At 59.4% G+C, this 57,671-nt stretch carries 44 protein-coding genes (2 of these 44 cut by a window edge); 19 read left to right on the forward strand and 25 right to left on the reverse strand.

Annotated elements, in window-relative coordinates; all coding sequences use genetic code 11:
* The 4 genes from ACM6IO_RS24370 to ACM6IO_RS24385 form a co-directional block, all read left to right on the forward strand.
* A protein-coding gene (locus ACM6IO_RS24370; RefSeq protein ID WP_414912389.1) for a universal stress protein crosses the window boundary here: on the forward strand, positions 1-60 show its end. It extends 843 nt beyond the left edge of the window; the window shows 60 of its 903 coding nt (coding positions 844-903); its start codon lies off the left edge, out of view; it ends in the stop codon at positions 58-60.
* A 307-nt stretch (positions 61-367) separates the two neighbouring features.
* Complete coding sequence (locus ACM6IO_RS24375) at positions 368-1,666, forward strand: sialidase family protein (protein WP_008041507.1); 1,299 nt, start codon at positions 368-370, stop codon at positions 1,664-1,666.
* The gene (locus tag ACM6IO_RS24380) at positions 1,663-2,277 is read left to right on the forward strand and encodes a hypothetical protein (RefSeq protein WP_223552924.1); all 615 of its coding nucleotides are present in this window, start codon (positions 1,663-1,665) and stop codon (positions 2,275-2,277) included. The genes ACM6IO_RS24375 and ACM6IO_RS24380 overlap by 4 nt, the downstream gene beginning before the upstream one ends.
* A 32-nt stretch (positions 2,278-2,309) precedes the next feature.
* Complete coding sequence (locus tag ACM6IO_RS24385; RefSeq protein WP_414912390.1) at positions 2,310-4,346, forward strand: LTA synthase family protein; 2,037 nt, start codon at positions 2,310-2,312, stop codon at positions 4,344-4,346.
* Positions 4,347-4,400: 54 nt separating this feature from the next.
* On the opposite strand, the gene ACM6IO_RS24390 is transcribed toward ACM6IO_RS24385, so the two are convergent.
* Positions 4,401-6,188 (reverse strand): SulP family inorganic anion transporter, encoded by a 1,788-nt coding sequence (locus tag ACM6IO_RS24390; protein ID WP_414912391.1) that lies wholly within the window; start codon positions 6,186-6,188, stop codon positions 4,401-4,403.
* 296 nt (positions 6,189-6,484) lie between these two features.
* On the opposite strand from ACM6IO_RS24390, the gene ACM6IO_RS24395 reads away from it, so the two are divergent.
* Both ACM6IO_RS24395 and gfa read left to right on the forward strand, forming a co-directional pair.
* A complete protein-coding gene (locus ACM6IO_RS24395; protein ID WP_414912392.1) occupies positions 6,485-8,107 on the forward strand; it encodes a methyl-accepting chemotaxis protein in 1,623 nt (540 codons plus the stop codon).
* 153 nt (positions 8,108-8,260) lie between these two features.
* On the forward strand, positions 8,261-8,839 hold the full coding sequence (gene gfa / locus ACM6IO_RS24400) for an S-(hydroxymethyl)glutathione synthase (RefSeq protein ID WP_192227174.1): 579 nt from the start codon (positions 8,261-8,263) through the stop codon (positions 8,837-8,839).
* Positions 8,840-8,942: 103 nt separating this feature from the next.
* Here gfa and ACM6IO_RS24405 read toward each other — a convergent pair whose 3' ends face one another.
* The 5 genes from ACM6IO_RS24405 to ACM6IO_RS24425 all read right to left on the reverse strand — a co-directional run bounded on the left by ACM6IO_RS24405 (position 8,943) and on the right by ACM6IO_RS24425 (position 14,242).
* Complete coding sequence (locus ACM6IO_RS24405; protein ID WP_008026361.1) at positions 8,943-9,407, reverse strand: MaoC family dehydratase; 465 nt, start codon at positions 9,405-9,407, stop codon at positions 8,943-8,945.
* A gap of 21 nt (positions 9,408-9,428) precedes the next feature.
* The gene (locus tag ACM6IO_RS24410; RefSeq protein ID WP_414912393.1) at positions 9,429-10,160 is read right to left on the reverse strand and encodes a hypothetical protein; all 732 of its coding nucleotides are present in this window, start codon (positions 10,158-10,160) and stop codon (positions 9,429-9,431) included.
* On the reverse strand, positions 10,157-11,251 hold the full coding sequence (locus tag ACM6IO_RS24415; RefSeq protein ID WP_008041498.1) for an AI-2E family transporter: 1,095 nt from the start codon (positions 11,249-11,251) through the stop codon (positions 10,157-10,159). Before ACM6IO_RS24415 ends, ACM6IO_RS24410 begins: the two co-directional genes overlap by 4 nt.
* 74 nt (positions 11,252-11,325) lie before the next feature.
* On the reverse strand, positions 11,326-11,961 hold the full coding sequence (locus ACM6IO_RS24420) for a response regulator transcription factor (RefSeq protein WP_008026356.1): 636 nt from the start codon (positions 11,959-11,961) through the stop codon (positions 11,326-11,328).
* Positions 11,962-11,965: 4 nt separating this feature from the next.
* A complete protein-coding gene (locus ACM6IO_RS24425) occupies positions 11,966-14,242 on the reverse strand; it encodes a PAS domain S-box protein (RefSeq protein WP_414912394.1) in 2,277 nt (758 codons plus the stop codon).
* A gap of 230 nt (positions 14,243-14,472) precedes the next feature.
* Here ACM6IO_RS24425 and ACM6IO_RS24430 point away from each other — a divergent pair, with 230 nt between their 5' ends.
* From ACM6IO_RS24430 to ACM6IO_RS24465, 8 genes are all read left to right on the forward strand, one after another.
* Positions 14,473-16,095 (forward strand): acyl-CoA synthetase, encoded by a 1,623-nt coding sequence (locus ACM6IO_RS24430; RefSeq protein ID WP_223451464.1) that lies wholly within the window; start codon positions 14,473-14,475, stop codon positions 16,093-16,095.
* Positions 16,096-16,217: 122 nt separating this feature from the next.
* Entirely contained in the window at positions 16,218-16,544 is a 327-nt protein-coding gene (locus ACM6IO_RS24435; RefSeq protein ID WP_008041492.1) for a DUF485 domain-containing protein, read from the forward strand.
* A complete protein-coding gene (locus tag ACM6IO_RS24440) occupies positions 16,544-18,205 on the forward strand; it encodes a cation acetate symporter (protein WP_414912395.1) in 1,662 nt (553 codons plus the stop codon). Before ACM6IO_RS24435 ends, ACM6IO_RS24440 begins: the two co-directional genes overlap by 1 nt.
* A gap of 60 nt (positions 18,206-18,265) precedes the next feature.
* Positions 18,266-20,038, forward strand: coding sequence for an acyl-CoA dehydrogenase C-terminal domain-containing protein (locus ACM6IO_RS24445; protein ID WP_414912396.1), 1,773 nt, complete (start codon positions 18,266-18,268; stop codon positions 20,036-20,038).
* A 127-nt stretch (positions 20,039-20,165) separates the two neighbouring features.
* Entirely contained in the window at positions 20,166-21,434 is a 1,269-nt protein-coding gene (locus ACM6IO_RS24450; protein ID WP_226299396.1) for an OprD family porin, read from the forward strand.
* A gap of 186 nt (positions 21,435-21,620) precedes the next feature.
* Positions 21,621-22,274, forward strand: coding sequence for a hydrolase (locus ACM6IO_RS24455; protein ID WP_008041483.1), 654 nt, complete (start codon positions 21,621-21,623; stop codon positions 22,272-22,274).
* A 55-nt stretch (positions 22,275-22,329) separates the two neighbouring features.
* Positions 22,330-23,649: an OprD family porin gene (locus ACM6IO_RS24460; RefSeq protein ID WP_223480018.1), complete on the forward strand. Its 1,320-nt coding sequence runs from the start codon at positions 22,330-22,332 to the stop codon at positions 23,647-23,649.
* Between the two features lie 104 nt (positions 23,650-23,753).
* On the forward strand, positions 23,754-24,902 hold the full coding sequence (locus ACM6IO_RS24465; protein WP_414912397.1) for a MalY/PatB family protein: 1,149 nt from the start codon (positions 23,754-23,756) through the stop codon (positions 24,900-24,902).
* Positions 24,903-25,279: 377 nt separating this feature from the next.
* On the opposite strand, the gene ACM6IO_RS24470 is transcribed toward ACM6IO_RS24465, so the two are convergent.
* The 4 genes from ACM6IO_RS24470 to ACM6IO_RS24485 form a co-directional block, all read right to left on the reverse strand.
* A complete protein-coding gene (locus ACM6IO_RS24470; protein ID WP_223552940.1) occupies positions 25,280-27,199 on the reverse strand; it encodes a PAS domain-containing sensor histidine kinase in 1,920 nt (639 codons plus the stop codon).
* Positions 27,200-27,286: 87 nt separating this feature from the next.
* On the reverse strand, positions 27,287-28,195 hold the full coding sequence (locus ACM6IO_RS24475) for a zeta toxin family protein (protein ID WP_414912398.1): 909 nt from the start codon (positions 28,193-28,195) through the stop codon (positions 27,287-27,289).
* A 128-nt stretch (positions 28,196-28,323) separates the two neighbouring features.
* Positions 28,324-30,603, reverse strand: a complete 2,280-nt coding sequence (locus ACM6IO_RS24480; protein WP_414912399.1) for an ATP-dependent DNA helicase — start codon at positions 30,601-30,603, stop codon at positions 28,324-28,326.
* Entirely contained in the window at positions 30,600-32,252 is a 1,653-nt protein-coding gene (locus ACM6IO_RS24485) for a VRR-NUC domain-containing protein (protein WP_414912400.1), read from the reverse strand. Before ACM6IO_RS24485 ends, ACM6IO_RS24480 begins: the two co-directional genes overlap by 4 nt.
* Before the next feature lie 221 nt (positions 32,253-32,473).
* Between ACM6IO_RS24485 and ACM6IO_RS24490 the strand changes: the two genes are divergently transcribed.
* Entirely contained in the window at positions 32,474-32,698 is a 225-nt protein-coding gene (locus ACM6IO_RS24490) for a YgdI/YgdR family lipoprotein (RefSeq protein WP_008026328.1), read from the forward strand.
* A gap of 126 nt (positions 32,699-32,824) precedes the next feature.
* Here ACM6IO_RS24490 and ACM6IO_RS24495 read toward each other — a convergent pair whose 3' ends face one another.
* The 6 genes from ACM6IO_RS24495 to ACM6IO_RS24520 all read right to left on the reverse strand — a co-directional run bounded on the left by ACM6IO_RS24495 (position 32,825) and on the right by ACM6IO_RS24520 (position 41,174).
* Positions 32,825-34,672, reverse strand: a complete 1,848-nt coding sequence (locus ACM6IO_RS24495; protein ID WP_414912401.1) for a polyurethanase — start codon at positions 34,670-34,672, stop codon at positions 32,825-32,827.
* A gap of 27 nt (positions 34,673-34,699) precedes the next feature.
* Positions 34,700-36,076, reverse strand: a complete 1,377-nt coding sequence (locus ACM6IO_RS24500; RefSeq protein WP_192227160.1) for a TolC family outer membrane protein — start codon at positions 36,074-36,076, stop codon at positions 34,700-34,702.
* 2 nt (positions 36,077-36,078) lie between these two features.
* Positions 36,079-37,413, reverse strand: a complete 1,335-nt coding sequence (locus ACM6IO_RS24505) for an HlyD family type I secretion periplasmic adaptor subunit (RefSeq protein WP_414912402.1) — start codon at positions 37,411-37,413, stop codon at positions 36,079-36,081.
* The gene (locus ACM6IO_RS24510; protein ID WP_414912403.1) at positions 37,410-39,176 is read right to left on the reverse strand and encodes a type I secretion system permease/ATPase; all 1,767 of its coding nucleotides are present in this window, start codon (positions 39,174-39,176) and stop codon (positions 37,410-37,412) included. The genes ACM6IO_RS24505 and ACM6IO_RS24510 overlap by 4 nt, the downstream gene beginning before the upstream one ends.
* Positions 39,177-39,256: 80 nt before the next feature.
* Positions 39,257-39,643: an AprI/Inh family metalloprotease inhibitor gene (locus tag ACM6IO_RS24515; RefSeq protein ID WP_207284344.1), complete on the reverse strand. Its 387-nt coding sequence runs from the start codon at positions 39,641-39,643 to the stop codon at positions 39,257-39,259.
* Positions 39,644-39,716: 73 nt separating this feature from the next.
* Entirely contained in the window at positions 39,717-41,174 is a 1,458-nt protein-coding gene (locus tag ACM6IO_RS24520) for a serralysin family metalloprotease (protein WP_223434323.1), read from the reverse strand.
* 410 nt (positions 41,175-41,584) lie between these two features.
* Between ACM6IO_RS24520 and ACM6IO_RS24525 the strand changes: the two genes are divergently transcribed.
* Positions 41,585-42,241 carry a hypothetical protein gene (locus tag ACM6IO_RS24525; protein WP_032828617.1) on the forward strand — a complete coding sequence of 219 codons (657 nt, stop codon included), beginning with the start codon at positions 41,585-41,587 and terminating at the stop codon, positions 42,239-42,241.
* Positions 42,242-42,284: 43 nt separating this feature from the next.
* On the opposite strand, the gene ACM6IO_RS24530 is transcribed toward ACM6IO_RS24525, so the two are convergent.
* From ACM6IO_RS24530 to ACM6IO_RS24545, 4 genes are read right to left on the reverse strand one after another with little or no spacing between them, the layout of a single operon-like run.
* A complete protein-coding gene (locus ACM6IO_RS24530; RefSeq protein WP_192227154.1) occupies positions 42,285-43,370 on the reverse strand; it encodes a polyamine ABC transporter substrate-binding protein in 1,086 nt (361 codons plus the stop codon).
* 44 nt (positions 43,371-43,414) lie between these two features.
* Complete coding sequence (locus tag ACM6IO_RS24535; RefSeq protein WP_226299408.1) at positions 43,415-43,756, reverse strand: cupin domain-containing protein; 342 nt, start codon at positions 43,754-43,756, stop codon at positions 43,415-43,417.
* A 30-nt stretch (positions 43,757-43,786) separates the two neighbouring features.
* The gene (locus ACM6IO_RS24540; RefSeq protein ID WP_414912404.1) at positions 43,787-45,193 is read right to left on the reverse strand and encodes an NAD(P)/FAD-dependent oxidoreductase; all 1,407 of its coding nucleotides are present in this window, start codon (positions 45,191-45,193) and stop codon (positions 43,787-43,789) included.
* 50 nt (positions 45,194-45,243) lie between these two features.
* Positions 45,244-46,059, reverse strand: coding sequence for a helix-turn-helix transcriptional regulator (locus ACM6IO_RS24545; protein WP_192227151.1), 816 nt, complete (start codon positions 46,057-46,059; stop codon positions 45,244-45,246).
* A gap of 262 nt (positions 46,060-46,321) precedes the next feature.
* On the opposite strand from ACM6IO_RS24545, the gene ACM6IO_RS24550 reads away from it, so the two are divergent.
* A complete protein-coding gene (locus ACM6IO_RS24550; protein ID WP_192227150.1) occupies positions 46,322-46,594 on the forward strand; it encodes a DUF1652 domain-containing protein in 273 nt (90 codons plus the stop codon).
* Positions 46,595-46,658: 64 nt separating this feature from the next.
* Here ACM6IO_RS24550 and ACM6IO_RS24555 read toward each other — a convergent pair whose 3' ends face one another.
* Positions 46,659-49,130, reverse strand: coding sequence for a UvrD-helicase domain-containing protein (locus ACM6IO_RS24555; RefSeq protein WP_414912405.1), 2,472 nt, complete (start codon positions 49,128-49,130; stop codon positions 46,659-46,661).
* A gap of 238 nt (positions 49,131-49,368) precedes the next feature.
* Between ACM6IO_RS24555 and ACM6IO_RS24560 the strand changes: the two genes are divergently transcribed.
* Positions 49,369-50,064: a pirin family protein gene (locus ACM6IO_RS24560; RefSeq protein WP_008044296.1), complete on the forward strand. Its 696-nt coding sequence runs from the start codon at positions 49,369-49,371 to the stop codon at positions 50,062-50,064.
* A gap of 207 nt (positions 50,065-50,271) precedes the next feature.
* Here the strand turns inward: ACM6IO_RS24560 and pgm are convergent, their stop codons facing one another.
* The 4 genes from pgm to ACM6IO_RS24580 all read right to left on the reverse strand — a co-directional run bounded on the left by pgm (position 50,272) and on the right by ACM6IO_RS24580 (position 56,502).
* Positions 50,272-51,918: a phosphoglucomutase (alpha-D-glucose-1,6-bisphosphate-dependent) gene (pgm, locus tag ACM6IO_RS24565; protein ID WP_192416332.1), complete on the reverse strand. Its 1,647-nt coding sequence runs from the start codon at positions 51,916-51,918 to the stop codon at positions 50,272-50,274.
* Positions 51,919-52,028: 110 nt separating this feature from the next.
* Entirely contained in the window at positions 52,029-53,429 is a 1,401-nt protein-coding gene (locus tag ACM6IO_RS24570) for a PLP-dependent aminotransferase family protein (RefSeq protein ID WP_414912406.1), read from the reverse strand.
* Positions 53,426-54,916, reverse strand: coding sequence for a hypothetical protein (locus ACM6IO_RS24575; RefSeq protein ID WP_414912407.1), 1,491 nt, complete (start codon positions 54,914-54,916; stop codon positions 53,426-53,428). The genes ACM6IO_RS24570 and ACM6IO_RS24575 overlap by 4 nt, the downstream gene beginning before the upstream one ends.
* Positions 54,917-55,479: 563 nt before the next feature.
* The gene (locus tag ACM6IO_RS24580; RefSeq protein WP_008044290.1) at positions 55,480-56,502 is read right to left on the reverse strand and encodes a zinc-dependent alcohol dehydrogenase family protein; all 1,023 of its coding nucleotides are present in this window, start codon (positions 56,500-56,502) and stop codon (positions 55,480-55,482) included.
* Positions 56,503-56,771: 269 nt separating this feature from the next.
* On the opposite strand from ACM6IO_RS24580, the gene ACM6IO_RS24585 reads away from it, so the two are divergent.
* A protein-coding gene (locus tag ACM6IO_RS24585) for a LysR family transcriptional regulator (protein WP_008026287.1) crosses the window boundary here: on the forward strand, positions 56,772-57,671 show its 5' portion. Its footprint extends 18 nt past the window's final position; 900 of the gene's 918 nt are visible here — the first part of the coding sequence; it begins with the start codon at positions 56,772-56,774; its stop codon lies beyond the right edge, outside the window.

Here is a 57,671-nt window from a genome sequence, read left to right on the forward strand (position 1 = left end):
CACGTGTTGTATAAGGTGCCCTGCAATGTTTTGGCAATTAAGGCGCAGGTAGATCAATAACGGATCCGCTTTTAGTGCACAACGGCAGCGTTGGCGGCCGAACAGGCCGCGACGCTCGGCTCGCTGAATGGGTTTTTGTGAATTTCAGTCTATTCTTCCGCCTTCAAGAGCAGTTTTTCGATTAACGGCCTGGCGCCTACAAACATCTTTAAGCTATTGATAAATAATATGTTTTTATAATTTCAAGGCCCGAATATCGCGCTATAAACATTTGCTTACAAAGCAGCAGCTCGCTAAAGCCCGAGTCTGCTACTACAAGTGATAGGTTGAGCTGCCTGAATCGGCCATAAGATGCACAGCCTCGATTATGCGCATCCACCTACCCTCCCTCCCTGCCTTCTTGGCTTATGTTGCACTTTCCTGCCTGTTTGCGGCCGCATGGTTCACCCACCCTGCCCCTGTGCATTCTTCCTTTGCCCTGATGAACCCGGTGAGGGCTGTGGCTGAGCAAGTAGCCAAACCCATTTATACCAGCCGTTTTGCCTCATCCGGGCTGGTGGACTTCGTGCATTCCTCGGCGGTAACCGCCTTGCCTGACGGTAGCCTGATGACCGTCTGGTTCGCGGGTACGCGTGAAGGCGCAGCCGATGTGCAGGTGCGCTCTGCCCGCTTCGACGCGCAAACCGGCGAATGGGGTGCGGAACAGGTATTGGCGACTCGGCAGTCGACCCAGCTAGGCACTGGTAAATACATTCGAAAACTGGGTAACCCGGTCGTTGCGCTCGCACCGGACAACCGGCTCTGGTTGTTCTACGTGTCCGTGTCCATGGGGGGCTGGGCCGGTAGTGCGGTCAATGTAATGGTCTCTGAAGACTATGGACGCCAATGGTCGGCGCCGCGCCAATTGATCACTTCGCCCTTCTTGAATATCAGCACCCTGGTACGGTCGGCTCCGGTGTTTCATGCCGACGGTTCCATCGGCTTACCGGTCTACCACGAATTTCTGGGCAAGTTTTCCGAGTACCTGTACTTGAGCGCAGACGGTGAGGTGATCGATAAATTCCGCATCAGCCATGGCAATAACTCATTGCAACCCACGGTCGTTCCGCTGGATGGACAGCGCGGCATCGCCTTGCTGCGCTATGCCGGCAACACCCACCATCGAGTACTGGCGACCCGCACTGAAGACGCCGGGCAAACCTGGAGCGAGCCTTACCCGCTCGATCCCTCGAATCCCAATTCCTCGTTGGCGGCCATAGCGACGCCCGAACATGGGTTGCTGGTGGCACTCAATGACTTGCAAGAGGGGCGCTTCAAACTGAGTCTTTATGGCACCGACGCAAAAATGGACGATTGGCGCTCGCTGCGCGACCTCGACAAATCGCCTGATCCAGAGGGCGATACGTTTTCACCCGAGGCCTACAAGGAAATCATCGGCAGAGAGTTTCGCGGATCCAGTGGCGCACTTCGCCAACCGCTGGAAGCGCAGTTCCTGAACAACCTGGACAGCCGGGTCTGCAAGGAACAAGCCTGCAGTTTCGAATATGAATACCCGTACTTCATCCGCAGTCCCGACGGTATGTATCACCTGGTTTATTCCTGGAACAACACCTTCATCAAGCACGTCACCTTCAACGATGCATGGCTGTCGGAGCGTGCCAAATGATCAACCTTTGGCAAGCGCATCTCAGTTTCACAATGATCATCTTTCTGTTGCTGCCTTCTTTCGGCTTGAAAAGGGCCGCGCAGATCGTGCTGCTGGTTGCATTGCTGGCCGCCAGCTTTATACCGCTGGACGGCTTGTCCTTGGCGGCTTACCTGCGCAGCCACATTGATGACCTTGCGATGACGACCTTGGTGTTCATGGCGTGGGGCTGTTTGCGTCGACTGGGTTTCCTGCCGGCTGCGCAGCAGGATAAAACCCGCGTATTGATTATCTTCGCTGCGCTGGCGCTGGCGTTGTATCCGGCAACGCTGGGGTTGAGTCATCTGGACCCTTACCGGTTTGGCTTCAGCCCGCGCCCGATGCTGATTTTCTTCGCTCTGCTCACGGCAGGTCTGTTTTACCTGCGCAGCTACCTGGCCGTCGTGATGCTGGCCAGTGCGACCCTGGCCTTCATCGCAGGGGTAAAACCTTCGCACAACTATTGGGATTATCTGGTTGATCCGCTGCTGGGGCTGTATTGCTGCGCGGCACTGCTGATGCTTGCGGTGCGCTGGACGTACGGTTGGCTGAACACGCGGTTTGGCTCAGTGAAAGACTCCAGATCCATTTGAGATCCAACGAAATTTTTAACAGGGGTACAGGGATGGGTTGGCTGCAATCGAGACGTTTGCATTATTGGCTAGGCGCAACAGCGATTGTGTTTGTGCTGTTTGCATTGCTGCGGGTGGTGTTCTTTTTCGGCTTCTCCGGTTTCGACGCCCGAGCATTGAGCGACGACCATGCCGTCCTGGAAACCCTGGGCATCGGTTTTCGTTTCGATCTGCGCCTGGCCATCCTGGTGATGTTGCCACTGGCGTTGCTGGCCTGGATTCCTCGTTGGAATCTTGTCAGCAGCCGCCTGCTTCGCCGATTGGCGCGCGTGTATCTGTCAGTCGCCCTGGGCGCCCTGCTGCTGATCTATATCGTCGATTTTGGCCATTACGCCTATCTGGGCGTACGGATCAATGCCACCGTGCTGCGCTTCATAGACGACGCGCAAATATCCCGTGACATGGTTTGGCAAACCTACCCGGTTATCTGGATTTCACTGGGGTGGCTGGCAACGGTCGCCATGGTGATGCTGGCCCTGGTGCGCTTGGAGCGCGTGACGCTGGACCGCCCCCGTAAAGCCATTCACCCGCTCTCCGTTACATGGGGTAGCGCGTTGATGGTCGTGTTGGTGCTGTTGGGTATTTTGGGCCGTGTCGAGAACATGAACCTGGAAAACCCTGTCCCGTTGCGCTGGAGCGATGCGTTCTTCTCCGGCAATAACCAGGTCGCTGCGCTGGGCTTGAACCCGGTAATTTTCCTCTACGACACGGTCAAGGTCGGCCAGTCGCGCTACGACGAAGCGCAAGTGCGTGAACACTACGCCGTGATTGCCAAGTACCTGGGCGTGGATCAGCCCGATCCACAAACCCTGAATTTCGTCCGTCACCAGGCGCCACAACCCTACAAGGTATCGAGCACACGGGCGCCAAACGTGATGTTTGTCATGCTCGAGTCGCTGGGTACCAGTGCCGTCGGCGCCTATGGAAACCCGATCAATCCGACACCCAATATCGATCGACTGGCTACGCAGAGCTGGTTCTTCGAGCACTTCTATGTTCCGGTCACCGGGACCGCAAAAACCGTTTGGGCCAGCATTAGCGGGGTTCCTGACGTCACTCGACAGGAAACCGCGACGCGTAATCCGCTGATCACCAAGCAGCACACATTGATCAATGCCTTCACCGGTTACGAGAAGATCTACACCATTGGCGGCAACTCCGGTTGGGCCAACATGAATGCCTTGATCCGGCAAAGTATCGACGGGGTTCGTTTGTTCGAAGAGCGGGACTGGAAATCCCCGGTCGTGGATGTCTGGGGGATTTCAGATCTGGATCTGTTCAAGGAAACCGACAAGATCCTGCAAGCGCTGCCCAAAGACAAACCGTTCTTTGCCTATGTGCAGACGGCCGGTAACCATCGTCCCTTCACGATTCCCAAGAGCAATGACGGATTCGAGGTCAAGCACCCTACCCTCGCTGAAGTTCAGGCTGCGGGATCGCGCAGTGTCGAGCAGTACAACGCCGTGCGCCTGCTGGACTTCAACATCGGACGCTTGATGGAAATTGCCAAAGCGGGTGGTTACTACGACAACACCATTTTCGTGCTGTTTGGCGACCACAACACCCGTATCGCCCAGATCCCTTTCCTGGCGCCGGCTTATGAGCAACTGGGTCTGGAAAGTAACGCGGTGCCCATGATCATCCATGCACCGGGTCTGCTCGGCACGCGTACCGTCAAGGAAGCTGTCGGCCTGGTGGACTTGCTGCCAACCGTGGCGGGCATGGCCGGCCTTGAGTTTCGCAACAGCGGCCTGGGGCGTGACATCCAGCAGCCTGCGCCCGAGGGTGAACGCGTAGTGCCGTTGGTGTTGCGTGAAGGCACGTTCCCGTTGATTGCGGGCGTCACTCAACACTACATGGTGCAGATGGAGCACGACGGCAGCTCGCCGACGTTGCACGATCTGGCCTCCGCGACGCCGCTGGACAACGTGGCCGGGCAAAACCCTGAAGAGTTCAAGCGCCTGGTGCAACTGACCCGTGGCATGCATGAAACGTCCAGGTTGATGTTGTACCAGAACGTGCGCAAGTAACCGGGATCGGGGTCGGCTACCGCGCCGACCCCGATAGTGTGCCGGCACTATTGTCTAATCGCGATCCTCATCCTGCCCTTCCCTCCATTCCTCGGGATGGACCTTGAGATAGCTGCTGACGGCGACGCCTAAAGTCGGAAAAAACGCAGCTTCGCCAAACCGCTCGAATAGTCCGAAGCGCTTCAACTTGTCTTTGACAGGGTCCTTCATCTCGGCCACGCACAACGTGATGCCAGCCTCGTTCAAGGTTTGGTCCAGTTCAGCCAGCATGTCGGCGGAAGTCACATCCACGCTGGTGACCGGTTCGGCTGCTACCACCAGCCAACGAACCGGCGTGGGTGATGTCGCCACGGCGTCCAGCACTCGGTCATGGAACAGTTCTGCGTTGGCAAAAAACAACGGCGCATCCCAGCGAAACAGCACCAGGCCGGGAATAAGGCGCGCATCCGGATAACGCGTGATGTCGTGATAGCCCTGGACGCCTTTGGCGCGACCCAACACCGCAGAATACGGCCGCCAGCCATCCCATAGAAACTCGATCACCGCGACAACGATGGCCAGGCCAATGCCCTCGATGGCGCCGAATACGGCCACACCGAGCGTACAAACGATCGATAACCAGAATTCCCAGCGCTGGATACGATAGATCCGTCGCAGATCGGCGACCTCGATCAGGCCGATAGCCGAAGCGATGACCACCGCCGCCAGTGCGCTGGTGGGCAGGTTTTTCAACAAATCCGGGGCATACACCAGCAATAAGGCAACAGACAGTGCTCCAACCACGCCGGCAAGTTGGGTTTGGGCCCCCGCCGCCTCGGCCACAGGTGTGCGTGACGAGCTGCTGCTGATTGGAAACCCCTGGAACAAACCGCCGGCAAGGTTGGCGACGCCGAGCCCTACCATCTCCTGGTTTGGGTCGACATAGGTCTTGGTCCGCGCCGCATAAACGCGCGAGAGCACACTGGTGTCGGCGAACGAGACAAGCGCAACGGCGCAACCTCCGATCACTACAGGAACGATATCGGCACGGCTGATCCAAGGGATGGCAAACGCCGGCAAGCCTTGGGGCAGCAAACCGAGGACCGCGACATTGTGGGTTGTAAGGTCAAGCACGCCAACGGCGACGGTGGCGCCTGCCACGGCGATCAGAATCCCCGGCACGCGTTTTTTGTCCTTGAGCAACAAGATGACCGCCACGGTGGCTGCACCGATCATGAAGGTGGTCCAGTTGGTTTTTCCATCCATCACCGAGGTGGCAATGGCCCACAGGTTGCGCAGCGGTCCGTCGGATTCAATCGAAAAGCCGAAAAACTTGGGTAGTTGACTGATCAATACCGTCAGTGCGATGCCGTTCATGTAGCCATAGCGGATCGGTTTGGATAGCAGTTCGGTGACAAAGCCCAGCCGTGCGACACCCGCCAGAATGCACACCACCCCCGAGACAATCGCCATCATGCCGGCAAGGGCGATCGCCCGATGCGGATCACCGCCGGACAGCGGCAAGACTACGGCGAGAATGATGGCTGCCAATGAGGAATCCGGCCCCAGCACCAGGATTCGGCTGGGGCCGAACAACGCATAAGCGAGCAATGGAACGATGGTCGCGTAAAGGCCATAAATGCCGGGCACCCCCGACGCCACCGCGTAGGCGATGCCGACGGGCACCAGCATGGTGGTGAGCACGAGTCCGGCCACAATGTCGCGCCGCAACCATGCCATCTTGTAGCGGCTCAACGTCCGCAGCCCCGGCAGCCAACGGCTCAAGTGGGTTTGATCGCCAGTATGCCTGTGCGTAATCCGGCCCGGTTCGGGAGCGGGTGGCAGAGCATCCGAATCGCTCATGGGACTTTAGCCCTCAGAGATAACAAACAGCGTGCGGTAGATTCATTCTGGGTCAAGTCTGCGATCTTGCTCAGTCGTGAGTGAAAGATTCAACGAGGGCGCAGGCAACCTGCACACTCATCGTCGATCGCACCGACTCCAATAGCCTGTCTCCCGGTGTCGCAAATTCATAAATTCTCGCCGATCACCCGATGTTTTTTCTCCTGGGTCTCAGCCAATGATGCCAATGTGCCTTTATTGCACCTTACGCTGACCTCTTGATCGCCATCTATTAGCTGACTCAGGAATTACGGACTATGGGAAGCTGGAAAATCAGGACTCATCTGCTTGTGCTTACCAGCACTTTGCTTCTGGGTTTGTTGTGTGTTGGCGGGCTTGGACTCTTGGGAATGCAATCCGCGGTACGCAGTCTGGAGACCGTGTACCTCGATCGGGTCGTACCGCTGCGGGACTTGAAAAAAATCGCTGACTTGTACGCCGTGGACATCGTCGATGCCACCCACAAGGCACGCAATGGCAACTTCACCAACGCTGAATCATTGACCCGGATAGAGCAAGCGCAGAGGGAAATCGATCAGACGTGGCGCGCGTACAAATCAACAGAGCTGATCCCCGCAGAAACCCGTTTGATCGGGCAAATCGACCCGCTGATGGAAGCGACCCACGGTCCATTGCAAAACTTGCAGGGCCTGCTGCGCCAGAACGACGCCGCCGGTCTCGCGCGTTTCGCGACAGATCAGCTGTATCCACTGATCGATCCCTTGTCAGCCAAGTTTTCCGAGTTGATCGAAGTTCAACTGGTGGAGGCCAAGAACCAGTTCGAACAGAACCAGAGCGCCTATACCTCCAGTCTCCAGCTCAGCCTGTTGATTCTGGCATTGGCCCTGATCGCGGGCGTGGCCTACACGGTCTTGTTCTCCCGCCTGTTGAGCCGCCAGCTCGGTGCCGAACCGGCAGAACTGGCGGCCATCAGTTCGAACATCGCCCAAGGGAAACTCGCCGCTACACAGCTTGATCAGCAACAGTCGACGGGGGTGCTGCACTCCGTCCAGGCGATGCGCCACAGCCTGAGCGAGATGATCGGCAAGATCAGCCAGGCCTCCGGGCAGATAGAAGGTGCCACGCTGCAATTGTCTGCGTCCTCCGAACAAGGATTGAGCAGCGCCGCACTGCAAAGCGAGACAGCCTCCTCCATGGCGGCCACGGTAGAAGAGCTTTCCGTCAGCATCACTCACATCGCCGACAATGCTCGACAGGCCCAGAGCACCGCACAGAAAGCAGGCGAAATCACCAGCGAAGGCATGGAGGTCATGCAGGCCTCCATCCAGGAAATGGGCCAGATTGCCGATCTGGTGACACAAAGCTCATCGGACATCGATCAACTGGCGATTCAGTCCAACGACATCAGCCTGATTGTCGGTGTGATTCGCGGCATCGCCGAACAGACCAATCTCCTGGCCCTCAATGCCGCCATTGAAGCGGCACGCGCGGGCGAACAAGGTCGCGGCTTCGCCGTGGTCGCCGATGAAGTGCGCAGCCTGGCCGCCCGCACGGCCCAATCCACCACGGAAATCGTTGCCTTGGTCAATGCCATACAAAGCGGCATGGTCAAAGCCAAAGACAGCATGGCCGCCGGCTGTGAACGCGTGACTCATGGTCAGAAACTGGTCGAAAGCGCGGGCCATTCCATGGGCAGGATCAAGGGTGTGCTGGACGAATCCCTTGCGGCCGTTAGTTTCATTTCGGTGTCGCTCCAGGAACAACGCGCCGCCAGTGAACAGGTCGCCTGCAACGTCGAGAAAGTAGCGCAAAGTGTGGAAGAGAACGCCACCGCCCAAGGCGGGATCGTGCGCACAACCCAGGAACTCAAGGCAATGTCCGACGGACTGGGCGTCATGCTGCAGCGGTTCAGCTTCTAAAGTGCATGCCCCCCGTCAAACCAGCCAACGGAGTTTGAAGGTTATGACGGGGGCGCACCCGGTTACCGAAGATAGTCTAGGATTTAAATGGCGAGCTTTCGTCACTCACACCCTGCCGCTGTTTGTCTGGCCCACTCAAAGGGAGACGCCAACGTGAGTACCTTGAAACTTCATCCTGCCCTGGACAATGGTATCCAACCCGCCGACGCGAATTTCACCGGAGGCACCCTGCAATGCCTGTGTGCGAACGACAAAGTCGAGGTCCGGATCGACGCGCAAACCCTGCATAACCACGCGTGCGGCTGCAGCAAATGCTGGAAACCGCAAAACGCGATATTCGCCGTCATTGCCGTGGTGCCTCGGGACAAGGTCAGCGTCACTGCCCACGGCGAAAAACTGGCCATTGTCGACGAAAAAGCCACCATCCAGCGCCATGCCTGCAAGCAGTGCCACGCCCATCTCTTCGGGCGCATCGAGAACAAGGACCATCCGTTTTATGGCCTGGACTTCGTCCACACTGAGCTCTCTCCCCAACGAGGATGGGCTGCGCCAGGCTTCGCGGCGTTCGTGTCCTCCATCATCGAAACCGGCACACCGCCAGCGCAAATGAAAGCCATCCGTGAGCGCCTGCGCTCTATCGGCCTGGAACCCTATGACTGCCTGTCACCGGACTTGATGGACGCAATGGCGACTCATGTCGCCAAACAGAAAGGCCTGCTGCCTGCCGCCTGATTGATCGGTCGCCGCGGTTTCTTCGCCGGACCGCGGCCCCCGGGCAGCTTGTTTGGGGATCTGTCGTCAGCGACGTCGAGAAATGGCGAACGCCGGCAGCGCTTCAATCCTCTGGGGGTTTCCTGAATACCAGCAGCTTCCCGGTTGCACGCTGCACCACCTTGTCATTCTGATTCAGCGTTTCCATGAACAGCGTCACCACGCCCCGATCCGGTTTGGAGGCCGACGGTTCGATGGCCTGCACCTTGCTGAACAGGCGTAACACGTCATCCGGATAAGTCGGTGTCGGCCAGCTCAGCTCGATGCCCAGGCCAATGATGCCGTCCGCCAGGGGGACGCTGGCCACCAGCATCTTCATGGTCAGGGCCGCAGTGTTCCAGCCGCTGGCCGCCAGACCGCCGAACAGACTCAACTCGGCCTCTTCGGCACTCAAATGGAAAGGTTGCGGGTCGTATTCGCGAGCAAACGCCAACATCGCTTCCTGATGGACGCGAACAGGGTCGCTTTCAAACTCCTGACCCAGACTCAGGTCATCGAGATAGAGTTTTTCCCAGGCATGCAGGGTCATGATTCATTCCTCCGCAGTGCATTACGAATAGCCGATGTCGCTGAGATCGATCGCCACCAGCAAGGCGTGCTCATCCGCCTGACCGTCGGCCTTGCGTCGATAGGCGCGCCGCTTGCAGGGCATGCGCAAGCCGTCGGTTTCAACATAGCCATGAACGTACTGCGCGGCAGCCAGGCCACCGCTGACATCCACGTTGTAGTCGTGACGACGTAACAGAAAGTCTGCACCGAAGTAGAAATCCTGCACCGCGCAGTGCGTGGCGATTGTCTCGGGGAAGGTCACCCGCAAACGACGCCAGCGCTCCGAGCCCTCGTGCCAGGGCTCGACTTCCTCGGTCACGACACCCGGCCAGGTGAACTGGAAAGGCATGGTCAGGTACGACCAAAGCGCGTAACCGTTGAAGTACGCTCGGTGCAGGGGATCCCAGGGACTGTTTTCCCCATGGTCGCGAAAGGACTCTCTGGGTTTCGATCGCTCGGCAATCACCTTGCCGGCGGTATTTTCGATGGCGATTCGATCCGGGGTGTAGGCGGTGAATTGATCGGCCCCACCAAAGGGCGTCACTGAGGCCCGCTGCTCATGCAGCCAGACGGTCATCTGCCGTGGCGCGCTGTCCTGGGTCAGCCCTTTCATGGCCCAGAGCGAGCCCCCGGTCACGATAGTGGCGCGTACCTGGTTGAAACTGCTCCAGCGCTCCAGACCACCATGGGCGATCAGTACGCGATTGAGCAGTTCATCGCCCGGCGCATTCATAGTGGCGGCCCTCCTCCCTCCGAAGGCTGATCCCGAACCCATTGCCAGAATAATTGATACCCGACCGCCAGCACCACCGGACCGATGAACAACCCGATGATGCCGCTGGTGACCATCCCGCCAAGCGCGCCGATCAGCACCACCGGCATCGGCACATCGACACCGCGCCCCAGCAGCAGCGGTTTGAGCACGTTGTCCACCAGGCCGGCGACAAAGACGAAGATGGCGAACACGATCGTCACGGTGTTGGCGCCTTCGGTGGCGAACACAAAGGCAATCACCGGAACCGTGATCAGCGTCGCCGGCAATTGCATGATGCCGAGCAACAGCACCCCAAGGGCCAGCAAACCGGCGCCGGGAATGCCCTTGAAGACAAACCCGAGCCCCACCAGCAGCATCTGGATGAACGCGATCCCGACCACGCCCAGCGCGACCGCACGGATCGTTGCGGTGCACAGCGCGGCAATTTTCGGTCCTTTGGCCGGGTCGCTGACCCGCGAGGCAATCTGCACCGCGCTGCGACTGCCGCTCTCGCCATAGGCCATGAAAATACCGGCGATGATCAAGGCGAAAATGAAGGTCAGGAAACCCATGCCGACGCCGGCCAATTTGCTCAAAAGGGACAGGCTGAAGTGCTTGATCTGCGGGAGGTATTTGGCGGTCAGGTCGGGAAGATTGGTTGAGGCTTCAAGCCACAAGTCAAACAGCGGCTGCCCCACCAATGGCCAACTGGCAATGGATTCGGCGGGGGGTGGCAGGTGAAAGTCGCCGCCCTTGACCACTTCCATCACACGGTCGACCGAGTCGGCTATCGAGGTGCCCAGAAAGTAAATCGGCAACACCAGGATGACGATGGCGATCAGGATAATCAGCGTCGCAATGCGCCCGTCATTCTGCCCCAAGGGCCCTTTCAGACGCGCCTGCAACGGGTAAAGGGTAATCGCCAGGATCAGCGACCACAGCATCAGGTCACGGAACGGGCTGAAGATTTCAAAGCAGAACAGCACCAGAACCGCGATCAACCCAGCCCGGATAAGGACATCGAGCAGCGTGCGCGTCAGCGTTTTTTCGGAGAACGAAGTGGGCTCCATGGAGGCCTCCTGATCACTGCAACGGTACGGGATCGGTTAGCCCAGCATAGTCGTTCGGCGGAAAACGCGTGGATTCAACGCAACTTCAATGGATCAACCATTCCGGCGGCAATGGCCATGCCGACCAGGTCCGGCAGGGTATTGGCCTGCATGCGTTTCATCACGCGTGAGCGGTAGAGGTCGACGGTTTTTGCGCTCACCCCCAGTTGCTCGGCGATTTCGCGGGTGGTGTAACCCTGCACCAGCGGCAACAAGACGTCGCGTTCCCGTGGGGTCAGCGTGAGCAAACGCGCCTGCAACGCTTCATGCCCCTGATTACCCGAACGGTGGGTCGCGCAAGTGCTCAGGGCCTGTTGCACGCTGTCCAGCAGCAGTTGTTCGTTGTAGGGCTTTTCAATGAAGTCGTGAGCGCCGGCCTTGAACGCACGCACCACGATCGGCACATCGGCGTGACCGCTGACGAAGATGATTGGCAGGTTCAGTTCGCGCAATCGCATTTCTTCCTGCACGTTCAAGCCGCCCATGCCGGGCATGCGTACATCCAGCAGCACACAGGCTGCCAGGCTGGCATCGCAGGCATTGAGGAACTCAACACCGCTGGTAAACGGCAACGCCTTGAGGCCGACTGATTCCAGTAACCAGACCGTTGAATCGAGCATGCCTTGATCGTCATCGACCACATACACCACGTGCTCCGTCACACCCGCCATTGCATTATTCCTGTTGTTGTTTTGTTGGACCGGCAAGCGGCAAGCGACAGCACATCAGCAGCCCGACCGGTTGGCGGCGGGCCTGCAATTCTCCGCCGAAGCCTTCGATGATGCTGCGGCTCATGGACAAACCGAGCCCCAGGCCATCGGCCTTGCTGGTATAGAACGGGGTAAAAATCTGCTCCAGTTCGGGCTCGCTCACGCCGGGCCCCTGGTCCTGCACCGTGATGTCCACGGTGGCGGCACTGCCCTGCCCGGCAGTCATCACAATCAGCGAGGGCTGGCCGGGATGTTGTTCGCGGTTGGCATCGGTGGCATTGCGCAACAGATTGAGCAGGACTTGTTCCAGCAACACTCGATCGGCATAAACGGGCGGCAGATTATCCGGCAGGCGATCCTCGATTGTCACTTGGCAATTACTCGCTTCCCAGGCGCACAAACGCACGGCTTCGCGGGCGACATCGGTGACGTTCAGCGCCTGCATGCGGCGCTGGCCTTTGCGCAGAAACGCGCGCAAACGGCGGATCACTTCCGAGGCGTGCGTGGCGTGATGGGTGATGCGTTCCAGCCCTTGCGCAACCCGGGCGGCCGCCTGGGGGTTGGAATCCACGGTCTGCAAATAACGCTGGCTGGCGTTGGCGTAATTGACCACCGCGGCCAGCGGCTGATTGATTTCGTGGGCGATGCCCGAGGCCAGTTCACCGAGGGTGACCAGGCGCGCGGTGTGCGCCAGTTCATCCTGATGGCGGCGCTGCTGCACTTCGCGCAGTTCACGTTCGGTCATGTCCCGCGCCACCAGTGAATAGTAGCGCTCGCCGCCGGCCGAACGATGCGCCAACAGCACCAGCGACACCGGTACCGACGCGCCACCGCCTGGTGGTTGCAAGCGCGCATCGGTGCTCCAGACGCCGTCGCGTTCGGCGCCGCTCCAGCCGTCACGTTGCAGACGCGTCAGGTCAGCGCTGGCGAACAGTTGTGCCAGGACCGGCATCGGCTGTTGCTCGCCTATGCCGAGGATGCGGCGTGCCGCCGGGTTGAGGTAAGTGACTTGCCCCTCGGGGTCGATGAACAGCACCGGATCGGTGTTGACCTCGACGACTTCGGCCAGGCGCCGCTTGTTCTCTTCGGCCTGCACTCTGGCAGTAATGTCCCGGGAGACGCTGACCACCTCGACCACCGTGCCGGTATAGGTTTCACGAATCGCCCGACTGGCGGTTTCGAACCACAGATAATGGCCGTTCCGATGGCGAATGCGATAGGTCATGGTGTGATAACCGTCCTGCTCCAGCGCATCGCGGGCACGCTGCACCAGGCTTGCCAGGTCCTGGCCATGGAACAGGCCCTGGGCCATTTGCCCGCGCAGTTCTTCCGGCCAATAGCCGAGCAACGTCCATGACGCGGGGGAGGCATCGAGAAAACAGCCGTCCGGTGTGTGCCGCGAAATCAAGTCGGTGGTGTTCTCGATGATCAGCCGGTACAACCGCCGCGCCTGAGCCGCTTCGCGCTCGGCCAGCACTTGCGCAGTGGCGTCGCGGCAACGGGCGAGCACACGGTTGTCCTGGGGATCGGGAATGAATGTCCAGATCAGAATCTGCGTTTCGAGCTGGGCTTCGACCCCTTCAATGGCGCGCTGCTGGTCCAGACACGCGCGCACCAGTACCCGATGGTTGACCGGCAGAAAACCGAATACGTCGCTCAGCGGCTTTTCCGCCAGCAACGCCAGCAACGCCGCGTTGAATTCCTGCGGCCGTCCCTGCGCATCGAGCAACAGGCTCGGTTGCGGATCGTGGCCCAACAGTGGCGAGCCACGCAGCATGCCGTTGACGCTGCTGAGCAAAGTCGTGAGCAAATCCTGCACCCACCCCAGCCAATCGAAACTCACGCCTTCGCAGACTTCCACCAGCAACAACCCGGCCTGCCCAGGCGTCAACGCCAGATCGAACACTTGGCCATGGCTGATGGCGGCGCGGCGCAGTCGACCGGCCAACCAGCAATCCAGTTGCCGCACTTGCGCCAGATCGAGGCGCCCGGCTTCCAGCAAACGCTCGAACAGCAACTGATCGCTGGCCAGCGAAGGATCGCCCTGGCCCGGGGGAAAATGCTGGGCGGCACCTTCATGGCTGTAGATTCGCGCCTGGGGTTGCCAGCTCAGGTAAACCGCGCGACGCACCTCGGGGCAATCCTGCAAGGCCCGGCACAACGCATCGGCCCGGGCGGCCAGAGGCACGGCCTCACGCTGCAAGCGCAACCAGCTGTGCAATCGAACGGGGGTCAGGGTCATCACGGGTCCGCTTCGTTGGGGAAGCCAAGGATATACCGGCCTTGGCGATATAACGGTAGTCATTTAGTTCAGCACGAATCAAATATAGTACATATACCATACGCCATAGGTTGTACTTCCATATCGATGGAGGATTGTTATATAAAGCACACCGGACATATAAAGGTGACCTCAGCGGCGACGCTGAAAGGCCACCGATAGAGCTAACAATCAGCCACCGAGTACCGCACATGTCGATCTATGAACAAGGGCTAGTCCCTTCGGCTGTCAATCACATCGCCTTGTCTCCGCTCAGCTTCCTTGAGCGCACGGCCAATGTTTACCCCGACTACCCCGCCGTCATCCACGGCTCGATTCGCCGTACCTGGGCGCAGACCTACACCCGTTGCCGACGCCTGGCCTCGGCGCTGGCTGGTCGCGGCATCGGCAAAGACGACACCGTGGCGGTGATGCTGCCCAATATCCCGGAAATGCTGGAAGTGCATTTTGGCGTGCCGATGATCGGCGCCGTGCTCAACCCGCTCAACGTGCGCCTGGATGCTGAAGCCATTGCGTTCATGCTCCAGCATGGCGAGGCCAAGGTGCTGATCACCGACCGCGAATTCCATAACGTGATTCACGCCGCCATCGGCATGCTTGATCACCCGCCTCTGGTCATCGACGTCAACGACCCGGAATACGGTGAAGGCCAGGCCGTCAGCGATCTGGACTATGAAGCGTTGCTGGCCGAAGGCGACCCGGCGTTCGCCTGGCAATGGCCAGCCAACGAGTGGCAAGCCATCTCGCTGAACTACACCTCCGGCACCACCGGCAATCCGAAAGGCGTGGTCTATCACCATCGCGGCGCTTATTTGAATGCCTTGGGCAACCAGATGACCTGGGCCATGGGCAACCATCCGGTGTACCTCTGGACCCTGCCGATGTTCCATTGCAACGGCTGGTGCTACCCGTGGACCATCACCGCGCTCGCCGGCGTTCACGTGTTCCTGCGCCGGGTCGATCCGCAGAAAATCCTCACGCTGATTCGCGAACATCAGGTCACGCACCTGTGCGGCGCGCCGATCGTGCTCAACGCACTGGTCAACATGCCGGAATCGGCGAAGGCGGCCATCGATCACCCGGTCAACGCCATGGTCGCCGGTGCTGCGCCGCCAGCCAAAGTCATTGGCGCCGTGGAGGAAATGGGCATCAAGGTCACCCACGTGTACGGCCTGACGGAAACCTATGGTCCGGTGACCCTCTGCGCCTGGCATGCCGAATGGGACGAACTGCCGCTGGAAGAACGGGCGCAGATCAAATCCCGTCAGGGCGTGCGCTACCCGACGCTCGAAGGTGTGATGGTCGGCGATTCGAAGACGCTGGAACCGACCCCGCGCGATGGCCAGACCATCGGTGAAGTGTTCATGCGCGGCAACACCGTGATGAAGGGCTACCTGAAAAACCCGACGGCCACCGCCGAAGCATTCGAGGGTGGCTGGTTTCACACTGGCGACCTGGCGGTGTGTCACCCCGACGGTTATGTCGAGATCAAAGACCGCCTCAAAGACATCATCATTTCCGGTGGCGAGAACATTTCCACCATCGAACTCGAAGGCGTGCTCTATCGCCATCCGGGGGTGATGGAAGCCGCCGTGGTCGCCCGCCCCGATGAAAAATGGGGTGAAACGCCCTGCGCCTTCATCACCTTGAAGGCTGATCACCAGGACGTTCGCGAGGCCGACATCATCAGTTTCTGCCGCGAGCATCTGGCCGGTTTCAAAGTCCCGCGCACGGTGATTTTCACCCTGCTGCCGAAGACTTCCACCGGCAAGATCCAGAAGTACGTGCTGCGCGACAGGGCCAAGGCCCTCTAACCCTCACCGACGTTTCACCTATCAGGCGGCAGGTGTCCTACCTGCCGCCTCGGGCTCGTGCAGGCCGAATTCGGCCTGCCCTGCCCCCACACACCGATAACAACAACAATGTGGAGCGCATCATGATCGACATCCATGCAACCGATACCCAACGCTGTGAACGTATTCGGACCAACCCGAAATTCCTGCAACTGGTCAGCAGTCGATCGCGCCTGGCCTGGTCGTTGAGTGCTGCGGTGCTGGGCACTTATTACCTGTTCATGTTCGTGGTGGCGTTTGCCCCGCAATGGCTGCACGCGCCGCTCGGCGAGCACCGGATGTTGACCCTCGGCATGCCGGTTGGCGCGGCGATCATTGTTTTTTCCTGGTTGCTGACCGGTTGGTACGTCTACAGCGCCAACACGCGCTTCGATGCGCTGGGTTCGGCCATTCTTGAGGAGAGCAAGTGATGCGTAAACTCATCCTCGCCGCAGCCTGCCTGTTGCCGACCTCCGTTGTATTCGCTGCACCCGCGTTGGGTGCCATCGAAAAACAACCGCTGAACCTGCATGCGATCGGCATGTTCTTCGTGTTCGTCCTCGGCACGCTGGCCATCACCTGGTGGGCCGCGCGCCAGACCAAATCCACCTCGGACTTCTACACTGCCGGCGGTGGCATTACCGGGTTTCAGAACGGCTTGGCGATTGCCGGCGACTACATGTCCGCCGCTACGCTGCTGGGGCTGTCCAGCCTGGTGTTCGCCAAGGGTTACGACGGTTTCATCTACACCATCGGCTTCTTTGTCGGTTGGCCGATCATCACCTTCCTGATGGCCGAGCGGCTGCGCAATCTGGGGCGCTACACCTTTGCCGACATCGTCTCCTACCGACTGGACCAGAACAAAGTGCGGATCTTCGCTGCATTCGGTTCGTTGACGGTGGTGTGTTGCTACCTGATCGTGCAGATGGTCGGTGCCGGCCAGTTAATCAAATTGCTGTTCGGCCTCGACTACCCGGTAGCGGTGGTGATCGTCGGCGCGTTGATGCTGGTGTATGTGATCTTCGGCGGCATGATCGCAACGACCTGGGTGCAAATCATCAAGGCTGTGTTGCTGCTGGCCGGTGGCACGACTCTCGCGGGCATGGCCATGTCGCAGTTCGGTTTCAGCTACGAAACCCTGGCCACCAAAGCGGTCGAAGCGCATGCCAGCGGCTGGAATATCATGGGCCCCGGCTCAATGCTCGCCGACCCGATCAACACCGCGTCAATGTCTCTCGGCCTGGTATTCGGCATTGCCGGTCTGCCGCACATTCTGATGCGCTTCTTCACCGTACCCAACGCCAGGGAAGCGCGTAAATCGGTGTTCTACGCCACCGGTTTCATCGGTTTCTTCTTCCTCGTGGTCTGCACCCTGGGCTTCGCCGCGATGGTGATCATCGGCACCGATCCGCAGTACTACGTCAACGGTGAAGTGGGCGGCGCCTTGATTGGCGGCGGCAACATGGTCGCGATGCATTTGGCCAAAGCGGTAGGCGGCAACCTGTTCCTCGGGTTCCTCTCGGCCGTGGCGTTCGCCACCATCCTTGCGGTGGTCTCCGGGCTGGCCCTGGCCGGTGCGTCGGCGATTTCCCACGACCTCTACGCCACCGTATTCAAGAAAGGCCAAGCCACCCAGAAACAGGAAATGCGCGTCACCCGCATGGCCACCGTGGGCCTGGGCATCATCGCGATTCTGCTGGGCATCCTGTTCGAGAAGATGAACGTCGCGTTCCTGGTCGGCCTGACCTTCGGCATCGCCGCCTCGACCAACTTCCCGGTGCTGATCATGGCCATGTACTGGAAAGGCCTGACCACCAAAGGCGCGATCATCGGCGGTTTTGCCGGCCTGATCTGCGCGCTGGTGCTAGTGATCCTGTCCCCGGCCGTGTGGGTGACCGTGCTCGGTCATGCTCACGCCATCTTCCCGTACGACCACCCGGCGCTGTTTTCCATGCCGCTGGCGTTCCTGGTGATTGTCGTCGTATCCCGACTCGACCGCAGTGTGCGGGCCGACAAGGAACGTGACGCCTACGCCGACCAGTTCGTGCGCGCCCAGACCGGTCTCGGTGCTGCCAGCGCTTCCAGTCATTGATTGAAAGGCACGGCGCCCGGTTGCGGCGCCGTGCACAACCGTCCTGTCGAGGTTCACGTTATGCCCGAATTCAAAGCCCCCCTGCGCGATCTGCGCTTCGTCCTGCATGAGGTGTTCGACGCCCCGGCCCTGTGGGCACGCCTGCCTGCCCTGGCTGACAACATCGATGCCGGCATCGCCGACGCGATCCTTGAGGAAGCGGGGAAAGTCACCGCGCACCTGATCGCACCCTTGAACCGCAGCGGCGACGAAGAAGGCGCACAGTGGCATGAAGGTCAGGTGACCACGCCCATCGGCTTCAAACAGGCTTATGCCACGTACATCGACGGTGGCTGGGTCGGCCTGTCCGGTAATCCCGAGTACGGCGGCATGGGCATGCCGAAAATGCTCGCCGTGCAGTTTGAAGAAATGCTCTACGGCGCTAATTCCAGTTTCGCGCTGTATTCGGCATTGAGTTCCGGTGCGTGCCTGGCGCTGGATGCCCACGCCAGCGAGACCTTGAAAGACCTGTACCTGCCGCCGATGTATGAAGGTCGCTGGGCCGGCTCCATGTGCCTGACCGAAGCCCATGCCGGCACCGATCTGGGGATCATCCGCACTCGCGCCGAACCTCAGGCGGACGGCAGTTTCAGCATCAGCGGCAGCAAGATATTCATCACCGGTGGCGATCAGGACCTGACCGAAAACATCGTCCATCTGGTGTTGGCAAAACTGCCCGACGCGCCGGCCGGACCAAAAGGCATCTCGCTGTTTGTGGTGCCCAAAGTGCTGGTCAATGCCGACGGTTCCCTTGGCGCGGCCAACGCCGTAAGTTGCGGTTCGATCGAACACAAGATGGGCATCAAGGCCTCGGCCACCTGCGTGATGAATTTCGACGGTGCCAGCGGCTGGCTGGTGGGCGAAGCCAACAAAGGCCTCGCAGCGATGTTCACCATGATGAACTACGAACGCCTGTCCATCGGTATTCAGGGCATTGGCTGCGCCGAAGCGTCCTATCAGAGTGCGGTGGCCTACGCCCGTGAACGCATTCAGAGCCGCGCCCCGACCGGCACCGTGGCCCCGGACAAAGTCGCCGATCCGATCATCGTCCACCCCGATGTGCGCCGCATGCTGCTCAGCATGAAAGCCATGACTGAAGGTGGCCGCGCGTTCGCCAGTTATGTCGGGCAGCAGCTCGATCTGGCGAAGTTTTCCGACGATGCGCAAGAACGCGAGAGTGCCCAGAGCCTGGTCGCGCTGCTGACGCCGATTGCCAAGGCCTTCTTCACCGACACCGGTCTGGAGAGCTGCATCAACGGCCAGCAAGTGTTCGGCGGCCATGGCTACATCCGCGAATGGGGCCAGGAACAATTGGTCCGCGACGTGCGCATCGCGCAGATCTACGAAGGCACCAACGGTATTCAGGCGCTGGACCTGCTCGGGCGCAAAGTGCTGGCCGATAACGGTTTCGCGTTGCGTCAGTTCACCGGCCAGATTCGGCATTTCGCCCACCAGCCTGACGCGCCCTACAGCGCGCAACTGTTCGATGCCGTGCAGCGCCTGGAAGACCTGAGCGACTGGTTGCAGGACCGGGCAGCGACCAACCGCAACGAAGTCGGCGCCGCTTCCGTGGAGTATTTGCACCTGTTCGGGTATGTGGCCTACGCCTGGCTGTGGGCGCGCATGGCGCAGGTTGCCCGGCAAAAGCGAACCGACGACGAAGACTTTTACGGTGCGAAGATCGCCACCGCCGACTTCTACTTCCATCGCCTGCTGCCGCGCATTTTGAGCCTCGAACAATCGATTCGCGCCGGCAGTGCCTCGTTGTTCGGTCTGAGCGCCGAGCAGTTCTAACGATTGAACCGCACGCGGCGCCACGCTCCTCTCTTTTCGGCGCTCGCGTTTTTTCTTGGTAAGCCCTCGCCCGGTTGGCGAGGGTCGCGCAAGCCGTCATTTCATAATAAAAACAAAGGGGCTTCACATGGATCGCAACACCCGCACTCTCGCTACCCGACTGTTGCTGGCCGGCGGCGTCATCAGCCTCTCGGCCCCCGCCGCTGCTGACTTTATCAAGGACAGCAAGGCCAGCCTTGAGCTACGCAACTTCTACTTCAACCGTGACTATCGTCAGACCAACGCGGCGCAATCGAAACAGGAGGAATGGGCGCAGGGCTTCCTGTTGCGCTACGAATCCGGCTTTACCGAGGGGCTGATCGGGGTCGGTTTCGATGCGATCGGCCTGGTAGGCGTCAAACTCGACTCCAGCCCGGATCGCGCCGGCTCCGGCGTGCTCCAGCGCCATCGCGACACGCGCAAAGGCGCGCAGGACGAATACGGTGAACTGGGCCTGACCGCCAAACTGCGCGCATCCAAGAGCACATTGAAACTGGGCACATTGCTGCCCAAGCTGCCGACGGTATTGGCCAACGATTCACGGCTGTTGCCGCAAACCTTCAAGGGCGGCCAACTGACTTCGCTGGAAGTCGAAGGCCTGACCGTGGATGCCGGACGGCTGACGCAGGTCAACCAGCGCGACTCCTCGGACTATGAGGACATGGGCATCACCCGAACCGGCGCCAAGGGCATCACCAGCCGCCATTTGGACAGCGACAGCTTCGATTTCGCCAGCCTGAACTACAAATGGACCAGCAACCTCGCCACTGGTTATAGCTACGGCCACCTCGACAATTTCTACAGCCAGCACCTGGTCAACCTGACCTACGTGTTGCCGGTCACCGTCGGTCAATCGTTGAAGACTGATCTGCGGTTCGCACGCTCCATCGATGATGGCGGCAGTAATGTCGACAACAAGGCAATTGGCGCCATGTTCACCTACAACCTCGGTGGGCATGCATTCGGCCTGGGCTATCAAGGCATGAGCGGCGACACCGGGTATGCCTACATCAATGGCACCGATGCGTTCCTGGTGAACTTCGTACAGATCGGCGACTTTGCCAGCAAGGACGAAAAATCCTGGCAGGCCCGTTACGACTACAACTTTGCCGCCCTCGGCATTCCCGGCCTGACGTTCATGACCCGCTACATCAACGGTACCGATATAGACCTGGGTAACAACCGCCCTGAAGGCAAGGAATGGGAGCGCGATACCGATATCGGGTATGTCGTGCAGAGCGGACCGCTGAAAAACGTCGGAGTGAAATGGCGCAATGCGACAGTGCGCTCGACAAATTTTGGCAGTGATCTGGATGAAAACCGGTTGATCGTCAGTTACACGTTGCCGATCTGGTAAGGCGGTATAACGGCCACCATTGTTTCGCCAGCAAGCCGGCTCCTACAGGGGGGGGCGTACACCCCGATCCTGTAGGAACTGGCTAGCCTCCCCCGCAAGAAAGTCAAAACACAGCACATCGGTTCAATATCCCCGTCCGACTCTACGCCACCATGGCCTCCTCACTCACCCCGTAAGGACATCGCCATGGCTATCGCAAAAGCAGTACCCGGCAAAACCCTGCTGACCCCAACCGACCACACGCTGATCATGATCGATCACCAGTCGCAAATGTCCTTTGCGACCAAGTCGATCGACGCCGTGACCCTGCGCAACAATGCCGCGCTGGTGGCCAAGGCGGCACGCGGCTTCAAGGTCTCGACCATCCTCACCACCGTTGCCGAAAAGAGCTTCTCCGGCCCGATCTTCGACGAAATCAAATCGGTGTTCCCGGAACACAACGTCATCGACCGCACCAGCATGAACACCTGGGAAGACGAGCGCATTGCCGTTGAAGTGAATAAGTTCGGCAAACAGAAAATCGTCCTCGCCGGCCTGTGGACCTCCGTGTGCATCGTCGGCCCGGCGCTGTCGGCCATCGACCAGGGTTTTGAGGTGTATGTGATTGCCGACGCCTGTGGCGACGTCACCACCGAAGCGCATGAAATGGCGATGCAGCGCATGATCCAGATCGGCGCGCGGCCGATGACTTCGTTGCAATACCTGCTTGAATTGCAGCGCGACTGGGCACGTACCGAGACCTACGACGAAACCGTGAAAACCTCGATCGCCAACGGCGGTTCTTACGGTCTGGGCCTGATCTACGCCAAGACCATGTTCGGCGCCTCCGAAGGTCATTAAGTAATAACGCGGCTCCGGGGTTCCGGAGCCGCTTCCCTTCGCGGTGGACTGATCGATGACGTTTTCCTCACGAGACCTCAGTCGCGGGTTGTGCCTGTGTTTGCCGGCGCTGTTATCAGGCATGGTCCTGGCAGATGAATCGCAGGGCTTGCTGGCCGGCGCGAAGCTTGAAGTGCTGAGCCGAAATTTCTATCTCAACAACGACTATCGATCCCCGACGCCGGCAGGCAAAAGCTACAAAGCCGAATGGGCTCAGGGCTTTATCAGCTCTTTTGAATCCGGTTTCACCCCCGGCACCCTCGGATTCGGACTCGATGCCCACGGCTTTCTAGGATTGAAACTGGACGGTGGCAAGGGCCATTCCGGGACAGGATTATTGCCGCTGGACAGCGACGGTCGCAGCGAAGACAACTATTCCAGTGCTGGCGGCGCGTTGAAAATCAAGGCATCGAAAACCACGTTGGCCTTCGGTGAAATGATGGTCGAAACCCCGGTGTTCGACACCGCGGATAAACGCCTGCAACCCGAATACGCCAGCGGTTTTCTGGTGAACAGCCACGAGATTGAGGGAATGAATCTGGTCGCCGGCCACTTCACGGCGTTCAAGAATCAGGACGGTGCTTCGGGCAAGGACAACTTTTACGGCTACGGCGCCAACACTGAAGCGGGCGGCATTTCTATTCTGGGTGCCGACCTGTTTACGCAAAGTCCGTTCGGCGCGGCCCTCTATGCTTCAGAGCTGACCGACACCTGGCATCAGTACTACGCCAATCTGCACCTGAAACAGTCCGGCTGGTTCCTCGACGCCAATCTCTATCGCACGCAGGACACAGGCCAGGCGTTGGCCGGTGCTATCGACAACACAGCGTTCAGCCTGTCAGGCAAATACACCGTCGATGCCCACGCCTTCACGTTGGCCTATCAAAAGGTCAACGGCGATACCCCGTTCGATTTCGTCGGTGGCGACTCGATCTACCTCGCCAACTCGATCAAATACGCCGACTTCAACGGTGCCCACGAGCAGTCCTGGCAAGCTCGCTATGACCTTGATCTGGGCCTCTATGGCATTCCCGGGCTGAAATTCATGACCCGTTATGTCACAGGCAGCCAGATCGACGGTACGCACGCACCCAAGGGCGGCGCCTACAACCCGTTCGATGAGTCGGTCGGTGCGTACAGGCCGCTGCAAGGTGATGGTGGACGGCATTGGGAGCGAGACATCGATTTGCGCTACATCGTGCAGTCTGGATCGGCCAAGGGCTTGTCGCTGCAACTGTCCCATGTCTCGCACCGGGCCAACAGCGCCCAGGCGGGCGATGATATCGACAGGGTTTATGTCGTTATCGAGTACCCGCTGAGTTTCGGCCGTTTCTGATAATCGTCAGCCGGCGTGCTCGCACTCTCAAGCAGGCTCGCTCCCACAGGGGTTGGCGTTTATCATGACCGCCGAAAACAATCCTGCCTTGTATGAGAATGAGCATGACCTTCGATTTTGATCAGGTGTTCGACCGCCACAACACCGGCAGTACCAAGTGGAGCCGCTACCCGGCCGACGTATTGCCGATGTGGGTTGCCGACATGGATTTTGCCGCGCCACCGGTGATCATCCAGGCCCTGCAAAAACGTCTGGAACACCCGTTGCTCGGCTACAGCGTGGCGCAGGATGACTTGCGCAATGCCATCGTGACCGACCTCTGGAACAAGTACGCCTGGCGCGTCGAGCCGCAGGAGCTGGTTTTCCTGCCGGGCGTGGAATCGGGTTTCAACATGGCCCTGAATGCGCTGGTCCAGCCGCAACAGAATGTCGTGGTGCAAACGCCCAACTACCCACCGCTGCGTCATGCACCGGGGCTTTGGGGGCTGAACAAGGTTGAACTGAATTTCGAGGCGATGGCTGATGGCACGTACGCCACGCCGCTTCAGGCCTTGCGCCAGTCGCTGGAAGGCGGCGGTGCTCTGCTGCTGAGCAATCCGCACAACCCGTTGGGCAAGGCGTTCCCAAGGGAAGAACTGCAAGCCGTGGCCAATATCTGTGTGGCACAGGGCGCCTGGATCATTTCCGACGAAATCCATGCCGAACTGTGCTTCGACGGCCGCCAACACATTCCAACCGCCTCGTTGAGCCCGGAAATCGCCCGGCGCACCATCACACTGATGTCAGCGAGCAAGGCCTACAACATCGCAGGTCTGAAGACTTCGTTCATGATCATTCAGGACCGCGCCCTGCGCGAGCGCGTCAACCATGCGCGCTGCGGCATGGTCGACAGCGTCAATCCGCTGGGCATGGAAGCGACACGCGTTGCCTACACCGAAGGTGCGCCGTGGCTGGCCGCGCTCAAGGACTACCTGCAAAGTAACCGCGATTATCTGGTGGAAGCCGTTCGCACGCGCTTGCCCGGCATCAGCATGAATGTGCCTCAGAGTACCTACCTGGCCTGGCTCGACTGCTCGGCGCTGGGGTTGGAGAACCCGCAGCAGTTCTTCCTTGAAAAGGCGAAGGTCGGGCTTAGTCCTGGCCTGGATTTCGGCGATGACAGCCAACAGTTCGTACGCCTGAACTTCGGCTGCCCGCGCGCGTTGCTGGAGGAAGGCATTGCACGGATGGAGCGCAGTTTGCGCGACCGCTAACAAGCCCCCCTTGCCGGCGATGACATCCGCAAGGTCACCGCAGGGTTCAAGGGCCAATCGCCGGCAAGCCGGCTCCTACAGGAATTTGTTGCGGCACACATCACTGCCAGCCACATCGCACCTTGTAGGAGCTGGCTTGCCGGCGATGACGTCCGCAAGGTCAGCGCAGGGCTCAGGGGCCAATCGCCAGCAAGCCGGCTCCTACAGGAATTTGTCGCGGCACACATCCATGCCAGCCACCTCGTACCTTGTAGGAGCTGGCTTGCTAGCGATGAAGTCCGCAAGGACAGCGCAGGACTCAGGGGCCAATCGCCGGCAAGCCGGCTCCTACGGGCGCGGGAGAATAAGAGCGGGCGCTTGAAGAGCCGGACGGTTTGTTACCGTAATGTCGAGGCGATGATTTCCACCAGGTTGAGTTGCGTGAATGGTTTGGACAGGCGCGGGAGCCGGGTCGCAAAGCCTTCCAGCCGCTCGGCGTAACCCGTGGCTAGGATAATAGGCAGGTCGGGCCTGATGCTTCGGATCGCCTGCGCCAGTTGCGCACCGTTCATTTGCGGCATGGCCATGTCGGTAATGACCAGGTCGATGACCTGTTCGCTGTCGAGCACTGTCAGCGCTTGAGCCCCGGATACCGCACTGATCACCTGATGGCCCAGATCTTCGAGCAACAGGCAGGTACTGGTCAGCACCAGGCTGTCGTCATCCACCACCAGCACGCACAGACGAGGCACCGGCGGTGCGGCTTCCTCCTGGGCAGGCTTGGCGATCGAGCCTTGCGTGGCGACGGGAATCCACAGTTCGGCCGTGGTGCCCTTGCCCTTCTGGCTTTTTAGAATGAATCGCCCGCCCAATTGTTCGATGAAGCCATGCACCATCGACAATCCCAGCCCCGTACCTTTGCCGACCCCTTTGGTGGTGAAGAATGGGTCCATCGCCACGGCGAGTGTGGCGTCGTCCATGCCCTCCCCGGTGTCATTGATGCTCAGGCAAACATAACGACCTGTCATTGGCGTGAGCGAGGAGTGATCGCCGGCGTCTTCAGGGCGCGCGCTGATCAGGAGCTTGCCACCATGGGGCATGGCGTCGCGGGCATTGGTCGCCAGGTTCAGGACTGCCAGTTCGAGCTGGTTTTTGTCGGCCCAAACAGGCTCGATCGTTTCCGTAAAACGGGTTTCGAGGACTACGGAAGGCCCGAGGGAACTGCGCAACAGGCCGGTGATGCCCTCCACCAGCGTCGGTATCTCGACGGACTCGGTCTTCAGTTCCTGTCGCCTGGCAAAGGCCAGCATGCGCTGGGTTAGCGCCACTCCGCGCAAGGCGCCTTGAGTGGCGTTGTCCAGCAATCGGGTGATCTTCGAATCGTCCCCGATTCGCTTGCGCACGATTTCCAGATTGCCAAGGATCACCGTCAACAAATTGTTGAAGTCATGGGCAATCCCCCCGCTCAATTGCCCGATGGCTTGCATTTTCTGCGCCTGGAAAAGCGCTTCACGGGTTTGTTCGAGCGCCTGCTGAGCGCGGGTCGCTTCAGTAATATCCCGGGTGATCTTGGCGAAACCGAGCAACGTCCCGGTATCGCCCCAGATCGGATCGACCACGACATGCGCCAGGAACCGCGTGCCGTCCTTGCGCACTCGCCAGCCTTTGTTCTCGAATCGCCCCTCACGGATGGCAATGTCCAGCGTGCGCTTCGGTTCGCCGGCTGCGCGGTCTTCCGGGGTGTAAAACATCGAAAAATGCTGACCGATCACTTCTTCGGGCAAGTAACCCTTGATGCGCTGGGCACCAGGGTTCCAGTTGGTCAGCCGTCCGTCAGCGTCGAGCATGTAGATAGCGTAGTCCGTGACACTTTGCACCAGCAGCCGGAACTGCTGTTCGCTTTGCTTGAGCACTTCTTCAGCCATTTTGCGGTCGGTCAGGTCCCGGGTGATCTTGGCAAACCCCAGCAACTTGCCCGTCGAATCGAGGATCGGATCGATCACCACATGGCACCAGAAATGCGTACCGTCCTTGCGCACCCGCCAGCCTTCTCCCTCGAATCGCCCTTCCCGAATGGCGGTGTCCAGGGCTCGTTGGGGCATCCCCTTGAGACGGTCCTCCTCGGTGTAGAACCGCGAAAAATGCTGGCCGAGGATTTCCGCTTCTTCATACCCTTTGAAACGTCGAGCGCCGGCATTCCAACTGGTGATGATGCCGTCGGGATCAATCATGTAGATCGCGTAGTCAATCACCGCATCGATCAACAGGCGAAAGCGCCCGTCCTCGATGGTGCTGGCTTTGCCTCGATCTTCGTTCATTGAGCCCTCACGTCGTGATTGTTTTTTGAGGAGTATGCGACAAACCCGGGGTTTGGAAAGCCGAAATGCCCCGCTCGACGCAAAGTCTTATCGGTTTGCGTATCTGACAATGCAGGCATACAAATCGTTGTATACGAAACTCGGAACATGCTGGGTATGACCCGCGATCTTGAGCAGCGCCAGATGGCACTCCTTGATAATTTCGTGGTGACCATTCACCGCAAATACAGGGTTATCAATAATCCGCGAGTAAACGATGTGCTCAAAATGCCTCAGGGTTGTCGTTTTGGTCAGCGTGCCGTCGGCATCCCGGGTGTAAGTGCTCTGAGCCCGTATCGCCCGCTCTTTCAACACGCCGAATCCGCGTTCGTACACGGTGATTTGTGAACCGCTGATCGCTTTTGAAGCGGTCTCGATGGCCAGGATGATCGCTTGTGCATACCCCATGCTGGCAGCCAGTGTTGATCCCGTCAGAAATCGTTCCATTTCCTGGTTTTCGAGGCTGTTGAGTGCTCTCTTGATGCTCGACACATGAGCGAACTCTTGGGTGCAGCCAACGATATGAGTCTCGAACTGATAACCGGCGGCTGTTGCCGTCAGCGGAAAAGCCGCGAAATCGAGGCTGTCGAACGCGCACTCCATGACGATGTTGTATTTGCCGACGAATGCCTGCGTAAAGATCATCGCGCTGACTTCACGCACAAACGCCTCTGTATGCTCATACGCATGCAGAACGCCAAGTTTGATCATCTCAGCGTAGTGAGGGTGTTTTTTCCGGTATTCGGGCAGGTATAGCCGCACGTAGTTTTTGTAGCGGCCCGAAGGCAGAAGACTTTTTTCAAGCAGATACGTTTTGCCCGATCCCTGCAGGCCGGCAACGATCAGCATTTTCGGGGTTGCCTCGGCCGTAATGCCGCTGAACAGCGTCGCTTTTATTTCATCGAATGCGGCCGTGACCTGCTCTTGGGTGTACGTATAGTTCGGTGCTGCTGACATACCTTGATTTCCTTATCAAAGACTGGCTTGAAAGTGATGATTGCCTCTATGAATAAAGCGGGCATTCGCCACTTGTTCAAATGCCTGAGTTTTTCAAGGTATGTCGATGTTTTTTAAGGTAAAAAATCCTACTCAGCCGAGAGCGAAATCGCTGGGGCAACCGACCACCAGCGCGGCAGCAGTTGCTTGACCTTGCTGTCGCCAAACCGGTCATCGATCAACATAACCATCCCCTCATCCTGCTGGGTGCGGATCACTCGCCCCGCAGCCTGCACCACTTTCTGCACGCCGGGAAACAGGTAGGTGTAGTCGTAACCGGCCCCGAAAATCGCGGCCATGCGATGTTTCAACTGTTCGTTGACCGGGTTGAGTTGTGCCAGGCCCAAGGTGGCGATAAATGCACCGATCAGCCGCGCGCCGGGCAAGTCGATGCCTTCGCCAAATGCCCCGCCCAGCACTGCGAAGCCAACTCCTTGGCTGTCCGCGGTGAATTGATCGAGAAAGTCCTGGCGCCGGGTTTCTCCCATACCCCGCGATTGCGCCCACACGGTGATGTGTGGGTGTTTTTCGGCGAGCAACTGCGCCACTTGCTGCAAATAATCGAAGCTGCTGAAAAACGCCAGGTAGTTGCCGGGGCGTTGACTGAACTGCCGGGCAATCAGCTCGACGATCGGCGCCAGCGACGATTGCCGATGAACGAACCGTGTAGAGATCTGATTGACGATATGGACCTTCAACTGGTCAGCGTGAAACGGTGATTCAACATCGATCCACACCGTGTTCGCCGGCGTCCCGAGGAGATCCCCATAGTAATGACGCGGGCTCAACGTCGCGGAAAACAACACGGTACTGCGTGCGGCCGTCAGGCGCGGGCGGATGAAACCGGCAGGCACCACGTTGCGCAGGCACAGTTGCGAAAGCGGTTTTTTACGCTCGAGGTCCCGCTTGCTGATGTCGAACAGAAACTGTTCATCGAAGAGTTCGGCAACGCGGCAGAATTGCAGCATGTCGAAATAAAACGTCTGCAATGCACTGTCCAGGCCCTGCGGGTGATCATTGAGGTAATCGCCAATGCTCGCACTGCACGAGGACAGCGCCTGAAGCAGTTTTTCCGGAGGCTTGTCGTAGGCCTGATACGCACCAAGTTGCAGGTTATGCAGGGCGTTCCACTCACGATTGACCCGTTGCAGGGATTTTTTCAACGGCTCGGGCGCGGTTTTACGCACGCCGTTGAGGGCCGACTGGTCGAGACCGGCGCTGTACATCTGCCGGCCGCGCTCCACCAGGTTGTGGGCTTCGTCCACCAGCACCGCGACTTTCCAGTTATTGGCCTGGGCCAGCCCGAACAGCAGCGCACTGAAATCGAAATAATAGTTGTAGTCGGCGACCACCACGTCTGACCAGCGGGCCATTTCCTGGCTCAGGTAGTACGGGCACACCGCATGTTTCACGGCCACCTCGCGCAAGGCATTCTGGTTCAACAGTGACAGCTCGCTGGCGGCCTGGCGCGCGGCCGGCAAGCGATCATAGAAGCCTTGGGCCAATGGGCAGGATTCGCCGTGGCAGGCTTTGTCCGGATGTTCGCAGGCCTTGTCCCGGGCGATCATCTCCAGAACCCGCAGCGGTGGCGCATCCGCGCTGTCGAGGATCACCTGCGCAGCATCGAGCGCCAGTTTGCGCCCCGGCGTTTTTGCCGTGAGAAAGAACACCTTGTCCAGTTGCTGCGGCGCCAGCGCCTTGAGCATCGGAAACAGCGTGCCAAGCGTCTTGCCGATGCCGGTCGGCGCCTGCGCCATCAGGCAGCGGCTGGTGCTGACCGCCTTGAACACCGACTCGGCCAGATGCCGTTGGCCCGGACGAAAACCGGCATGGGGAAACGCCAGTTGCTGCGCCGCGTCGTTGCGCGCTTCGCGATGGGCCATTTCCTGTTCGGCCCAATGCAGGAACAGTTGGCAATGGTGTTCAAAGAACACCTGCAGTTCCTCAGCGCTGAAGGCCTCGACCAGGCAGGTTTCCTTTTCGCTGACGATGTTGAAATACACCAGCGCCAGGTTGATCTGCGCCAGGCCCAGTTTCTGGCACATCAACCAGCCATAGACCTTGGCCTGCGCCCAATGCAGTTGACGATGGTTGGCCGGTTGTTTGCTCAAGTCCCCGCGGTAGGTTTTGACTTCTTCCAGGCAGTTTTGCGCCGGGTCGTAGCCGTCCGCCCTGCCCTTGACCTTCAACGTCTGGTACAGACCTTCAAGCGCGACCTCACTCTGGTAACCCTCGCTACGCCGGGACGCCACCGTACGGTGGCCGACGATCCCTTCAAGTGCCGTCGGCGAGGGCGTGAAGCGCAGGTCGAGGTCCCCGACCTTGGCGGTGAATTCACACAACGCCCGCACCGCGATGCTGTAGCTCAAGCGCCCTGCTCCGCCCACTGCACGTAGCAAACAGCAATCGGCATCTGGTGTTCATGGCAGAACTCGAGCCAGCGCAACTGGTTGTCCTGCAGGCGATCACCCGGGCCTTTGACTTCGATCATGCGGTAGGTCTTGTGCTGCGGCCAGAACTGGATCAGGTCCGGCATGCCGGCACGGTTGGCCTTGATGTCCAGCAGCAGGCGGTTGAACCAGTGTTTGAGGTGCTCGGCGGGCAGGCAATCGAGGGCCTGTTCAAGCAGTGGTTCGCTCAACGCGCCCCAGAACACGAAAGGCGACTGCACGCCCCACTTGGCGACATACCGCTCACGGATGGTCTGGCGGTAACGTCCGTCATCCAGCTCGGCGAGGCAGGCCTGAAACAGGTCGGCCCGGCGCGCCTGGAAGTCTTCATTGAGCAAGTCCGCCGGCCCGCGCTGGAACGGGTGGAAAAACGCCCCCGGTAACGGCGCAAAGATTGCCGGCCAGCACAGCAACCCGAACAACGAGTTGATCAGGCTGTTTTCGACGTAATGCACCGGCGCCGATTCCTCCGCCAGATGCGCCTGAACGTAAAACTCCACCGACAACGTCGGGTCGGTTCTGGGCAGTTGCAGATCGAGACGCTGCATTTCCCGTGGAGAGGATCGTTTCACTGCCGGCCCGCCGAGTTTGCGCCGCAGCCTGGGCACCACTCGCAGTAATTGCTGTTGTTCGGCGGCGCTTTCCGGCGTTTGCCCGGCAGCAACGGCCAGGTCCATGGCCAACTGATACTCGCCGCAGCGCTCCAGCACACGAATCAATCGCGACCGTGCGCCAGGCCAGGCGCACTCGCGGTAAATGCCCAGGGCATTGGCGAAATCCGCCACGCGTTCGCAGTGCTGACCGATCTGGAACAGCAATTTGCTGCGCCGCTTTTGCAGCCAGGGATTGCTCAGCACCAGCCCGTTGATCTGCTCGACAACCGTCGCCACCGCTTCACCGGCCTCGAACTGCTGCTGACAGTCATGGAGAAACAGGCAGGCATCCACGTCCTCGCGGCTGCGCAAGCCGCGTGATTCGGCGCAGAACTCGACTTTTTCATAGGTAAAGATGCCGAGGTCGGCAAGCACGAATTCCGACCAGTCCTGGTAAAGGTTGCCGAAAAACATCAGGCGCAGGCGATCACACAAGCCCATGATAGTCAGGCTGAACAACCGATCATCCAGTGGCGCGCACCACTGATTGAAGGGTTGAACCTCGGGAAACCGTTCGCTCAATGCAGGCAGCCAGTCGGACTTTTTCCCTTTGGGCTGATCGATGGCGGCACCAAAACATTGAAGGATTTCGGCCTTGAGCAACGCCTCGAACACCACGTCGAGCGGCAGCGGCGCCTGCTCATCGATCCAACCCTGGGCCAACAACGGCTCAGCGGCCATGGCAATGTCGCCGATCTCGACGTAATGCAGTTTGCTCGCCCGGAAGTGAACGCCCTTGCGCATGACCATCCGGACCAGGAGCGCACGGGGTTCCCGGGGCAGTCGATTGAACTCACGGATGAAGCATTGCTCCTCGACACTCAATACATCGGCATAACGATGTTCAAGCCAATCAAGCACTTGCATGAAGTTGTTCAAGTAATAGAACGGATCGTCGAGGGGATTTGTGGTCACAGGAAAACAGGGCCGTGGCGTACGAGTACTGGTTATGCGTACAGATACCAGCTACGACCCGTCCGGTGCAAACGGAAAAGGATAAGCGGCGGCGCGATCCGTTTTTTTTGGGTGGCCCATCGAACTTTCCGGGGATCCGTCGCACCAACGGCGGTAGAAGTGCAGCGGCGATTGAAGGATTTGAAGCAGTCGCGCTGATTTTAGGAGGATGAGAGGTGGTTATGAATATCAAGACACTGGGTTTGCCACTGGTAGCGGCAGCCCTTCTGGCCCTGGCCGGTTGCTCGACGCCAACGGTGGTGACGCTGCAGAACGGCACTCAATATTTGACCAAGGACATGCCAAAAGCCAATACCAAAGAAGGCTTTTACGAGTTCGAAGATATTTCCGGGGCGAAAGTGAAGGTCAAGGTTAATGACGTGGCCACGGTTCGCAAGGAAGACTGAAGGCCGCGTTATCGTTCTTCGCGAGCAAGCCCGCTCCCACATTTAACCGCATTCTTATGGGAGAACTCGGTTAAATGTGGGAGCGGGCTTGCTCGCGAAGAGGCCCTTACAGGCGCCACATCACCTTCAGGCGATGACGACATTGGCCAGGCTATCCAGCCCAACCCCGACCAGCGTCACCGAATCACTGCCAAACGTCAGCACCGTGTCTTGCCCCACAACCGTGGCATGGGCGCGTACGCCATCATTCGGCGCCACACCCTGAACCCCGAGAAACACCAGTTTGTCGTTCGCCTGATAACCCACGACCCGATCATGGCCAAACGCGCCACTGAACAGGAACGTATCGATCCCGCCACCCGCCTCCATCAGATCATTTCCTGCCCCGCCCACCAACACGTCGTTGCCTTGGCCGCCCACCAGATGGTCGTTGCCATCCAGACCAAACACCCAATCACCACCGGGATGCGCCTTCAACGTATCGGCCCCCGCTCCGCCCTTCAGCGTGGACGCGTACTGCGTCAGGTCATTGCCCACCGCAAGTCCGTTGGCGGTGACCTTGTGGGTCACGTCATCCTTGAACAGCCCCCAGAGAAACCCCGGCTCCTTCGTGACAATGCTGCCGATGTCGCGGGTGATGCTGATGCCGCCCTGCGCATCGCGGATGTACAGGTTCCCCGCGCCGTCATTGGCGAAATCGAAGTTTTTCACTGACTGCTGCAGATCCAGCACGTTACTGCCCTTGCCACCCAGCACGATGTTGTAGCCGCCGCCGTCGCGGAAGGTGTCGTTGCCGTCGCGGCCTTCCAGGTAATCGTTGCCCTTGCCGCCCTGGATCAGGTCGTTGCCGTCGCTGCCAATGATGAAGGTGCTGCCCTTGTGGGTTTCGGCGTTGCGGTTGAGGTCCTGAACCCAGGTGCTGCTGCGCGCCGGGTCAGAGAGGTTGGCAACAATGACGGTCGAATCCTTGCTGGTGAGGTCGTAGAACTTCGACTCCAGCACCCGCGTCATGCCATCGCCATACCCCGTGGGCAGGTGGGAAATCCAGGTCGGAATATTGAGGATGGAATACGGCAGCACATTCCACGCGGTCGAGGCGTAATGATCGTTGAAGCTGACAATGTTGTTGGTTGCCGAATCCTGATGCGCATCGTGCACGCCCAGCGACGACAAGTTGAAGGACGAGCCGTCGAGTGCGCGGAACACCGGGTCATTCTCATAACCGACGTTCAGCACTTTATCGGTGCTGCTTTGCGTCGGTGAGGCGTAGGCGATGTAGTTGGCATCCTTGTAGAACCCGGCCCACTTGTCGTTGCTCAGGTCCGCCAGGCTATTGACCGCCAGGCCGCCAAGGCTGTGGCCACTGACCAGCACGTCCTTGCCCGACAAGCCATTGGCCCGGGCAAACGCGGCAACATCGGCAAGCAAGTCGCCGAAGGCCTCGCCCACGTAGTTCTTCGCGTAATCCTTGGGCCCCAACGCGGCCAGCACGTCGTTGATCACGTCGGCGATCGAATCGCTGATCAGGCTTTCCCGAGGGCCACTGGTGCCGCGAAAGGCCACGCCGATTTCGCTTAGATGGCCCTGCGCATCGTACTTGCCGAGGATTTCCACTTGGGCGCTGGTGTACCCGGCCTTTTCGCCGAAGAACGTACCGCGCGCATCAACCTTGCCGTCGTAACCCAGCTGCGCAGCGGTGATCGGCGTCCAACCGGCTTTCTGCACCGCCGCCAGCGCGGCTTTTTCCGAATCCGGGTTCCACGGCACGCCGGGAATCACACCCTGGGAGTCAGTACCGCCAATCAACGCGGTCACCAGCGTCGCCGGCAATCCCAGGCCGAAGCCATTGTGCTGATAACCGGTGGCAAAGCCGTTATCGAGGTTGTGATAGGAGTACAGCGTGATTGCCATAGCGTCGGTGAACAACGCCTTTGAATCTGCTGTGCCGAAGTTTTTGTAGTCGTACACACCCATGGTAAAGCCTCTCTTTTGTTGGAATTGTCAGAGATCTTTCCGGCGTTCCTTCGGGCCTTGCCCAAATGCTTCGTCAACCTTGGCCAGGTCTTGCTCGTTCAAGGTGCCGGCGTAGTAATGCAACTTGGTCCATGCCATCAAATAGTCGTAGCGGCTCTGCGCGAGATCGCGGCGTGTGGTGTAGAGCTGCTGCTCGGCGTTCAGCGCGTCGAGGTTGACCCGCTCACCACCGAGAATGCTTTGCCGGGTCGACACCACCAGCGCTTCGGCGGACGTCAGTGCTTTCTGATAGGCCCGCAGCTTGTTCACCCCCGACAGGCACGCGCTGAACTGGCGACGCAACTCGATCAGGGTTTCCCGCGTCTTGCCGTCCAGTTCGTATTCGGCCTGTTCCATGGCGCGGCTGGCCTGACGGGTCGACGCCGAGACACCGCCACCGGCGTACAGCGGGACGTTGACCTCGATGCCGATGGTGTTGGTGTCGTAGCGCTGGTTGTAGGTGTTGCCGCTTTCCGATTCGTTCTGGCGCACCGTTGCGTAGGCGCTGACTTTGGGCAGGTGCCCGGCGCGATTGCGCTCCACCTCGTAGCGCGCCACTTCCAGTGCCTGACGTTGCGAGGCCAGGGCCGGATTGTTGGCGACCGCCATCTCATGCCAGGTGTCGTAATTGGCCGGTTGCAGGGTGAAAGTCTGGAACTGCTGATCCAGCGGCGCGAGATCGCTGATGTCGACGGCCGGCACGCCGATCAGCGCGCCCAGTTCTCGCAGGGACGCGTCCTGTTCGTTGCGGGCTTCGATTTCTTCGGCGATTGCCAGCTCGTAGCGTGACTCGGCTTCGAGGATGTCGGTGCGCGTGCCCTCGCCCTGACGGAACAATTGCTCGTTCTGCCTGAACTGTTGCTCGAAGGCTTTCTTCCTGGCCTGGGCGATGTCGATCTGGTCCTGGGCGAACAGCGCCTGGGTGTAGTTCTCCAGCACCCGCACCAGCAATTGCTGGCTCTTGCCGCGAAAGTTCTCATCGGCGAACAGCGACTGCGCCACGCCTTTGCGGTACGTCGCGTAGGCCTCGTAATCCAGCAGCGGTTGTTGCAGGGTCAACGACGAACCGTAACTGCTGTAGTTGCGGTCATCGCTCTGGTTTTGCCCGCGCTCGTTGAGGTAAGTGACCTTGGAGGTGTTGCGGCCCTTGTTGTAGTTGTAACCCAGTTTCGGCAGCAGCCCGGCGCGGCCGATCGCGCGGTTTTCAAGGCCGGCGTCGCGCTCCTTGATCGCGCCGAGGAACACCGGATCATTGCGCAACGCTTGCTCGTAAAGGTCGAACGGTCCCATGGCCATGGTCGGGTTGCAGGTCAGCAGCACAAGGCTCGCCGCAAACACAGACAGCTTATTCATACAGCGCAACATCCTTATTCCTCGGTCAACGCGGAACCTGCCCGATCGAGCAGCGGCTTGAACAGATAGTTGAGGAGCGAACGCTCGCCAGTGCGCACGAACATTTCCGCGGGCATGCCGGGCTTGATCACCAGGCCGTTGAGTTTTTCCATGGCGTGTTCGCTGACGCTGCTGCGCAGTACGTAATACGGAGCGCCGGTTTTCTCATCGACCATCTGGTCGGCGGAAATCAGGCTGACTTCGCCGGGAACCCGTGGCGTGCGGCTCTGGTTGAACGCGGTGAACAAAATGTCCACCGGCAAGTGCGTACCGACCTTGTCGATCAGGTTGATCGGCAGATGCCCTTCGACTTCCAGGCGAGTGCCCTGCGGAACGATTTCCAGCAGGGTTTCGCCCTGGCGCACCACCGCGCCTTCGGTATGCACCCCGAGGTTGACCGCGATGCCGTCGGCGGTGGCGATGATTTCGCTGTGCTGCAAGTCGAAACCGGCGGAGGTCAGTTGCTCCTCCAGCGTCACGCTTTTGAGCTGTGCGTCGGCCAGCTGAGTGCGGACTTCTTTCTGGTACTCCTCGACGTGTTGTTGCAGTTTCAGCCGCGATTCGAGGATGCCCTGCTCCACCCGGCCGCTTTCGCCGGTGTTTTCTGCCAATTGTTGTTGCACCTGCGACAGTTGGCGCTGGTACTCCATCAACCGATTGCGCGGGATGTAGCCGTTGTCCGCCAGCGGCTGAAGGTTGCTCAGTTGCTGTTGCAGGGAACTGGCCTGGGCGGTCAAGTCCGAGCGTGCGCGGCGCATGCCGGCCAGTTGCGCGCCAGCGCCTTCGATGCTCGCGCGCAAGGCAGCCTGCTCGCGGGAAAACGCTTCACGGCGACTGCTGAACAACTGCCGCTGGCCTTCCAGTACCAGCGCCAGACGCGGGTCGGGATCGTTGCTCAATTCCGCGGGGAAACTCACTTGTTTGAGGTTGTCCCGTTCGCTTTGCCAGCGCGCCAGGCTGGCCCAGGCCATGCGGTATTGCGCTTGCAGGGATTGCACGTCGGCGGTGACTTGGGTCTGGTCGAGTTGAAACAGCGGCTGACCCTGCTTCACCGCTTGACCTTCGCGCACCAGAATCCGGCTGACCACCCCGCTGCTCATCGATTGCACCGCTTTGCGCTTGCCCGAGACCACCACGGTGCCTTGCACCGGAATACCTTGGTCGAGCGGCGCCAGGCTGGCCCAAGTGAAGAAACTGCCGGCGCCGACGATGGCCAGAATCCAGCCCATGCGCGCAAAAAACCGCGCATCGCGCTCGGGGCGTTCGGCGATGTAGTCGTGTTCCATGCTGGCTTCGCTGAGGTTGCTCATACACCCGAACTCCTTGTCGAGGGCTGATACTGCCGGCTCATGCTCAACCCGCCCGGTGCCTGCGCGGGCTTTTGTTCCTGAGCACCGGAAAGCGCCTTGAGCACGTCCTGGCTTGGGCCGAACGCTTGCAAACGACCGTCGTTGAGCACCAGCAACTTGTCGGCCTGGGCCAGCGCCGAAGAGCGGTGAGTCACCAGGATCACGCTGGTGCCCTGGGCTTTCATCTGCGCAATGGCACTGGCCAGCGCCGCTTCGCCGACGGTGTCGAGGTTGGAGTTCGGTTCGTCCAGCACCACCAGGCTCGGCTTGCCGTACAAGGCACGCGCCAGTGCCACGCGCTGTTTCTGACCGCCGGACAAGCCACTGCCGTCCTCGCCGAGCAGCGTGTCGTAACCCTGAGGCATGCGCAGGATCAGTTCATGCACACCCGCCTGTTGCGCGGCCGCGACGACGGTTTGCGGATCGGCCTCACGGAACCGGGCGATGTTTTGCGCGATGCTGCCGCTGAACAGTTCGATGTCTTGCGGCAGATAACCGATGTAGGGACCGAGTTCGTCGCGATTCCAGCGATGGATATCGGCACCGTCGAGGCGCACCGTGCCACCAAGGGTCGGCCAGACGCCGACCAGCACTCGGGCCAGGGTCGATTTGCCGGAACCGGAAGCGCCCAGCACGCCGAGCACTTCGCCGGCATCGAGGCTGAAATTGACCAGGTGCAACGTCGCACCACGTTGCCCCGGAGGACCGGCGCTGACCTGCTCAAAACGGATGTGGCCCTTCGGAGCTGGCAGCGCCATGACGTCGTCGCTCGGCGGGAAGGCTTGCAGCAACGCATCGAGACGGCGGTAAGCGAGCTTGGCGCCGCTCCACTGTTTCCAGACCGCGATCAATTGATCGATGGGGCTCAGGACGCGGCCCATCAGGATCGAACCGGCAATCATCATCCCGGCAGTCATGTCGCCCTTGATCACCAGCAGCGCGCCCAGACCCAATACCAGGGATTGCAGGCACAGACGCAAGGTTTTGCTCAGGGAGCTGATGACCGCGCCGGTGTCGCTGGCCTTGTTTTGCTGGCCGAGGAAACGCGAATGCACCCGGAACCAGCGATGACGCAAGGCGCCGAGCATGCCCATGGCTTGAATGGTTTCAGCGTTATGCAGGTGACTGGTGGCCATCTGGCTGGACTTCTGGGAGAAAACCGCCGCTTCTCCCAAAGGCTTTTTGGTCATGGCCTCATTGAGGCACGCCAGCCCGATCAGCACTACCGCGCCCGCCGTGGCAAACACGCCGAGCCAGACGTTGAACAGATAGATCACGAGCAGGTACACCGGGAACCAGGGGGCATCGAAGAAGGCGAACAGCGCCGGGCCGGTCACGAACTGGCGAATGTGAGTCAAATCCCCCAGCGACTGCCCGGCGTTGCCTTCGCCCCTGAACAAATTGCGCTCGAAAGCGGCCTGATAAACCCGCAGGTTGAAGCGGCGTTCCAGTTGGCTGCCGATACGAATGACGATAAAACTGCGAATAATCTCCAGCAAGCCGATAAACGCAAAGAACCCCACGACCATCAGCGACAACATGGCCAGCGTGGTTTCATTTTGCGATGACAGCACCCGGTCATAGACCTGGAGCATATAAATAGAAGGCACTAACATCAGAATGTTGATTAGCGCCGTAAAACAACCGACGCTGATCAGAATGCTCTTGTAATCACCCAGCGCCCTTATTAACGGCGTGGAAACCGGGTTATTCGCCATCTTCATGGGCTCTTCCTGAGGTGTTATCCCTCGCCTGCCTGACGAGGTCGTTACTTACACTTTAATAACAACTTGGCGCATCTCGATTAATCAAGCGGGTGCTCAAGTATTATGATCAGCCCGGACTTTGAAGTGCCTCGATACAGCCCGTCGCGCTGACGACTGAAAAACACAATCTTCGACCCTTCCTTGCCGGTGAGCGCGATGCCGTCGGGCTCAGGGAACCAGCCGACCGGTTGTTCCTCCAGCCATTCGACGAGGCACTCTGTGCCGTCGCCCAACGTCTGGTTGGCTTTGAATTCGAGGGGGCAAACGATCGATGGGTTGTCTTGCTGCGTCACCCGCCATTTTCCCGCCAGCTCCGACGGGTCTGCCAACTTCAGGCTGCTTGCCATGGCTACATCTCCAAAAAACATCATGAGCGCGGCTAACAGCCACACGTTTGTTTTGCAGGTAAAAGCGTTACAAATCATAGGCGTTTCACTCAGGGTCGTGGCTCAAGTGACAAAGGGCGGCGCATCGGCGCCGCCCTCCTTCTGCCTTGAATCAGGCCACGATGTCCGAGTACGCCGCCTGGCCGACGGTGCTGACCAGGAAGTCCGCCACGCCATGCCCGGAGAAGTCCACCGACAGCAGGCTGTTACCACCGGAGGTCGTCAGCACGGCATCGCCCGCCGCACCCGTGAATGCGCTCACGAAATGCAGGCCTGCACCGTTGGTGATGCCGGTCAGGTCGATCTTGTCGAGGCCGCTGACAAAATCGAGGATCTGGTCGACTGCACCCGGTTTGGAGTCGCTGCTGGCGGCGAACACGAAGGTGTCCGAACCGGTGCCGCCCCACAACTTGTCCGCACCGCCCGCGCCGTAAAGGATGTCGTTGCCGGCACCGCCCTTCAGCTCGTTGGAGACACCGTTACCGATCAGCAAATCATTGCCCGAACCGCCAATGGCGTTTTCGACGGTGACGCCCTTGGCGATGGACACGTTACCCACCAGGCCGCCAACGTCGGAGAACGAGGTCTCATTGAGGTTGATCTTCTGGTTTTGGGTAAACCCGGAGAAATCCAGGGTGTCCTTGCCGCCCGCGTCCCACACCGAAAACACGACCTTGTCCGCCGACGAAGACGCGCTCAGGAAATCGCGACCGGTGTTGGAGTTGAAGCCGTAAGTGGTGTCACCGGTGCGAGTGGTGGTGTTGGCGCCGTAGAGTTTCTGGATGGCCGCGATATCGTCGATCAACGGGCCCGACGCATAAGCTTCGACGCCGCCCTTGCTGAAGTTCTGGCTGGTGTTGCTTTCACTCCAGTAACTCATGACGCTGTAGCCGCGGGTGTCTTGCCCGTAGGACGCGTCGTTGTAGGTCGGTGCGCCTTCACCGGCGTTGTAGTCGCCGGGGTGAGCCAGACCAAGGGTGTGCCCGATTTCGTGGGTCAGGGTTTGCCGGCCGTAGTTGTTCAGGTCCGGGGTCTTGTTGGGCGTGTAGCTGCTGTTGATCAGGTACCAGGAAGTCCCGTCGTAACCTGCGCCCGTGCCAGGCAAATAAGCGAATGCCGCTGCGCCGTCCTGGCCGCCGCTGTAGTTGCCGAAGGTCATGTGACCGTCGCCGCCGGTGGCCTTTTCCGTGAAGGTGACATTGGCGACGTCGGCCCAGGATTGCAGGGCGAGCACGGTCTGGCCTTTCTGCTGGGCACTGAACTGACTGAACCCGGTAATCCCGTGCTTGTTCATGGTGCTCGACGAGGCCGAGGTCAGGAACGTGTAGGTCAGTTCGATTTTGCCGCTGCCGTCCTTGTCCTGGTAGGCAGCTCCGTCGCGCAGCAATTGGGTGGCTGCCTGATCGACGGAAAACGAGGGTTTGCCATTGACCGTCAGATTGCCGCCACGGTCATACTGATGGCTGAAACTATTGATCTGGTTGAACGCAGAACTGGGAGCCGCCAAGGCTTGAAATGGCTGGAATGCCTGTTCAGCGGAATCAATAGCGCTGTCTTTTACTTTCGACATAAACACACTTCCTTGTTTTGCTATGGAACAGTTTTTTTAGATAGCAACAATCTCTGGCGAGATCGTCCTATCACTCGCCCAATGAAGGCGAAAGAAAACTGACACAATTTGAAATCAATCGTCCACTACTTTTTTGGCGTCAAGTTTGCGCACTTCAGAATATGCCCGAAAACAATAGGCGCGATTAGAAGTCGGCGTATTTAAAATAGTGAGCCAGCGTTATTGTCGGACAATCTACAATTTAAATATTAAATAAAAGTAAGTTGCCGGGATCAAAATCGTCCGACTATTGGCGTTTTGATTCGCGCACTTCCATGGGTAAAAATTAGACTTTTCGAAGAATGAGACCACACTGAATACCGGGTTAACTTTCTTCGCGGACCTCATGAAATGATCCGGGTGAAGTCGAGATGAAAAGGGTCACGCCCTTGTGGGTCAGGCTCATTACCGCCAGTGCGTGTGCGGCAACGAGCCTGTGCGCGAATGCCGGGACTTCTACGGTCCTGGCAACCAGCTTCGACTGCGCCAGGGCCAGCGCTGCCATCGAGAAGCTGATCTGCCGCACCCCACAACTGAAGCAGATGGACATAGAACTGACGCGCCTTTATCGCCTCGCGCTCACAGACGATCATTCCGTGCCGCGGCCTGACAAAGTCGAGATCGAACAACGGTTCTGGGTAGACGCCCGCAATCGCTGCTCTGCCGAGGCGGAGCCCAAGGCCTGCACGATCCGCAGTTATGCCGAGCGTGCGCATCAGCTACGGCAGGGCTCAGTGATTGCACGAACCAAGGATCCGAGCAGGCTCACCGACGGCCCGGTAGCCTTTCGTTGCACCGGGCTCAACGCGCTGATTGCCGTCACTTACTTCAATGTCGAGCCGCGTGTCGTGTACCTGAAATGGGCGAATACCTCTGCCACCCTTATCCAGGTGCCAAATGATTCCGCAACCCAATTCAACGGCAAGGATTACCGGGGGAGCTACAGCTTCTTGCAGAACGGCAGCGATGCCTTGTTCCAGATACCCGGCTCGGGGCAAATGAGTTGCACGGTCGAGCCGGTCGGCTGATTGCGCAACGGGACATCCTGTCCCGATGCCTTGGTACAACCTGTCAGCTGCCCGTGCGAATCTTGTTCCACACCCGTGTCCGTATCCGGTCGATGTTCAGTGGCATCGCTTCCAGCGCGAACAGTTTCCCCATCATTTCCGGGCTCGGATAAACCTTGGTGTCGTTCTTGATTGCCGGGTCGATCAGGCTGTCAGCCTGTTCGTTGCCATTGGCGTAGTGCACGTAGTTGCTGATGCTGGCCATGACGGCCGGGCGCAACAGGTAGTCCATGAAGGCGTAGCCGGCTTTTTCGTCCGGGGCGTCGGCGGGCATGGCGACCATGTCGAACCAGATGGCGGCGCCTTCCTTGGGAATCGCATAGCCGATGTCGACACCGTTCTTGGCTTCCCTGGCGCGGTTTTCGGCCTGCAGGATGTCGCCGGAGAAACCGACCGCCACGCAGATGTCGCCGTTGGCGAGGTCGCTGGTGTACTTGGACGAGTGGAAATAGCTAACGTAAGGCCGGACTTTCATCAGCAGTGCTTCAGCCTTCTTGTAGTCTTCCGGGTTTTTGCTGTGATGCGGCAAGCCCAGGTAGTTCAGCGCGGCCGGCAGCAGTTCAGGCCCGTTGTCGAGGATAGCCACGCCGCACTTCTGCAGCTTTGCCATGTTTTCGGGTTTGAAGATCAGGTCCCAGGAGTCCACCGGCGCGTTATCGCCCAGCACCGCCTTGACCTTGGCAATGTTGTAGCCGATGCCAGTGCTGCCCCACAGGTACGGGAAGCCATGCTCGTTGCCCGGGTCGTTGGTTTGCAGGGCTTTGAGCAGTACCGGGTTGAGGTTCTTCCAGTTCGGCAACTGGCTCTTGTCGAGCTTCTTCAGCGCCCCACCCTCGATCTGCCGGGCCATGAAGTGGTTGGACGGGAACACCACGTCGTAACCGGATTTGCCGGTCATCAACTTGCCGTCGAGGGTTTCGTTGCTGTCGTACACGTCATAGCTGAAGCCGATGCCGGTTTCTTTCTGGAAGTCTTTGGTGGTGTCCGGGGCGATGTAGTCCGACCAGTTGTAGATCTTCACGGTGTCGGCGGCGTGACTGAGGCTCACGAAGAGCGCCAAGGGAGCGAGTGCCAGGGTCTTTCGGATCATGAGTGGATTCCTGTGTGAGTTTTTGTTGGCAGGCAATCAGAGGATCAAAAAATCAAAACGTAGGTCTTGCGTACGGTTTCCTGGATGTCCCAGATACCGAGGCTGTTGGCTGGCAACATCAGTGCGTCGCCGGCTTCTATGTGGAGGGCTTCACCGTCATCTGGAGTGAAGGTGCAGCGTCCCTGGATGAAATGACAGAATTCCTGGGCCACGATCTGCCGACGCCAACGGCCGGGGGTGCATTCCCAGACGCCGGTTTCGACACCGTCGTCGCGTTCGACGCTGGTGGTGGACGCCACCGCCACGGGAGTTCCCAACGGCACGGCGACCGGGTTTGATTCGTCCAGCTTCAGGGTTGCGGTGTTCTTGAACTGCGTGATGCCCATGGGAGTACCTGTCTATGGAGAAAGCGCCGATTACTGCATGAAACCTTCCATGAACCCGGCGACCCCGCTGGCCAGTTTGCGTCGCCAAGGCGCGGTAGCCGGGTTGGCCAGGGTCTGGTCTTCATGGACGAAGCTGCGGATGATCGCGTTGTAGCCGAGCCAGCGGCAGGGTTCCGGTTCCCAGGGTTTCAGTGCATCGAGACCGCCCTGAGGGATGACCCACGGCTGGCGAACCAGCTCGGTATCGCGTTGCAGGATCAAGTCGGCCAAGGTCCGTCCACCCAGGTTGCTGGCACCAACGCCCTCCCCGCCATATCCGCCGGAAATCGCAATGCCGCTCGCGTGATCGCACAACATGTGCGGCTTGAACCGCCGGGACATGCCGAGGTTGCCGCCCCAGCCATGGGTAATACGTACGTGCTTGAGTTGTGGGAAGAGTTCGCCGAACAGGTAACGCCGCAAGTCGACTTCACTGGCGGTCAGGTCGAAGTCATGACGCAGCTTGCCGGCAAACTGATAGCCGCCCCGCGCGCCGAACACCAGGCGGTTATCCGCCGTACGCTGACCGTAAGTCACCTGGCGACTGCTTTCGCCGAACGCCTGCCCGTGGCTCAGGCCGATTTCGTCCCAAGTGGCGGCGGACAGCGGTTCGGTGGCGACGATCAGGCTTTGCACCGGCAACTGATAGCGCCCCAGCGGAGGCAGCGTGGTCGCGTACCCTTCTACCGCCGGAACGATCCAGCGGCTGCGCACCATGGCCTTCGCCGTGCGCAGGCTGCCCGATTGCCAGTGGGTGACCGGACTGTTTTCGTAAATCCTGACGCCCATGCGTTCGACCGTCCGGGCCAGACCTCGCACCAACTTTGCCGGGTGCAGGGTCGCCACGTGCGGTGCATAGATACCGCCATAAGGCTTGGCGATTCTGATCTGTTGCGCCAATTGCTCGGGGCTGAGCCAGCGGTAATGGCTTTCCGTCAGGCCCTGGCCATACAGTTTGTCCAGATACTGTCGCAGGCTGGCTTCCTGTTCCGGATACCGCGCCGCGCAATACAGCGCCCCGCCTTTACGGTAATCGCAGTCGATGCCTTCACGTTCGAGGACAACTTCTACTTCATCGGGAATGCTATGCAGCAGGTCATACGACGCCCGCCGCCGCTCGGCCGGTAAATCGGCGAGCAAGCGGTCTTCCCCCAGGAGGTTGCCCATCAACCAGCCGCCATTACGCCCGGAGGCACCAAAACCGGCGGTTTGCGCTTCAACGATGGCAATGTTCAGGCCCGGCGCCAGGCGCTTGAGGTAGTACGCGGTCCAGAGCCCGGTGTACCCCGCGCCGATGATGGCGACGTCGACGTCAAGATCGTGTTCCAACGCCGGACGCGCCAACAACGGCTCGTCGAGTTGATCCATCCACAAACTGATAGTGCGCCACGCCGGCATGCAAGACTCCGCCACTCAAACTTCGATGGCGTTGATCCTAGTGCGTGGGCTCAGAGGCTGTCTTGCGCGCGTGCACGCAAAGAAATTTGTTTGACGTAGGCCTTGGGCGACAGACCGGTGTGCTGGCGGAAACAGCTATAGAACGCCGAGAGCGAATTGAAGCCGGCGGCAAACGCCAGATCGTCGATACGCAGTGGCGGCGCGGCGTTTTCCAGCGCGGCGAGCACATGCTGCAAGCGCGCCTGGTTAACGTAGCGGTAGAAACTCTGGCCCAGCACCTGGTTCAGCAGATAGGACATCTGATTGCGGCTGTACCCGCACGCCTTCGCCACCCGTTGCAGGTCGAGCTCCGGGTCCAGATAGGGTTGCTGGCGCTGGAAATACTGTTGCAGGTCTTGCGCCATGAAACTCAGCTGACGCGGCGACAACCCGAGCCGACTGACGGCCGGGCGCGCACTGTTTGCGGTTTTGCTGACGGGCTGCTCATGCACCAGCGAGGCGTACTCGTTAACCCGCCAGATCAGACCGTCACGGACAGTAATCGCCTCGCTGGCCCGAAATGACACCAACCCTTCACCGCCGCGCAGGGTAATGCGGTACTGAATGAACGCGGTGTTGCCGTCCAGACGGATGCGGTCCGAGTGTTCCAGCGCTTCATCCGGATCGCGCGGCATGCTGCTGCGCACGTACTCGCGCAATTCGTCCAGCCCCATCACGCGGTTCTGGAAGAAGTCGCTGTACTGGATGTCCGGGTGATACAGCGCCATGACACCGTCCAGGTCGCGGTGCTTCCAGCGCAGGTGATAGCGCATGACCGTTTCGCTCGTGGCCTGGGTTTGCAGCGGGCCATCATCATCGGCATGCATAAAGGACTCGACGAGAAAAAGGCGAGCTTGCCGAAATTCCGCACCGGCTTCAATGAGCAAGCAGTACCGGCCTTTTGCTGAAAGGTCACAGCGCTTTGACCCGAATCAAAAAAAAGCAACCAATTGCCAATCGGCCTGAAAAATCCACATTATTTTCACATGCGGATGCTACTTTTAAAGACAGTCAACGGTTGAGCCAATGAAGGCTCTTCCCTCCTAACATGAGCTAATGGAAGCGCTCGATGAATCAGGCGGGCAACATATGAATAAAGGGTTCAGTAAAGTCACCTTTCCAAACGCCTGCCAGCTGATGCGCTGGCATTTTCATCCCATGGGTTTTGAGGCGAGCATGGACGCACCGGGCAGCATGATTGCCCGTCTTTTTGACCGTGCCACGGGCGAGACCATGATCGCCATTGCCGGCATTCCATGCGCCACTGTCATGAACGCAGCGGACGTAGAACGAATCATTGAAGCGGTGGAGGATGAGCTTGAGTCTTTCATTCCTCCGGTGGCCCTCAAGAGTTATGCCTGAAGGTTGAAGCGCAATTGCCCTAATAAAAAGCCCACATCTTGTGGGCTTTTTTGTGAGTACGGGTTTACGCCGATGTCTTGCTCCGGTGATCGGCAAAAAACGCCTTGCCCTTACCGATCCGGTCGGAGGCCTTGGGCATGTTCGCCGCCTGGGTGTCCTGGCCATCGACATACCAGTAGCAATGGCTGACCGCGCGGGTGATGCCGACATAGGCCAGCCGCAGAATTTCGTCTTTTTGCGCATTATCGTAAGCTTCGTTGTCGCCAGCCTTGCCCAGACCCGCCATGCGGTAAACCTGATTCTTGTAGGGCGAGCTGGTCAGGTGTTGGCAGTCTCCCAGCAAAAACACAGCGTCGGCCTGAAGGCCCTTGGCGCTGTGATAGGTCAACTGCTTCAGTCGTCGCGATTCGTACGGCAAGCTAGAATCCACATTAACTACAGACTGAATATGCTCTTCTATCAATGACTTATCGCTGCTTTTTCGATAAAGCATCAAGATTGTATCGCCCTGCCTGTAGTGTTCCATCAACCGCTTGGCCAAGCCTTGATCATCGCGATCGAGCACGTTGACTGGCAGCAATGCCTTCGACTCGCCACTGGCCTTGGCCTTCTTGCCGGCGATGGCCGGTGCGGCGCGCACGATGTGTTCGGCGGCATCGATGATGTGTTGATGGCTGCGATAGTTGTCGCTGAGCATGACCTTGGTCGTGCTCGGCGAAGGGAACTCCTTGTTGAACTCCATGAAATACGTCGGCGAACTGCCGCGCCATCCATAAATGGACTGCCAGTCATCGCCCACGCACAGCAGCGACGAACGCTGAGCGCCGCGCCCCACGTGCATGGCCGGGCCGCGACTGCGAATCTCGGCGAGGCTGGCACGAATCCAGGAGACAATCTGCGGCGATACGTCCTGAAACTCGTCGATCATCAGGTGCGACAGCGGTCGCAGCAGCTCATCGCTCAACAGCTTCTGGTTTTCTGGGGAATGCTCGCTGAACAAGGCGAACATGCGGTTGTAGGTCATCACCGGGGGCTTCTGATCCAGCAGATGATCTTCCAGGGCTCGCCAGAACAGGCTCAAGGCCTCGAAGAAAAACCGGTCTGGGTCGTCCTTGGCGAAGCTCATCTGGCCCACGGCATTCGGGACATCCAGGCCAAGGTTTTCGATGAACCCGGCCGCCGCGACAAAACAGTCCAGCAACGGCGCGGAACCGAGCTCGCCCTTGACCTTGTAATCGAACCCCGGCCCGGCGCTGGCATCGCCCGCAAGGGAGGCCAAAACACGCTTTGAAGTTTCATAACTATCTAGCCATATCAGAGGCTTACGACAGAAAGCTTGAAACAGGGTTCGCTTTACCGCCCATTCTGCACGGACGCTGAGCTTGGCATTCGGGCGGCTGACCTGCGGGTTTTCCCGAGGATCGAAACCCAGCACGACCCACGCGTCCAGGCTCGGAATGTAGCCATGGCAATGGAAGGTCGAGCCATTGATATCAAACGACTGGCGATTGGGCTCGATGCCTTTGATGGGCCAGGCACCCGCGCGAAACCACAGATCTTCAATCAAGTCGCACAGTTCTTCATCACGCTTGGCGGCCAGCTCAGTCACGGCCATGCGCTTTTGCACGTCCGGGTGATCGCGCTCCAGCTCCTTGAGCTGCAAGGCATGGCGCGACAAAGGTTTGATCAGTTCGCGAAAGCGCTCATCACGCGTGTGCAGGTTGTGATAGCAGGCGTTGAGCTGCTGACGCTGGGCGTCGTTGATGCGCAAGTCGAAAGGATTGCTATCGGCCTCCTCATCAGCGCCTTGCACACGGTTGCTGAGGTTTTCAAACGCTTGCAGCCGCTCGAAGCCCGGCAGGCTGCGCACCATGGGCAGGATTCGCGAATGGAAGGTGCGCACCAGGTCCCGCGCTTCCTTGAAACCGAGCGGCCGCCCCCAGAGCGCAAACATCTCGATCAGTTTGTTGATGAAGTCCTTGCGCGACTCCCGTGTAAAGGTCACGACGGTCATTGAGCTCAGCTCGAAACCCAGATAGTGGGTCAGCAGCAAAATACGCAGCACCAGGGTGGTCGACTTGCCCGCCCCCGCGCCGGCGATGACCGACGTCGATGGCGTATCGCTGAAGATCATTTTCCACTGCGCGGCGCTGGGTTGCGCGTGCGGCGCGAGCAAACGAGCGACATCGGCCTTCATGCGCTTTTTCAGCTCTGCGCTCAATGGCAGGCGCCAGTCGTCGAACAGGTTGTCATCGACGTTGGGGGGCCGGTGTTCGGTGGAGCGCGAGTCACGAATCAGCAACACCTGCCGACCTTCCTCCAACCCTTCGAGCTTGCCTTCCTTATAGCCGTAATCCACTCCAGCGCTGTGACCGCTGCGAAAACCGTCGGCCTGGCCATGCAGCCACGACGCCCGATGTTGTGCACGCAGACGCGTCAGCCCGTGGCCAAAGAATCGGGCGGCCAGGCGCTTGAGCAGCGGCATCTCGGCCAAGGGACGAAGTTCAGGAGGAAGATCGGGGGTGTGTTGCGGCACGCGGGCTGACTCCAGGGTGTGAGGCTGTTGAGGGCTATGGTGTCTGCATTTGCCGTTCAGTTCTAGTGAAATGCTTACAGGTCATTGGCTTATGCGATGAAGTGAAGGCTGGATGAGAATGTTTCGAGGTGATTTGATATCAATTTATTCGATTGTATTGAGGCATTTTTTACGCTTTTTATCGATCAGTGCCTGATAGATGATGCTCGCCATTCACCACCCCTTTCAGGAGACGATCATGCTCGAACTCAGACCCTTCAACTCCCTGGGCGGCGCCCACCATGGCTGGCTGGATGCTCATCACCACTTTTCGTTCGCCGAATACTACGACCCTAAACGTATGAACTGGGGCAACCTTCGGGTGTGGAACGACGACGTGATCGCCTCGGGTACCGGTTTCCCGAAACACCCGCACCGGGACATGGAAATCATCACGTATGTCCGTGAAGGTGCGATTACCCACGAGGACAACCTCGGTAACAAGGGCCGCACCGAAGCAGGCGATGTGCAAGTCATGAGCGCCGGCACCGGGATCGCTCACAGTGAGTACAACCTGGAAGCGACTGAAACCAGGATCTTCCAGATCTGGATCATCCCGAACGAAACAGGCCTGGCACCGTCCTGGGGCGCAAAACCGTTCCCTAAAGGCCAGCGCGAAGGCTTCGTGACCCTGGCCAGCGGCAAGGCCGGCGACGATCAAAGCCTGCGGATCCGTGCGGATGCGCGCCTGGTTGCGGCGAACCTGAAGGCTGGCGAGTCTGCGGAGTATCGTCTGGACAATGGCCGCCGTGCTTACCTGGTTCCGGCGACGGGCGTGATTGAAGTCAATGGCTTGCGAGCACAAGCTCGAGATGGTGTTGCGGTGGCTGATGAGCAGGTGTTGCGCGTGACGGCCATTGAAGACAGTGAGATTGTTTTGGTGGACCTGGCTTGATTGGGTAAATGCAGGGCAAAAAAAGGGGCGACTGTCATAGTCGCCCCTTTTTTTTTGCCGATGGCTTTACTGACGCCTTCGCGGGCAAGTCGGGTCGCCGCACCGCTCGTTCCTACAGGTTTACGCCAACCACATTGAACCGTACGACATCGTTCTTGTAGGAGCGAGCGGTGCGGCGACCCGACTTGCCCGCGAAGGGGCCCTCACTTATTTCGCAGAAATCGCGCCATCCACCAATGTTTGAGCTTCAGCAACCAACTGCTTGAGGTGTTCGTCACTGACGAAACTCTCGGCGTAGATCTTGTAGATGTCTTCGGTACCCGACGGACGCGCCGCGAACCAGCCGTTTTCGGTCATGACTTTCAAACCACCGATCGCCTGGTCATTACCCGGCGCGTGGCTGAGGATGCTCTGGATCGCTTCGCCCGCAAGCTGGGTCGACGTGACCTGCTCCGGTGACAACTTGCTCAGCAAGGCTTTCTGTTGCGGATTGGCCTTGGCATCGACCCGCACCGAGAACGGTTCACCCAGTTCATCGGTCAACGCGCGATACGCCTGGCTCGGGTCGCGACCAGTGCGGGCGGTCATTTCCGCAGCCAGCAGGGCCGGGATCAAACCGTCCTTGTCAGTGCTCCACACGCCACCGTCCTTGCGCAGGAACGAGGCGCCGGCGCTTTCTTCGCCGCCAAAACCCAGCGAGCCATCGAACAGACCGTCCGCAAACCATTTGAAACCGACCGGCACTTCGTACAAGCGACGGCCCAAACGCTTGGCCACGCGATCGATCAAGCCACTGCTGACCACGGTTTTACCCACGGCTGCATCGGCGCGCCATTGCGGGCGGTTCTGGAACAGGTAGTCGATGGACACTGCCAGATAGCTGTTCGGCGCGAGCAAACCACCGGACGGCGTCACGATGCCATGGCGATCGTGATCCGGGTCGCAGGCGAACGCGACGTCAAAACGCTCTTTCAGGCCGATCAGGCCTTGCATGGCGTGGCTGGACGAAGGGTCCATGCGGATCTGGCCATCCCAGTCGACCGTCATGAAGCGGAAGGTCGGATCGACCTGCGTGTTCACCACGTCCAGATCCAGCTTGTAATGCTCGGCAATCGCCGACCAGTAACGCACCCCTGCGCCGCCCAGCGGATCGACGCCCAGACGGAGTTTGGCGTCGCGGATGGCGTCAAAGTCGATCACGTTGATCAGGTCGGCGACATAGGTGTTGAGGTAATCGTGACGGTGCGTGGTGCTGGCCTTCAGCGCCTGCTCGTAGCTGATGCGCTTGACGCCGGCGAGCTTGTTGCCCAGCAGCTCGTTGGCCTTGGCTTCGATCCACTTGGTGATGTGGGTGTCGGCCGGGCCACCGTTGGTGGGGTTGTATTTGTAGCCACCGCTTTGCGGCGGGTTATGGGACGGCGTGATGACGATGCCGTCTGCCAGGCCCGAGGTGCGGCCACGGTTGTAGCAGAGAATCGCGTGGGAAATCGCTGGTGTCGGGGTGTACTCGTCACCCTCGGCAATCATCACCGTCACGCCGTTGGCGGCCAGCACTTCGAGGGCGCTGGCGCCCGCCGGGGTCGACAGCGCGTGGGTGTCGATGCCGACGAACAGCGGACCATCGATGCCCTGGGCTTCGCGGTACAGGCAGATCGCCTGGCTGATCGCCAGAACGTGCCATTCGTTGAAACTCAAGTCGAACGAGCTACCTCGGTGCCCGGACGTGCCGAAAGCGACACGCTGGGTGGAGATCGCGGCATCGGGCTGGCCGGTGTAATAAGCCGTTACCAGTCGCGGGATGTCGACCAACAACTCTGCCGGTGCCGGTTTGCCCGCAAAAGGACTGAGTGTCATGCAAAACCTCTGAATAGAGTGGTTCAGGAATAGGGACGCAGTTTACTGGCAGTTTGACCGCAACGCGATGGGATCGATCCACGGACGCAAAGGATGTTTTGCGAACATGCTCAGTCTACCGATTCCAGGCGCAAGGCATCGCCGAGCAGGCTCAGTGCAGCGGCCAGATCATGATCACCGCCAAAGCTATGACTGAGGCGCAAGTGTTGCGTGTGCAGGCCCTGCAAACTGAACAGCTCGCCCGGCGCAATCACCACCTGATGCTTGAGCAGGCGCTGAAACACCCGCCGCACATCAACCTGACGCAGGGAGCGCACCCAAATCGTTGCCCCACCCTGAGGCTCGACAAAATGCAAGGCATCGCCCAGGCGCTCCTGCAACAACTGCGTCATCTGCACCTTGCGGTCCTTGAGCAACCTGCGCAGCACATGAAGGTGCTGGTCGATCCGTCCGTTACCGTACAAACGGGCGATGGCTTTCTGGCGAATCGGCGACAGGCGAAAGGCACGCAGTAAAAAGTGCCGCTGCAATTCGGCGCTGAAATGCCGTGACAACAGAAAGCCGTAGGGCGCTTCCGGGCCGATGATTTTCTCGAACGTGGAAAACACGATCAGCCGGTCAGGGTCGAGCAGATCACGAAACCGCAAGCCGCCCGGTTCGAATTCGAGTTCGCCGTAGCAATCGTTTTCCAGCACCCAGCTGCCATGCCGTTCGAGGAGCTGCGCAATAGCTCGTCGGTTGTCGTCATCTGCGAGGCTGCCTTGCGGCATGTTCAAAGCGGATGACAGCACGACCAACCGCACCGGGTAGGTCTCCAGCAGCTTCTTGAGCTGTTCGACGTCTAGCCCGCCATCGGTTTGCAGCGGCAATTCGATCACCTGGACATCGGCGGCCTGGAGCAAGCGCAGAATCGCCCAGTCACACGGAGACTCAAGGACCACCGCAGCGTCTTTGAGGCTCAACACGGCGATCAGTATTTCCAGGACACCGCGCAAGTCGGCGCCAATGTAAACGTCATCGGCATGCCAGCAGCGTACCGGCGTTGTGGTGTAACGCGCGGCCAGGGCGGTACGCAGTTCCAGTTCGCCACAGGGCTGCGAAGGCGGTTGCGGCTGGCGCGGATACTGGCGCAGCAGTTCCCGTTCCAGCAGCAATAACGGACTGTCGAGGGGCTGCAACAATGCCGGTTCGTCGGCGCTCAACACCAGCATGCCCGGGCACCTGGCACTGAAATAAACGCTTTCGAGCAGGTCATTGCCATTGCCGGGCGCATTGATGGCGGACACCGGCAACGCGTAATAGCCGGATTTGGCGACCGAATACACGCGCCCTTCTTTCTCCAGCAACGAATACGCGTACTGAATCGTCGAGATCGACACGCTCAAACGATCCGCCAACTGACGCAACGACGGCAGGCGCACGCGCGTGTCGCTGACTGGCTCATTGATCAGGTGCGTCAGGTATCGGTACACCGCCTGATAAGCAAAGTCAGTCTCGCGTGGTCCTTTCAATGTCCCGCTGACCCTTCACCCGCCACCGCGGCATCATCGCCAAAGTTGGCGCCTTCCGATGGCAGGTCCACGCCATCAGCATCCGGGTCAGCCACCCTGCCCTCGGCCCCTGGCACCGGCCCCATCCGGTAAAGTGTGCCGAGCAGGCCGACGGGCAGCCCGCTGACGTCGACCATCCATTGCAGAATCTGCTCCGACACCGGATTGCCCTGCATTGCCCGGTGCAAATCAGGCATCGCCACCAGCATTCCGGGATGACACTGACGCAGAAAGCGCTCAAGGGCAGCACCGTTTTCGACAAAGGGTGCGAAGAGCAGGCACACCAGCTGAGCCTCGGTCAAACCGAGGTTTTTTTGCGCCTCGGCCGCGGCCAGCCCACGCTGCTCGGACAGCCTCGCCGGGTTACCGAAGACCGCCACTGCCTGCTCGCACAAACGCTCCGGCAGTCGCTTGCGGCGCATCATCACCAACGCCCGTTGCAAGTATTCGGCGACACCCGCCTCATAGCTGCGACCGTGCACAAAGCACGCTTGCAGCCCTCGCACGTGTGCGGATATCGAAAGGCTGACGAATTCGTTGTCGCTGATCTGAGCCGCCAGTTCGTCAGGTTGAAAACCGAGAAATTCGGTGAGCAGCGGCCAGCGCTCTTCGAGGTTGCTGACCAGCATGTCTTGAATGTCGATGAACGTGGTACGGCGACAGGCCTCGAAGCGCTCGGCCGGCCGCCATGCCGCCTGCCCCTTTTCGGCATAAAACGCGCGATAGCAGTCACTGCCGATCTCATCGAGCAAGGCGAACAGTTCATCGAAGCCTGTTTCAACCGGACTTGAGGTCTTGAGCCCGGCCTTGGCCGCCGCCCGCTTCAAGCCTTCGAGAAACTGCTTTTGCTGACGTGACGTGTCACTGCTGACCAAGGCATCGACGCCACCGTCCCAACGCGCGATCTGCCCATAGAACTCGCCGGTCGCCAGATAGCCGTCGTCCCACAGATCGATTGGCCCGTTCCAGGTTCGACGGTGGCCCACCATCAGCACATTGAGCCGATTGGCTTCTCGACCGGCATCGGAGATCGGTGCCGGGTGGCTGAACGGCAACACTTCGCGGTTATCCACCATCAGCACTTCGACCCGTGGATCGTCGTAGAGAAACAACGAACTGTAGCTGCGATGGATGTTTTCCTGGGCCATCGAGCTGGCACCGTTCATTCGCAGGGAGGCCACGCGCAACTGGAACGTGGCTGGCGCCCGACCGGCAATGCTCAGTTGTGCGGCGCGCAGCAGCGCCAGGGTGTAGCAACTGTCCCGCGAGCCGGACTGGATCGCCAGCACCTTGTAATCGCCAATGCGCTCCATGCCCCCCGCGGCGACCACCAGACGCTGGATCATCAGTTGCAATGCCGTGCGTTCGGCCCGAGAGAAAAAACTCAGCAAGCGTTGCAGCATTTGCTGATAGACATAGTTCATCGCCTGATCATGGATATGGGTCATCTTTATTTACCTGATGCTCGTAAGTTCAGTACTGCATAAACAGCGATATGCGCTGCACAGCGGATTGTCTGACATGGATGAAGTGCTGGACATCATTGTCAAAGGCTAGCACTTATACTTTTGGTAATTATTTGAAATAGTTGATCGCCGACGCTGCATGCGCCGAAGCCGGATGGCGCAAAAGCCCCGTACCACCGGCATCTGGCGACTTAACAGAACATCCTAGGAAATGTCCGACAACGTCCCACATATAGGTAGTACAAGAAATAAAGATAGAAGCCGCACATGTCTTTTTGAAAGCTGCGCAAAGAATTACTGTTGGTCGGATATCTATTAACAATGTGCGTTGAAAAGTATCAGCCTGACACCCAGACATGACTCATTCCTTGAGATGAAAGTAATCATTCAATTATCAAGGCTTAGATGCTGATTAGAAGATACAGATCGAGAGCAAAAACCAGTTCAGTTGCTGAACTGACCCATCGACAGATCGATGAGACGTCTCAATGTTTTGCGAGGGGCAATAAAAAAGTCCGTGCAGGCACGGACTTTTTCAGGGGCTGTTACGCAGGTTCGACCTGAAGGGCGACCCGCTCGCGGCATGGGCATTCATCCATGTAGCGGTGTGCTTCGACAAACTCGGAAAACGGGAAGACCCGAGTCTTGAGCGGCAGCAGTACACGATCGGCGGTCATCTGGTTGATGTCGCGCAAGGCTCGTTGCAGTGCAACCTGATCCTGAATGATGCCCAACTCCGGCTTGCCGGTGAAATTGCCGATGCAGTGTACAAAGAACTGAATGTTCTTCTGGAACGCTGCGCAGGCCGGGAATGGCGTCTGGTTACCCCCTTGCAGGCCATACAGCACCAGGCTGCCGCGAGGCGCGAGCACATCGCCGAGCAGCGACATCTGCGGGCCGCCCAGGCCATCGAACACCACATCGACACCGCGGTTATCGGTGATCTTGTTGATCCGCATGAGCAGATCTTCTTCCTCGGTGACGATGACTTTCTCGGCACCCAGCGACAGCAGGTATTCACGCTCTTCGGCCGTTTTCGTGGCGGCAATCACCCGTACACCCAAGGCTTTACCCAATTGGACGAATGAAGGCCCGGCGCAGTGGCTCGCGTCAGTCACCAGGGCAAATTGCCCAGGCTTGACCCGTGCCAGATCGGCATAACCAAAGTAAGCAATCAACAGCGGCGTGTAATGCACCGCCGCTTCAATCGGGCTCAGCACGTCCGGATAACGGGTCAGTGCCGAGCGCGGCAGAACGATTTGCTCGCCATAGACGGGATAGTCGTTCGGACTTTCAGCCGGGAAACTGGCGACCTTGTCGCCAACTGCCAGGTCATCGACGCCATCGCCAACCGCCGTCACGACGCCGGACATTTCATGACCAAGGCCTGAAGGCAAGCGAGCATGGGAGGACGCCAGGTTCTGGCGCCAGAGTATGTCGTACCAGCTGATGCCAATCGCCTCGACGCGCACCTGCACTTCGCCCGGTGCAGGGAGAGCGGCCGCATGCTCTTCGCATTTGAGCACCTCGGCTGGACCAAACTTGTGAAAACGGATCGTGCGGGACATCGCAAACCTCGTCAAAGAAACCTCTAATGCCCTGAACTCTATCTGGGCTTTCTACCCAAGACTATCAGTGGCTATTAATAGTCGACATGCCTGTCATTGATTCCGCAGCGCCGGCGACATCTTCAAATGTCGTAAGAAACCGAAGCAGCCTTTGTAGGAAAACTGAATTACTCGGTGCAGAGTAGCAGCCTTTCCCCGTAATATTCATGCCGGCCATTGTTCTCATATGGCTGCTCCCGTCAAGCTTGATGACTCTGCCAGGACTCCAGATGAATCGTAATGACCTGCGTCGTGTCGACCTGAACCTGTTGATCGTTTTCGAAACACTGATGCACGAACGCAGTGTGACCCGCGCTGCGGAGAAATTGTTCCTCGGCCAGCCGGCGATCAGTGCGGCGCTCTCGCGCCTGCGCGGGCTGTTCGATGATCCATTGTTCGTGCGAACCGGGCGCAGCATGGAACCGTCCGCGCGGGCGGTGGAGATCTTCGCCCTGCTCTCCCCGGCCCTGGATTCGATTTCCACGGCTGTCAGCCGCGCAGCAGAGTTCGACCCGGCGACCAGTACGGCGGTGTTCCGCATCGGCCTGTCGGACGATGTCGAGTTCGCGTTGCTGCCAATGCTGCTCAAGCGCCTGCGCGCCGAATCGCCCGGGATTGTGCTGGTGGTGCGGCGGGCCAACTACATCCTGATGCCGAGCCTGCTGGCCTCGGGCGAGATTTCAATCGGCGTCAGCTACACCGCCGACCTGCCGGCCAACGCCAAGCGTAAAGTGCTGCGCCGCAGCATGCCCAAACTGTTGCGTGCCGATACAGTGCCGGGCCCGTTGAGCCTGGATGATTTCTGCGCCCGCCCCCATGCGCTGGTGTCGTTCGCCGGTGACTTGAGCGGCTTTATAGATGAAGAGCTGGAAAAGCTCGGGCGCAAACGTCACGTGGTACTCGCGGTGCCGCAGTTCAACGGGCTCAGCACGCTCCTCAGCGGGACGGATATCGTCGCGACGGTGCCGGATTACACGGCTGACGCGTTGACGGCAGCAGGCGGTGTGCGGGCGGAAGATCCGCCGTTGCCGGTGCGCAGTTTTGAATTGCACATGGCGTGGCGTGGCTCGCAGGACAATGATCCGGGTGAGCGCTGGTTAAGGTCGCGGATTCAGATGTTCTTCGGGGAT

Origin of the sequence: Pseudomonas sp. IT-P44, from assembly GCF_949768225.1 — a bacterium.
GTDB classification, from domain to species: domain Bacteria; phylum Pseudomonadota; class Gammaproteobacteria; order Pseudomonadales; family Pseudomonadaceae; genus Aquipseudomonas; species Aquipseudomonas migulae.

What these genes read in the sequence shown, in the direction of transcription:
- ACM6IO_RS24375 (WP_008041507.1), top strand. Translation starts at nt 368, where the DNA reads ATGCGCATCCACCTACCCTCCCTCCCTGCCTTCTTGGCTTATGTTGCA.
- ACM6IO_RS24380 (WP_223552924.1), top strand. Translation starts at nt 1,663, where the DNA reads ATGATCAACCTTTGGCAAGCGCATCTCAGTTTCACAATGATCATCTTT.
- ACM6IO_RS24385 (WP_414912390.1), top strand. Translation starts at nt 2,310, where the DNA reads ATGGGTTGGCTGCAATCGAGACGTTTGCATTATTGGCTAGGCGCAACA.
- ACM6IO_RS24390 (WP_414912391.1), bottom strand. Translation starts at nt 6,188, where the DNA reads ATGAGCGATTCGGATGCTCTGCCACCCGCTCCCGAACCGGGCCGGATT.
- ACM6IO_RS24395 (WP_414912392.1), top strand. Translation starts at nt 6,485, where the DNA reads ATGGGAAGCTGGAAAATCAGGACTCATCTGCTTGTGCTTACCAGCACT.
- ACM6IO_RS24405 (WP_008026361.1), bottom strand. Translation starts at nt 9,407, where the DNA reads ATGACCCTGCATGCCTGGGAAAAACTCTATCTCGATGACCTGAGTCTG.
- ACM6IO_RS24410 (WP_414912393.1), bottom strand. Translation starts at nt 10,160, where the DNA reads ATGAATGCGCCGGGCGATGAACTGCTCAATCGCGTACTGATCGCCCAT.
- ACM6IO_RS24415 (WP_008041498.1), bottom strand. Translation starts at nt 11,251, where the DNA reads ATGGAGCCCACTTCGTTCTCCGAAAAAACGCTGACGCGCACGCTGCTC.
- ACM6IO_RS24420 (WP_008026356.1), bottom strand. Translation starts at nt 11,961, where the DNA reads ATGGCGGGTGTGACGGAGCACGTGGTGTATGTGGTCGATGACGATCAA.
- ACM6IO_RS24425 (WP_414912394.1), bottom strand. Translation starts at nt 14,242, where the DNA reads ATGACCCTGACCCCCGTTCGATTGCACAGCTGGTTGCGCTTGCAGCGT.
- ACM6IO_RS24430 (WP_223451464.1), top strand. Translation starts at nt 14,473, where the DNA reads ATGTCGATCTATGAACAAGGGCTAGTCCCTTCGGCTGTCAATCACATC.
- ACM6IO_RS24435 (WP_008041492.1), top strand. Translation starts at nt 16,218, where the DNA reads ATGATCGACATCCATGCAACCGATACCCAACGCTGTGAACGTATTCGG.
- ACM6IO_RS24440 (WP_414912395.1), top strand. Translation starts at nt 16,544, where the DNA reads ATGCGTAAACTCATCCTCGCCGCAGCCTGCCTGTTGCCGACCTCCGTT.
- ACM6IO_RS24445 (WP_414912396.1), top strand. Translation starts at nt 18,266, where the DNA reads ATGCCCGAATTCAAAGCCCCCCTGCGCGATCTGCGCTTCGTCCTGCAT.
- ACM6IO_RS24450 (WP_226299396.1), top strand. Translation starts at nt 20,166, where the DNA reads ATGGATCGCAACACCCGCACTCTCGCTACCCGACTGTTGCTGGCCGGC.
- ACM6IO_RS24455 (WP_008041483.1), top strand. Translation starts at nt 21,621, where the DNA reads ATGGCTATCGCAAAAGCAGTACCCGGCAAAACCCTGCTGACCCCAACC.
- ACM6IO_RS24460 (WP_223480018.1), top strand. Translation starts at nt 22,330, where the DNA reads ATGACGTTTTCCTCACGAGACCTCAGTCGCGGGTTGTGCCTGTGTTTG.
- ACM6IO_RS24465 (WP_414912397.1), top strand. Translation starts at nt 23,754, where the DNA reads ATGACCTTCGATTTTGATCAGGTGTTCGACCGCCACAACACCGGCAGT.
- ACM6IO_RS24470 (WP_223552940.1), bottom strand. Translation starts at nt 27,199, where the DNA reads ATGAACGAAGATCGAGGCAAAGCCAGCACCATCGAGGACGGGCGCTTT.
- ACM6IO_RS24475 (WP_414912398.1), bottom strand. Translation starts at nt 28,195, where the DNA reads ATGTCAGCAGCACCGAACTATACGTACACCCAAGAGCAGGTCACGGCC.
- ACM6IO_RS24490 (WP_008026328.1), top strand. Translation starts at nt 32,474, where the DNA reads ATGAATATCAAGACACTGGGTTTGCCACTGGTAGCGGCAGCCCTTCTG.
- ACM6IO_RS24495 (WP_414912401.1), bottom strand. Translation starts at nt 34,672, where the DNA reads ATGGGTGTGTACGACTACAAAAACTTCGGCACAGCAGATTCAAAGGCG.
- ACM6IO_RS24500 (WP_192227160.1), bottom strand. Translation starts at nt 36,076, where the DNA reads ATGTTGCGCTGTATGAATAAGCTGTCTGTGTTTGCGGCGAGCCTTGTG.
- ACM6IO_RS24505 (WP_414912402.1), bottom strand. Translation starts at nt 37,413, where the DNA reads ATGAGCAACCTCAGCGAAGCCAGCATGGAACACGACTACATCGCCGAA.
- ACM6IO_RS24510 (WP_414912403.1), bottom strand. Translation starts at nt 39,176, where the DNA reads ATGAAGATGGCGAATAACCCGGTTTCCACGCCGTTAATAAGGGCGCTG.
- ACM6IO_RS24515 (WP_207284344.1), bottom strand. Translation starts at nt 39,643, where the DNA reads ATGATTTGTAACGCTTTTACCTGCAAAACAAACGTGTGGCTGTTAGCC.
- ACM6IO_RS24520 (WP_223434323.1), bottom strand. Translation starts at nt 41,174, where the DNA reads ATGTCGAAAGTAAAAGACAGCGCTATTGATTCCGCTGAACAGGCATTC.
- ACM6IO_RS24525 (WP_032828617.1), top strand. Translation starts at nt 41,585, where the DNA reads ATGAAAAGGGTCACGCCCTTGTGGGTCAGGCTCATTACCGCCAGTGCG.
- ACM6IO_RS24530 (WP_192227154.1), bottom strand. Translation starts at nt 43,370, where the DNA reads ATGATCCGAAAGACCCTGGCACTCGCTCCCTTGGCGCTCTTCGTGAGC.
- ACM6IO_RS24535 (WP_226299408.1), bottom strand. Translation starts at nt 43,756, where the DNA reads ATGGGCATCACGCAGTTCAAGAACACCGCAACCCTGAAGCTGGACGAA.
- ACM6IO_RS24540 (WP_414912404.1), bottom strand. Translation starts at nt 45,193, where the DNA reads ATGCCGGCGTGGCGCACTATCAGTTTGTGGATGGATCAACTCGACGAG.
- ACM6IO_RS24545 (WP_192227151.1), bottom strand. Translation starts at nt 46,059, where the DNA reads ATGCATGCCGATGATGATGGCCCGCTGCAAACCCAGGCCACGAGCGAA.
- ACM6IO_RS24550 (WP_192227150.1), top strand. Translation starts at nt 46,322, where the DNA reads ATGAATAAAGGGTTCAGTAAAGTCACCTTTCCAAACGCCTGCCAGCTG.
- ACM6IO_RS24560 (WP_008044296.1), top strand. Translation starts at nt 49,369, where the DNA reads ATGCTCGAACTCAGACCCTTCAACTCCCTGGGCGGCGCCCACCATGGC.
- pgm (WP_192416332.1), bottom strand. Translation starts at nt 51,918, where the DNA reads ATGACACTCAGTCCTTTTGCGGGCAAACCGGCACCGGCAGAGTTGTTG.
- ACM6IO_RS24575 (WP_414912407.1), bottom strand. Translation starts at nt 54,916, where the DNA reads ATGACCCATATCCATGATCAGGCGATGAACTATGTCTATCAGCAAATG.
- ACM6IO_RS24580 (WP_008044290.1), bottom strand. Translation starts at nt 56,502, where the DNA reads ATGTCCCGCACGATCCGTTTTCACAAGTTTGGTCCAGCCGAGGTGCTC.